Origin of the sequence: Indolivaga macrotermitis (assembly GCF_900128985.1) — a bacterium.
GTDB classification, from domain to species: Bacteria; Bacteroidota; Bacteroidia; order Bacteroidales; family Dysgonomonadaceae; genus Dysgonomonas_A; species Dysgonomonas_A macrotermitis.
Genome location: NZ_FQUC01000009.1, coordinates 1 through 57,671 on the forward strand (window position 1 = coordinate 1; position 57,671 = coordinate 57,671).

Here is a 57,671-nt window from a genome sequence, read left to right on the forward strand (position 1 = left end):
ATGGTACTGCAGTTTTGTGGGAGAGTAGGTAACCGCCATCTTTTTTATAACAAAGTCCCGTAAGTATAATAACTTACGGGACTTTATTGTTTATACATCCCCCCCCAAAAATATATCCTCACGTTGGATACGATAATAGAGATTATTAAAACAATTGATATTTGTTGGAGATATCTAAGAAAATTATTGACCATTTATAATTTATAACTTACATTTATCCGATGAAAGTTTTAAAATATAATAAAACGTATAAAGATCAGGTCTTAGAATTGTTGAATCTCAATACCCCTGAGTATTTTGCTCCTGAAGAAAGAGACGATCTGATTTACTACTTAAATAATTTTACAGATAATTATTTTGTAATTGAAGACGAAGAGAATACTATTTTATTAGGTTGTGGAGGTTATAATATTACAGATGATCTCAGAACAGCCCGTATATCCTGGGATATTATCCATCCGGTGGCTCAACGAAAGGGAGTTGGCAGCCTGTTAACTAATTATAGACTAAACGAAATAATAAAAATCTCTACAGTCGAAATCGTTTCTGTAAGAACTTCACAGTTAGTTTATCCTTTTTACGAAAGGTTTGGCTTAGAATTAAGAGAAGTAGTTCCTGACTTTTGGGCTAAAGGGTTTGATATGTACCGTTTAGACTGTAAAGTTACAGACCTTAGGATTAAAATAAAATAAGCTTATTTACATTTAAGTAGATACTCTTTTATTAATGTAGCATCGGCTCCAAGTTCCTGCGCTTTCTGAAAATCTTGTTTTGCGCTTAATTTGTCAAATTGCTGTAAGTAAAGCTGACCTCTTAATATATATAATAAAGGATCGTCATAACCAAGTTCTTTAGCCTTGTTCAGGTCATCTTTGGCTCTTGATAATTTTTTCAGTTGAATATAACATTCTGCTCTATTAATATAGAAAACGGGTTGACTTTTATATTTATAAATAAGGTCAGTGTATTTTTCTTCTGCACCGCTCCAGTCTCCTTTTGTTTTTAAAAGGAAGGCAAGGCTACTTTGTGCCTGTATATTGTTAGGTGCTACTTTTAAGACATGCTCGAAATCATCTTCAGCTGCAAGCCAGTTCTTTTCTGTCATATGAATAAGCCCTCTGCTATAAAGTGCATCAATATTGTCTTCGTCAATAGCAAGAATCAGAGTATAATCGCGTTTAGCAGCTTGTAAGCTATCTATTTCACAAAATAATGCAGCTCTATTTTGCAAGGCAAATACAGCTTTTGGGTATTTGGATAGGGCAGAATTGTAAGAAATCAGAGCTTCTTGTACTTTACCCTGCTTTCGTTGTATAGTGCCTAGATTAGATAGAAGAAGGATATTTCCTTGATTGGCAGGTTCTTTTCGCAGGGCTTCTTTCAATGTAGCTTCAGCCGCAGCATATTCGTTTGCTTCGATATAATCTAATGATTTCGATACAAGTTCTTCATATGTCTGAGAGAAGGAAGAAAAAGAAATAAAAAGCGCTATAACAAAGAGAAAATATCTATTCATTCTAAATTTTATTTGTAAATTTACTACAATATCCTGCAAATGTATGCTATTATAGGCATAACTGTTTATTGCAGTTGATATAAAGAATCAAAAATAGTGTTTAGAGATGTTATGCATATCTCTGACTAGATGTAATATGAAGTTAAGGTGATCTGATTTGTGTTATAGAACATCTTTTTTTTTGATGTACCGACCAATAGTCATTGTTATTTTTACATACAGAAATATATCATTGATTCGAAAAAACTTTAAAGTAAAAGATATGAATATGTACCCTGAAAAAACAAAATCTGGTTTAATTGTATCCGAATTTGAGAAAGTGATAGATGGTAAACATACATCTCTTTATATTCTCCAGAATAAGAATGGAGCGGAGTTATTAATCTCTAATTATGGAGCAAGGATAGTTTCCCTGATAGTGCCGGATAAAGGAGGGAATTGGATAGATGTTGTAACAGGGCATAATAATATAGAAGAGTATCTGAAATCAGAAGAACCATACTTCGGTGCGGTATGTGGACGTACAGCCAATCGTATAGCAAAAGGCAAATTTACGTTGGATGGCAAAGAATATACTTTAGCTATAAATAATGGGCCAAACAGCTTGCATGGTGGGCTAAAGGGGTTCAATTCGGTTGTTTGGGGAGCAACTCAAACCGATCAGAAAACATTGGTACTTCATTATTTGTCGAAAGATGGCGAGGAAGGTTTTCCCGGTAACTTACACGTAACGGTTACTTATACGCTGACAGATAATAATGAAGTAGTTATTAAATACGAAGCAAAAACAGACAAAACTACTATTCTGAATTTAACTAATCATGCATATTTTAATCTGTCCGGAGCTGGAGACCCTTCTGTTGCAGATCATTTATTGACTATTCATGCAGAAGAATATCTCCCTACAGATGAAACAGCAATACCATATGGTAAAGCTGAAAAAGTAAAAGGTACTCCAATGGACTTTACGAAAAATCAGAGTATCGGTTCGCGAATATCTGAAGACTTCCAACAATTGATTTGGGCAAGAGGATACGATCATACTTATATCCTGGATAAAAAAGAAGGGCAGAATGCTTTGGCTGTTAAATGTTATTCTCCTAAGACGGGGATTGAGATGGATATTTATACAGATCAACCCGGAGTTCAGTTATACACAGGAAACTGGATGACAGGTAATTTTGTAGGTAAAAACGGACGAAAATACCCATCGCAAAGTGCAGTTTGTTTTGAAACACAACATTTTCCAGATAGTATCCACAACTCCGATTATCCTTCAATAATTTTGAAACCTGAGGACAAATTCGAAAGTATTACTACATTTGCATTTTCAGTAAAGAAGTAAAGATTAAATATTTTAATAATAAAAACTGATTTTATGACTACTAATGAACCCCAAAAGCAAAAGGGAAATCTCATTGCTATTATTACGATGATTTTTCTTTTTGCGATGATCTCGTTTGTGACCAATCTTGCGGCTCCTATCGGAGTTATTTGGAAAAATCAACCAGCCTTTGCCGGATCTAACTTCTTAGGAATGTTAGGTAACCTGATGAACTTTGCGGCATATCTCTTTATGGGGATACCGGCAGGTAAATTATTGACCAAAATTGGTTATAAAAAAACCGCCCTTATTGCTATCGCAGTAGGTCTTTTAGGTGTATTCACTCAATATTTATCAGGAGTTGTTGGTGTTGGAGCCGAACTATTCGGGCTTCCAGCTAATTTCTTTGTGTATCTGCTAGGTGCTTTCATTGCCGGATTCTCTGTTTGTATGTTGAATACAGTAGTAAATCCTATGCTTAACCTGTTAGGTGGCGGAGGTAATAAAGGTAACCAATTGATGCAGCTAGGTGGAACCTTTAATTCATTGGCAGGAACAGTTACTCCAATGTTTGTAGGTGCACTTATCGGACAAATTACAGTTAATACAGCTATTACTGACGTAAATCCGGTATTGTTTATGGCAATGGCAGTATTTGCAGCTGCTTTTGTTATATTATCTTTCATTCCGATTAAAGATCCGCATGAAAAGAAACATACCGAAACTCAGGTAGCAGATAAATACAGCCCGTGGAATTTCCGCCATTTTGTATTTGGTGTAATCGGTATATTTATTTATGTCGGTGTTGAGATCGGTATTCCGGGAACATTAAACTTCTATTTATCAGATATTACAGACAAAGGCGCAGGACTTGATCCCGCTAGTGCAGCAAGTATCGGAGGTTTCGTTGCCGGAACATATTGGTTCCTAATGCTTGTTGGCCGTTTCTTGGGTAGCTTGATCGGTGGTAAAGTATCGAGTAAAATGATGTTGACAAGCGTTTCTGCGGTAGGTATTATATTAGTGCTTTTAGCTATGTTCCTTCCTAAAGAAGTAACATCTTCTATGCCAGTATTTACAGGTTCATCATTTGCGATGACACAAGTTCCGTTAAGTGCTTTGCTACTTGTTCTATGTGGACTATGCACATCTATTATGTGGGGTGGTATTTTCAACCTTGCAGTAGAAGGCTTAGGGAAATATGTTGCAGCTGCATCAGGTATATTTATGATGATGGTTGTCGGTGGAGGAATCCTTCCGCTGTTCCAAAACTTTGTTGCTGATAAAGTAGGATATATGGGTAGCTATTGGGTAATATTTGCCGGATTAGCATATCTATTGTTTTATGCTCTTATCGGTTCTAAGAATGTAAATAAAGATATTCCTGTAGAATAATTCAGAATATCTTAATATATAATAAACAGCTGCACAAAATACCATGTGTAGCTGTTTTTACATATATATAAAATTTATATGAATTAATGTAGAAAAAATAATTACATAAAGATGTATATTAGTACTTTGACTGATAGTGTCTTATTAATGAAGATAATATATAAGTAAAATACAGGAACTTACATATTGATTATTTTATACTTCAATTTTACTTGCTTTATATTCCATATTTTCTTTATTTTTGTAATAAGGGTATTAATGTTATCTGTACACTTATTTTTTTCTGTTAAATTTACAAACTAAAAAGAAATTTAAATATTAGATATACTTATCTTATTAATCATGAATGACATAAAAGTACTAAACAAGGCGGCGGATAATATACGTATTCTTGCTGCGTCGATGGTAGAGAAAGCGAAATCGGGACATCCCGGCGGTGCGATGGGTGGGGCAGACTTTATAAATGTCTTGTTCTCCGAATATCTGGTTTATGATCCTGAGAACCCTCGTTGGGAGGGTCGTGACCGTTTCTTTCTAGATCCGGGTCATATGTCACCAATGTTATACTCTACATTGGCTCTGACTGGAAAGTATTCTATGGACGATTTACAGCAGTTTCGCCAATGGGGAAGTATTACACCCGGTCATCCTGAATTGGACCTGAATCATGGAGTGGAAAATACTTCCGGGCCATTAGGACAAGGTCATACTTTTGCTGTAGGTGCTGCTATTGCTGCAAAATTTTTGAAAGCCCGTTTAGGAAATGTGATGGACCATACAATATATGCTTTTATTTCGGATGGAGGTATACAAGAGGAGATTTCACAAGGTGCAGGACGTATTGCAGGTCATTTAGGCTTGGATAATCTGATCATGTTCTATGATTCGAACGGAATACAGCTATCTACTAAAACAAAAGAGGTAACAGACGAAGATGTAGCTGCTAAATATAAAGCTTGGGGATGGCATGTTATTTCAATAAAGGGAAATGATGCAGCCGAAATACGAAAAGCATTAAATGAAGCTAAAGCCGAAAATAGCCGTCCTACTCTAATTATAGGACATACTATAATGGGTAAAGGTGCAGTAAAAGACGATGGTACAAGCTTCGAAGACCAAACGGCTACTCACGGTATGCCATTGAGTGAAGCTGGAGCCAGTTATGATAAAACAATAGCTAACTTGAATGGCGATCCTAAAAATCCATTCGTTATTTTCCCCGAAGCAAAAGAACTTTATGCTAACAGAGCAAAAGAACTGAAAAGCATTGTTGCTAAAAAACTGGAGGAAAAAGAAAAATGGGCGAAAGAAAATCCTCAACTGGCAGATAAACTGAAACGTTGGTTTGCCGGAGAAGTTCCTCATATCGACTGGGCAGGAATACAGCAAAAGAATGATATTGCTTCACGTGCAGCTTCAGCGGCTGTATTAGGTGTTTTAGCTCAGAATGTAGAGAATATGATCGTTGCATCGGCTGACTTATCTAATTCTGATAAAACAGACGGTTTTCTTAAATATACGCATAGTCTACAGAAGAAGGATTTCTCAGGCGCATTCCTGCAAGTAGGAGTTTGCGAATTAACCATGGCTTGTCTATCAATAGGTATAAGTTTGCATGGTGGCGTTATTCCTGCCTGTGCTACATTCTTTGTATTCTCTGACTATATGAAGCCTGCAATCCGTATGGCAGCCATAATGCAGCAACCTGTGAAATTTATCTGGACACATGATGCTTTCCGTGTGGGAGAAGATGGTCCTACGCATGAGCCTGTTGAACAGGAAGCACAGTTGCGTCTGATGGAAAAACTTAAAAACCATCATAACCAGAATTCGATGCTTGTTTTACGTCCGGGAGACGCCGTAGAAACAACCGTATCATGGAAACTGGCTATGGAAAATACATCTACGCCTACGGGCTTGATCCTTTCCCGTCAGAATATAAAAGACCTTCCTGCTAAAGGTGCTCGTTACGAAGAAGCTTTGCAGACAGCTAAGGGTGCTTATATAGTACATGATACTCCTAATTATGATGTTATATTATTGGCATCCGGGTCGGAAGTTGCTACCTTGGTAGATGGGGCAAAACAGCTGGAAGCAGAAGGAATTAAAACTCGTATTGTTTCGGTTCCGTCCGAAGGGTTATTCCGTAATCAATCTAAAGACTATCAGGATTCTATTCTTCCTGCGGATAAAAAGAAATTTGGATTGACTGCAGGTTTACCCGTTAACCTTTTAGGTTTAGTCGGCGATAGTGGTAAAGTTTGGGGACTTGAAACATTCGGATTCTCGGCACCCTATAAAGTTTTAGATGAAAAACTAGGCTTTACAGGTGATAATGTGTACAAACAAGTAAAAGACTTTTTGAAAAAGTAAAAAGCCTTGGTTATTTAAAATAAACGACAATGACAGGTATCTCTTCATTATTTTCGCAATCCGAAAAGCCTATCGGGATCTGTAGTGATCATGCAGGCTTTGAGATGAAATCATACTTAATCTCTTTATTCGAAGAGAAGGGTATCGTATATAAAGATTTTGGTGCATACTCTGGCGAGAGTTCCGATTATGCAGACTTTGCCCATCCATTAGCTATAGCTGTGGAGAACGGAGAATGTTATCCCGGTATAGGTCTGTGTGGTAGCGGAAATGGTATCAACATTACTCTGAATAAACATCAGGGCGTCAGGGCAGCTCTTTGCTGGACTGAGGAAATTGCCCGTTTAGCCAGAGCGCATAACAATGCAAATGTTTTGGTACTGCCGGCGCGTTTTATATCGCAAGAAGAAGCTTACACTATTTTAGTGCGGTTTCTGAATACTCCATTTGAAGGAGGAAGGCATGAAAGGCGGATAGAAAAGATACCAGTTAAGTAAATACTAAAAAAAGAGCGGCTCAGATAAATAACTGAGCCGCTCTTTTTTGTTATGACATATATATGTAGATGAGAACCTGTACAACTATATTTACAGGATATAGCCAGTATATCCATTTCATAGATTCGCTTCCTAAAATATTACCGGTGATATATTTATCAAGATGATTATATAAAATCTGGCTTAAAGAATTATTGTCATTATTTTGTGCCAAATCATTTTGCATTGCTATAAGGAAATCGCCGAACGGTATTTTTCTGAGAACAAAAATCAAAGCTTTCTGAAAATATTTAGGCAACTTTTTACCATATACTTCAAGCATTATTCCTCCCACATTCAAAGTCTTGTGCAAATCTTTTCCTGTAACTTTATTACTTTTAGAGACAACTATATCGATAATCTTAATGCATACTTTTTGAAAAAAAGGTCGTAAATATTTATAGGCAATATCAATAGTGTTTATAATAAGGTATTTGTACGTAAATAATAGTCCAATAGCCGTAAAAATAATACCAACCAAAACAGCCAGAAATAACCACAAACTACTTAACTCAACTATACTATTATAGTATTTGTAAATATCAATGATAAATAATACAAGGTTGGAAAAGCCGAATAAAAGTAAAACGAGCGAGAATAACCTAATGGCCTTCAAACTTTGTTTAGCTCCGTCTTTCAACAAATCTGATATGGAGATAGATGAATTGTTATCTGTTTTGTTTTCAGAAGTATCTGTGAATGATGTATGATCTTTTTCTATATCCGGAGCTGGTTTGGCATTGTTCATAATATATTCAAGGTTAAAGATTATTAATAAGTCAAATATAGGCAATCATTTTAAAAGTTAAGAAAAAGAATATTGATTTTGAAACTAATATTTTACTATCTCACTGAATATATTAACTTTGTCTTAATATTAAAAACTCAACATGAAAGGAATAATTCTAGCAGGAGGAAGTGCGACACGGCTTTATCCATTATCGAAAGCCATATCAAAACAAATAATGCCTGTCTATGACAAACCGATGATTTATTATCCGTTGTCCACATTAATGCTTGCAGGTATCAGAGAGGTATTGATTATTTCAACACCCCGGGATTTACCGATGTTTAAAGAATTATTAGGATCGGGCGAAGAACTGGGGATGAGATTTGAGTATATAATTCAAGAAAAACCTGATGGTTTGGCACAAGCTTTTGTTTTAGGTGCCCAGTTCCTGAACGGTGAAGCCGGATGTCTGATTCTGGGAGATAATATGTTTTATGGCCAAGGCTTTTCTAAAATGCTCAAGCGGGCAGCTTCAATAGAGAAAGGAGCTTGTATATTTGGCTATTATGTAAAAGATCCGCGTGCATACGGAGTTGTAGAATTCGATAATACAGGAAAGGTTATCTCTTTAGAGGAAAAGCCTGAAAAACCAAAATCGAATTATGCTGTTCCCGGACTCTATTTCTATGATAAGACTGTAACAGAGAAAGCTAAAAATCTGAAACCTTCTCTCCGTGGAGAATATGAAATTACAGACTTGAATAAAGTTTATTTAGGAGAAGGTACATTGCAGGTTGAAATATTCGGACGTGGATTTGCATGGCTCGATACGGGGAATTGTGACAGCTTACTTGAAGCAGGAAATTTTGTTGAAACAATTCAGAACAGACAGGGTTTTTATGTGTCTTGTATCGAAGAAATAGCATGGAGAAATGGCTGGATCGACGATAACCAGTTGACAGTCTTAGGACAAAAGCTGGATAAAACTTCGTACGGAAAATATATTTTAAGTTTATTGTCATAAGTGCAGTAAAGAGAAAATAGAATATTTTGTTATCGGAAATTATATTTTTCCAGTAAATGAGAAAGAAAAAATCAAAACAACAATTAAAGTCGGTTATATGTATTACGACTTTGATTGTTGTTTTTTTATCTTTGGGATATTATTTTTATAAGAAGAACTCGATAGCTAATACCTTCGATAAGAATACAAAGTATTCGGTCAGAGGAATAGATATTTCCCATCATAATCCGATACTGAACTGGATAGAAGTGAAAAATGAAGGTGTTAGTTTTGCTTATATAAAAGCTACGGAGGGGATTACGCATGACGACCGGAATTACCCATATAATTATAAGTTGGCGAAAGAGAATGGAGTGCGAATAGGGTCATACCATTTCTATAACTTCGGAGTATCAGGACGGGAACAGGCAAAGCATTTTATAAAAGTTGCGACATGCGAACCCGGAGATTTATTACCGGCTATAGATGTAGAGCATTCGCCTGCCAATCCGTATAGTAAAGATACATTGTTTGTAAGAAGTGTAATAAAGGAATTAAAGATACTGGAAAACGAATTATATGAATATTATGGACATCATCCGATAATATACACCAATCTGGACTGTTACAAATTATATATAAATAAACAGTTTCCGGATAACCCGATATGGATTAGTTCTTTGAATAAAGAGCCGGGCGATGATATTGAAAACTGGGTGATCTGGCAGTTTTCGCATAAGGGTGAACTAACCAGCCTCGATGGAGACGTAGACCTGAATTATTTCAGGTATACTATCGATAGGATAAGCGAGATATGTTTGCCCTGAAAATAGAATAAGATGAAGAAATATATATATTACCTGTGTTTATTCCCGGTCTTATTTTTCGCATCATGTTTTCATGAAGAAGAATATGATAATACGAAGAGAGATAATTTCGAGCTCCTTTGGAAAACCATGGATGAGAAATATTGCTTTTTCGATTATAAAAATATCGATTGGGACGAAGTGTATACCCGTTATTCAAACAGGATTAGTGAAGATATGTCTCAGGAAGCTTTTTTTGATGTATTAGGTGAAATGTTAGCCGAATTGAAGGATGGGCATGTAAACCTTATTGCCAATCATAATATTTCGCGTTACTGGAAATGGTTTGAAGACTATCCTGATAATTTTGATGAAAAGATACAGAAGAATTATATCGGTACCGATTATTTAATAGCAGGCGGTATGAAATATAAAATACTGGAAGATAATATCGGCTATATCTATTACGAAAGTTTCTCAAGTGGAGTAGGTGAGGCAAACTTAGACCAGATATTAAGCCGGATGTCTATTTGTAATGGTATAATTATCGATATAAGGAATAATGGCGGAGGCTTACTTACCAATGTAGAGAAGATAGCCGGACGTTTCTTCGAAGAAAAGACATTGGTAGGATATATTATGTATAAGACAGGAAAAGGACATAATAGTTTTTCCGAGCCGTATCCCCGGTATATCAGTCCCTCCAGCAGAGTAAGATATCAAAAGAATGTGGTGGTGCTGACAAACAGGAGTTGTTACAGTGCCGCAAACGATTTTGTGAATGCCATGACATATGCACCTAATGTCACAATTATAGGAGATAAGACAGGAGGGGGAAGCGGTTTGCCTTTTTCATCGGAATTGATGAACGGATGGTCTGTGAGATTCTCTTCGTCTCCGATGTTGAATGCTTCGAAAGAACAAATCGAATTCGGGATCGATCCAGATATAAAGGTAGATATGGCAAGTGAAGATATACTTCTGGGGATAGATACGATTTTGGAGACAGCTCGAATTTTTTTGAATAAGAACAATTATATAAATTAAATTAGTTATGGGATTTGGATTAATAGCAACACTTGGCGCGATTGTACTGATCGTAATAATAATTATCAGTATACGCAATAGCCTAATCGGGAAGAAAAATAAGGTCGAGTATGCAAATGGTGCAGTTGATGCCATGTTTAAACAACGTTACGACCTGATACCTAACCTTGTGGCTTCGGTTAAGCAGTATATGCAACATGAGAGCGGTCTTTTGGAACGTTTAGTGCAATTACGTTCGCAGGCGCAGCAACCGAACCTGAGCGAACAGCAACGCAACAACCTCAATAATGAATTGGATCATGCTCTTAAAACATTTAATATTTCGGTAGAGAACTATCCGAACCTGAAAGCCAGTGAGCAATTTAGTAGATTACAGGCATCTTTGAACGAATGTGAGGGACAATTAGCTGCAGCGCGCCGGACTTATAATGCTGCAGTAATGGAATATAATAACGCTATAGAGATGTTCCCTTCCAGTATATTTGCCTCGCAGATGGGATATGTGAGAAAAGAAATGATCACAGCCAGCGAACAGGAGCAGGTTAACCCGAATGTAGGAAATCTGTTTCAATAAGTTTGAATGAATAATGATTCATAAATATTTATGCCAATTATTAGATATTCTGGATCTTGAAGAAATCCTTTAGACAAGGTAAAACAACAACACTTATACCCACTATGGCAACTAATTCTTTATTGACAAACCTGTCTCAAAGGGTTGATGATCTGAACTTCAGGTTGAAATATATATTACAACCACTGGAAGAGTCGCGTCTGAAAATCAAAAAGCGAAGACAAATACTTTGGATGACTTTTTGGGGTGTATTTCTTATTGTAGCACTATTAACCATACTTTTATTACCCCTCAATATGGGAGTATCTCTTCCCGTTCCTGTCATATATATTATAGCCATTATACTTTTTACAATTCCGGTTGGTATAATATATTTTATAATATTCGCTTTTTGGATTTTTCCGAAAGACAGAGAATTACAGGGATTATTTCATTCGCAAGTTATTCCACATATCCTTTCGGAGTTTTTATCGGATGCCCGTTTTATCCACGAGGGGTGTGTTTCGGAAAGTGAATATGTACATTCTGATATTTTTAGAAAAAGAATTGATAGGTATTCCGGAGATAATCAGACTAGCGGTTTATTAGGAGAAACGAAAGTGAAGTTTTCGCGTCTGCATACCGAATATAAAACCGAAAGCAGGGGTAAGAACGGACAAAAGCAGACCCACTGGCATACAATCTTCGAAGGTGTTCTGCTGATCGCTGATTTTAATAAGAATACGCAAGGACGTACCTTTATCCTGAAAGATTCAGCCGAAAAAATGTTTGGCGGAATCGGACGCTGGATGCAGGATAAATTCGGGTCGTCGGGTCGTGGCGAAATGGTGTATCTGGAAGATGTTGGTTTCGAAAAAGAATATGTTGTATATTCCGATGATGCTGTTGAAGCCCGTTATTTATTGACTCCATCTATGCAGGAATGTTTTGTCGATTTGTCGAAATACTTCGGTTCGGGAAATGTATCTGCATCCATAATCAACGGAAAGTTGTATCTGGCATTGAGCGGAAAATTTGAACTGTTCTCATTTAAGCGAAAGAAATCATTAATGGAATCCGATACAATTAAATATTATGCCGAAAATCTGTTCAGGGTTCTTAAAGTGGTAGAAATATTAGACCTCAATACCCGTATATGGGGAAGGTAAATAAAAAATATTCGAAAGAAAGGGTTTATTGCTCATAATCGGAAAGTTATTTGTATCTTAGCACCCGCTAATAAATAATTATGCATTAATTAAAAATTAACAAAAACAGAAGAAATGGCTACAAAGATCCGTTTACAAAGAAGAGGACGTAAAGATTATCCTTTCTATCAAATCATTATTGCAGATAGCAGAGCTCCACGTGATGGTAAGTTTATTGAGAAGGTTGGTTCATACAACCCAAACACTAATCCTGCTACAATTACGTTAGACTTCGACAGAGCTTTGTATTGGTTACAAGTTGGTGCTCAACCTACCGACACTGTACGTAACATTCTTTCAGACGAAGGTGTTCTTATGAAGAAACACTTACTGGGTGGGGTTACTAAAGGTGCATTTACTGAGGCTGACGCTGAAACTAAGTTCCAGGCATGGAAAGATTCTAAAGATAAATCTGTAGAATCTGCAAAGAACAAAAATGCAGAATCTGCTGCAAGCAAAGCGAAAGCCCGCCACGAAGCAGAAATTGCTGCTAATAAAGCGAAAGCTGATGCTGTAGCTCAGAAGAAAGCAGAAGCCGCTGCTGCTCAGGCAGAAGCTGTTGTTGCTGACGAAGCTGCCGCTGAACCAGCTGCAGAAGCAGAAACAACTCCGGAAGCTTAATTCTGCACCGGGAACAAAAGAGAATATATAGTTACAGAATTGATTATATATTGCACAAAAGAGACTCTATAATTATTGAGTCTCTTTTGTTGTTTTGTTGTCGTTTATTTACTACTATATTTATTTACCGTCTTCGGTTTCTTTATACCATTTATAAAGTTTGTTGTTTTCGAATTCGAATATCCAGTGGAATTTATACATATCCTTGTACTCGATCACTTCATATTCATTGTTATTTTCGTATGTCTTACCACTAGTCTGGTAATCTTGTCCCATCAAAGAAACAACTTGTTCTTTAGTCATTCCCAACTCAATTTGTTTAAGGGCATTATTGTATGTTTTCAACCCTCCACATGCGGTCAGAATAGTTGTGACCAATAGTGCAAATAATACTTTTTTCATAATGGATTATTTTAGTTTTATATTTCTTGATATTTAAAACAAAATAGAAAAACAATAGTTCATACCCACAGCCTGACCTAATCATAGAAATCCTGTAGCTGAATGCGGTATGCCGAGAATATTTTCGATTTGGACAGAAAGCCCACATACTTACCTTTATTAACAACCGGAAGATTCCATGAATTGGTCTTTTCAAATACTTCCATTACTTTTTCCATGCGTGTGCCTAATTCTATACAGGTCGATACCGGAGACATCAAATCAGAAGCCGACACGGAATCATATAATTCCGATTGAAATAATTTAGGACGGATATTGTCAATATAAATAATCCCCACTAATTCGGATGATTTGTTTATAACAGGGAAGATATTTCTTTTAGATTCCGAGAAACAGTGTGTCAGCTCACGCAATGTTTGATCGGAATGTATCGGAGTAAAATCCGTTTCGATCAGATCATTTGTTTGCAATAAAGTCAATACAGCTTTGTCCTTGTTATGGGTGATAAGTTCACCCCGCTTGGCAAGACGGTCGGTATAGATCGAATTTGGTTCGACAAGTTTAGATACAACGAAAGAGAATGCAGCGGTAAGTGTAATAGGTAAAAAGATGCCGTGTCCACTGGTTGTTTCTGTAATCAGAAAGATAGCAGTCAGGGGAGCGTGCATAACTCCGGCTAATACTCCTGCCATGCCTGCTACAACAAAATTCTTACTACTCACCGAAAAGAAAGGTACCATATTGAAGATGGTAGCTACAATATATCCCGATACGCCGCCCATAAACAGAGAAGGTGCAAATATACCGCCAACACCGCCACTGCCTGTGGTAATTGCCATGGCTATCACTTTAAAGATCATAACCAGAAAAAGGAAAGTGATAAGCAGGTAGATATTATCCTGAGTGCCATAAAAGAAACTGCCATTCACTAATTCGTGCGAATGTCCTGTAAGAATCATATTCAAAGCCTCATATCCTTCGCCATACAGGGGAGGGAGAAGAAATATGATAATGCCCAAGATACTGCCACCGACAATCAATTGGCGGACTATTCCGGTATATTTACCTGAGATATGCTTTTTTACAAAGCGTTTTCTTCTTCTATCGTAGCTTATATCTATTTTGCCGAGCATATCCATCCAGTTTTCGATCTTCTTAGTACCCTTAACAAAATATATGGATACAATGCCTGTAATAAGCCCCAACAGAACATAAAAAGGGAGGTTATGTATTACTAGAGGATCCATAACAGTAAAAGAAAAGGCTGCACCATCTCTCAATAAAAGCCACGATACCGCCGTACCAGATACGGCTGCGATAAGAAGGGGGATGATAGACCATGTGGTAAGATCGATCATAAGTATTTCCAAGGCAAAAACAACCGCCGCAACGGGTGCCGAGAATATACCAGCTGTAGCACCGGCAGCCCCACATCCAAGGAGTAGAGTTGTCGTTTTATAATTTAACCTGAAAAAACGCCCGATATTCGAACCTATAGCAGATCCGCTTAAAACTATCGGAGATTCGAGTCCGACTGACCCTCCTGCACCAACAGTAAGAGTAGAAGCTATGAGAGAAGAATAGGTGTCTTGTATTTTTAATTTGCTGCCTTTTTTCGAAATAGCATATAGTATACGGGTAATACCTTGCAGTTTCTTCTCCTTGAGTACGAGCCTGACAAACAAAACAGTCAGAACCAATCCAAAGAACGGGAAAGCAAAGTATACAATGTTCACCGAATGTATATCAAGGCTCTTGACCAGTAGGCGCGTCATCGCAAAGACCATATTCTTAAGCAATACAGCTGCTAAGCCCGATAAGGTACCGACAACAAGGCTCAACAGTATTATTAGCCTCTGTTTGGGTATTTTCGTAGAAATGTTCCGGAGAAACTCGATGTATTTCCGGAATTTGGATACAATCATATTTTGTTTGTTGTTCAACTGTTGTATACAAATATATAAGTTTTTACAACAAACGGAATATTTACCGGATTTATTCTACGCCCGCTATTTTTTTAAGAAACGGTATAACCAAAGATTGTGAAGGTAGGTTGTATCTGGCAGCATCGGATATCCGCCCTACTTTTATTGTTATACTATCAGGCGGAAGTACGGCAAACATATCTTCGTCGGTAGTATCGTCTCCCATAGCTATAACAAAGTCGTAAGAGTCCCGTTTCAGAAGGCGAAGAGCTTCTATTCCTTTATTATAGTCGGATGATTTGACTTCTATGACTTTATTCCCCCGCATTATCTGGAGGTTGAGACGTGAACACGGATTGATCAGTTCTTTGATCAGTTGATTAACACGCAGTTCGGCTAACCATGTATCTACAGCCCGATAATGCCATACAAGTGCTGTATTCTTGACCTCGATTTTCGAATTAGGAGTCTTTTTTGTTGTATGTTTAAGTATATTTACGATTTCTTCATCCCAGTTAATTTCCTGTAGATTACTGTGCCATATTCCTTCTTCCTTGTAATACACACCATGTTCGGCTGCTAAACCTATATTCAGATGGCCAAACCATTCGTCGAGGGTAGCACTATTACGTCCGCTGTTGATAACAAGATGATTTTTACTATCACTCGCTATTTGGGAAAGTAGTTGCAATAATGGTTCACGCGGATAAGCGTTTGCCGGATCTTTATAGAATGGAGATAGTGTACCATCGTAATCGAGCATGATTAAGCGTTTAGATGCAGTATCATATTGTTGCTTAACTTCGTCTAAACTACCTTCGCAGATTACTTTTGCGAATCGCTGGTTATTAAGTTCCTTTATTGATTTTAACTCAGTGATGAAATCGGTAGCCCATTGTTTTACAGTTTGTGTAGAGACTATTTCCTGAAGTTTCTTTAAGTTCTCCAATTGCTCCTTCTCGGGCATCTCCAAAGCTTTAACTATAGCATCTTCTATCTCTTTACTATTGTTGGGATTGACAACGATGGAGTCCGACAATTCGATAACAGCTCCTGCCATTTCACTTAGGATTAATACTCCGGGTTTATCTCTTTTGGCAGCTATGTATTCTTTTGCTACGAGGTTCATTCCGTCTCTGAGGGGTGTAACCAAAGCAATATCGGCCAAATAATACATCGCAGTAAGTTCCTCGAAAGAGAAAGCTCTGTAGAAATAATAAACAGGAGTCCAGCTAAGAGTTGAATATTTTCCGTTTATTCCTCCTATAAATTCGTTAATACGTGTTCTGAGTTTAGCGTAAGTACCTACTGTGTCGCGTGACGGGACAACAATCATGACCAATGAAACTTTACCGTGATATTCAGGATTATGTTTAAGGAATTTAATAAATCCTTTGAGCCTCATCAATATTCCTTTGCTATAATCGAGCCTGTCTACGGAAAGTATGATTTTGTTATCTCCAAATCCTTCTTTTAACTCCATGGCTTTTTCCTGTACTTCGGGGCGGAGTATAGCATCATGAAACAAATCGTAATTGATTCCCATAGGGAATGCATCTACTTCGACGATCCTGTCCTCCAATTGAACTTCATCCAGAATACATTCATATCCTAACACCCTGTATACGGTACTGATAAAATGGCGCATATAGTCATAAGTATGAAATGCAACCAGATCTGCACCCAGAAGCCCCCTCAATATCTCGGCTCTCTCAGGCAGTACCCTGAACATCTCGTAAGACGGGAATGGTATATGATGGAAATAACCGATACTGACATCCTTTACCTTCTCGCGGATCATAGCAGGCAATAGCATCAGCTGATAATCCTGCACCCAGACAATATCTCCGGGTTCGATTATTTTCAGAGCCGCTTCGCAGAATAGGGCGTTTACTTCTTTGTACGATTCCCAATAGTTATTATTAGAGCCTATATAGGAGTAGAAATAATGGCACAATGGCCAAATAGTACTATTGCTATATCCTTCGTAATAGTTTTTTATTTGATTGGGAGTCAGGTACACCGGATGAAATTTCAGTTCTTCCATCTGTTTGTTAATATCGGCTTTTTGCCCTTCGTCAGTAATATGCATTCCCGACCAGCCCAGCCAATGTTTTTCGCGCTTGGTTTCGAGCGAACCTAGTCCGGTTGCTAATCCGCCTTCGCTTTTGATGAGTTTTAATTCGTTATTTTCCTCAACAATTTTAACAGGTAATCTGTTAGATATAATAATAATTTTCATAATTCGCTTGATACTGATCTTTTCTATGCGTAAGGTATAAACAGTATTGTTGGTGAAGTGTAGTAAAGACTTCGTGCTACTTCTTTATTATGAGTTTGTGTGATTAGCCAAGGCTAGATCTTACGGCATAAAAACGATGATTGTTACTTAATAAACGTGAAAATGGCATGAAGTGTTCACCACTATTGCTTTTAACTACTTCTGGATGTTAATCACCGGAGTAAAAATAATTTGATATGAAAGACTTAAACTATGGTGTAATAGGTAATTGTCGATCAGCGGCTCTAGTTTCGAAATATGGAAGTATAGACTGGCTTTGCCTGCCGGACTTTGACTCTCCTTCTATTTTTGCAAAGCTATTGGATGAGAAAAAAGGAGGCTCTTTCAGTATAGAAGTTTCCGATTCTTATACAATTGTTCAGGAATATAAACCCGGAACGAATATTCTGAAAACAACATTTGCATCGCCCGAAGGTGTATTTGATCTGCTCGATTTTATGCCCCGTTACCGGACTTCGGACACTACATACTATACATCGCCCGAGTTATACCGCTTTATAAAATATGTGAGCGGTAAACCCCGATTTAAAGTGATTTATGATCCCGTACTGAACTATGCCCAAGAAGAGGCGGTCTTGGTAAAAAGGAATAACTATATAAGAACTTCGTCGAAGGTGAATGACAAGGATAATATATACTTGTATTCGAGCCTCGATTTTGATGCCATACTCAATCAGGAGGAAATTGAATTAAAGAAAGACGAATTCTTATTCCTTTCATATAACCAAAAATTGGTTACAGTAGATATAAACCGGGTACGTTTGGAATATCAAAGGACAAAGGTTTATTGGCTTAACTGGAGTTACAGGTCGAAGCGTTTTGAAACATACGGTGAAGAAATAGGACGGAGCTTGCTTGTTCTTAAGTTAATGTCTTTCCAGTCGTCGGGTGCAGTCTTAGCGGCGCTCACAACCAGTGTTCCCGAAACCCTCGGCGAAGTACGCAACTGGGATTATCGTTTCTGTTGGATCAGGGATGCCTCGATGTCTATCGAAACATTATTGAAAATGGGGCATCCGAATGCAGCCGGGCGTTTTCTGGGATTTATCAAGAGCATACTGAAAGTCAAATATGACCAGTTTCAGATAATGTATGGAATAAGGGGAGAACGTACCCTTACGGAGGAAGTCCTTACGCATTTGGACGGATATGGTAACTCACGTCCGGTACGTGTCGGAAATGCAGCATTCAGCCAGAAACAAAACGATTCGTTAGGTTATCTGATGGATGTTATTTACAGTTATTACCAGTATTTTCCGGGTAATCTGGACGAAGTAGAAGAGATGTGGGAGATAGTGCGTAACATAGTAAAAACAGTTTTTGCCGAATGGAGGAATAAAGACCAGAGTATATGGGAATTCCGGAATATAGAAGGGCATTTTGTATTTTCTAAGGTAATGTGCTGGGTTGCGTTAGACAGGGCGATAAAGATTGCAAGGTTGTTGAATAAAGAAGATTATGCAATCTTATTGGAAGAAGAAGCCAATACCATTTATGAAGATGTATGTACTAACGGATGGGACGAAGAACTACAGAGCTTTACCCAATCGTATGACAATAAGGATATGGATGCTTCGCTGCTCCTTATGGAACAGTACGGATTTATTTCGGCTAATGACGAGCGTTATATCAGCACCGTGAAGCGTATACAAAAAGAATTGTCACATAACGGATTGATGTACAGATATAAAAATCACGACGATTTCGGGCAACCGTCTTCTTCATTTACCATTTGTACCTTCTGGATGGTCAGGGCTTTGTATGTTATTGGCGAACAGGAAGAAGCTTTACACCTCTTCAATCAGCTATTGACTTATTCGAATCACCTTGGTCTGTTTAGCGAAGACCTGGATTTCGAATCCAAGCGTCAGCTGGGCAACTTTCCGCAGGCATATTCACATCTGGCATTGATAAATACGGCAGCTTTATTCTCGTGGGAAAAAACTAATTCGAAATTTATCAGGCCTTGAAATTAAGCTTTATACCTCTATATTGAAGACATATTTTACTATCAATCCGATGATAAAGCTGATAAATGCTACGCCTAAGCTGATAGATAACATTTCGAGAAAACGTTTTCGGAATGAGTATCCCTTCGCTATGGCAGTATAGTAATTGAAAGCAGCAATAATGAGTATAGCTATACCGATAGTAATTGCAAGAGCTATGTATACATTGCTGACAAGAAGGTAGGGTAGAATCAGTGCAATAACTGTAAGTATATAGGCAATACCTGTGTAAATAGATGCTGTGATGGGCTTAACATCTCCTGTACCGTCTGTTTTGGTAGACAGGTATTCCGAACCTGCCATCGAAAAAGCTGCAGCTATACCTGTAATAATTCCTACAGAAGCTATCATTTTAGAGTTTTGGAGACCGAAGGTAAGCCCGGCCAATACACCTGTCAGTTCTACAAGAGCATCATTCAGCCCAAGAACAACCGAACCCAGATAATCGAGAGGTTTGTCTTTGATCATCTCTATCAGTTTGGCTTCATGTTCATTTTCTTCATGCTGGATTATTTTAGCTTCGGGTATAATATGCGATAACTTCTCGTAGTCTATAGCAGCTTGCCGTTCGCCCTGCTCCATTAGCTTGATCCCGAAGGTCAACCCAAGGAAGCGAACCAGATTAGTATATAGCCAAACTTTGAATTTATATGGTTTGACTTGCTGACCGGTATACGATTGCCATATTTGCGCATGTTTTTCTTCTTGTGAGATTATTTCGTTAATAACGCTTTTGTTATGCTCGTCTGTTATAAAACGGGAAATATTTTTGTAAACAAGAATTTCGGTTACTTCATTGCGTTGTTCTATAAGAAGCCTTTTCTTTAACTCGGGTGTAATGTTGTTTATCATAACTGTAATCTTATTAAGGTTTCATCAGGGAAATCTATAAAAGAAAACAAGTTTCCGGAGAATAGGTTCGGAACATTATATAATTAAAATCAGAAGTATGAAAAAAATATTGAACATTGTATTACCTGTATTAGCCTGTTTTATTGTAGGTTTTACAGCAAGTAACTTTCAGACAGAGGCCATTGCAAACTGGTATCCGGCATTGAATAAATCGCCGCTGACTCCTCCCAATATCGCCTTCCCGATAGCTTGGAGTATCCTTTATCTTTTGATGGGAATCTCTATCGGTTTGGTATTAAATTCTAGAAATTGGAGAAAGCGATCCCTGATTACTCTTTTCATTATTCAGTTAGTATTTAATTTTACATGGAGCATATCCTTTTTCTATTTTCAAAATCCGCTTTTGGGGCTAATCAATATTCTTCTGTTGGATGTTCTGGTATTGTATTACATCATCCGGGCATATAAATTGGTTAAGGCAAGCGCATGGCTATTCATACCTTATCTTATTTGGATATTGTTTGCAACTTATTTAAATGGTTATATCTTTATTAATAATTAAAACGGGAACAAATAGCGGGTTAAAGGCGTTTTAGGTCAGTATAAATTATTTGAAAGGTAAATGATATGTTTAAAAGAATAAATGAACAGGTTGCGAAAGAAAAGCTTAATAATCCACAATCTGTATTGTTAGATATGCGGGACTCAGAAAGTTATTCTGAAGGGCATCTGGATGGGGCGATTCATCTCACACAGGAAAGTATTGTTGAGGTAATGACAAATACAGCGAAAGATGCACCAGTTTTGGTTATGTGCTATCATGGAAACGGTAGCCAGAACGTGGCTGCTTATCTGGCTCAGCAAGGATTTACGGATGTTTACAGTATCGATGGCGGATACGAAGGCTGGAGTGATAAATAATATCAATTATAGATAGCTACGATTTTTTAAGGATTATTTATCCTTAGTAATAAAATTATATGAAAAAATATTGGTTGAACATTCAACCAATATTTTTTTTATGTAATTTTGCAGCCGAAAAAATAGGATATTGAACAATGCAAGAATTTGTATACGCTATATTGATGGTGCAGGCTACATACAGGCAGGCAATATATAAAGAGTTGAGAGCGTTGGGGATAGACCTTTCCTTCGAGATGCTCCATATAATCAGACGTTTGTATAATCAGGATCGGATAAAACAGCAGGAGCTGGCTGCACTTACATATAAAGACAAATCGAGCCTTTCATATTTACTCAACAATATGGAGAAAAAGAATCTGATAAAACGGATCGAAGATAAGAACGATAAACGCAATAAACTTGTTATTCTAACAGAAGAGGGGAGAGCACGGCACGAACAGATACAGTCGATAGTAGGGGCTGTATATCATAAAGTAGAAACGAATGTGGATATGGACAGGTTGAAGCGTTGTACGGCTTATTTAAAAGAACTTAACGAGATTATAAGTAATGACTAAAAAGGTATTTATCCTTATAGTGCCGGTCATATGGCTGACTGTCATAAGTTCAGTGAAAGCGCAGGCGACTTACAAACTGACAGTTCCGGAACTTTTCGAAAAAGGGCTTGAATATAGCTTGTCGATCAAATCTTCCGAATTGAAGGTTCAGATAAGCGGAGACCGTTTGGCTTTGGCTAAGAATAAATTACTGCCTGATATTCAGGTTGTAGGACAATTCGGGTATGTTGGTACTTCTACAATATTAGATCGCGACCTGTCGTTTATGAAGCATCCCGAGGCTCCCGACTGGAGGCAAAACTATCAGGTTGTAGCAACACAGCCTTTGTATCAGGGTGGCCGCATAAAGGGTAATATAGAGAAATCGGAACTGGATGAAGAGGTGGCACGACTGAGTCTCGAAAAAGATAAATCGGGTCTGAAACTCTGGTTAGTAGGTAAATATCTCGACCTGTATGACCTGTATAGGCAACAGGATGTTTACCAACATAATATAAAAGAAGCCGGTAAACGATTACAGGATATACGTAAGATGCGTGAAGAAGGAATGATAACTACAAATGATGTTCTCCGTTCCGAAATACAACTATCGAATTACGAATTGTTATTGAAAGAAAGCCGGAACAATATAATCCTTGTATCGCAGCAATTGGCTATTGTAATGGCGATGGACGAAGATTTGCTTTTTGAACCGGACTCGACTTTCCTGCAAGAAAAGGAAGATATGACTGTAACTCTCGAAGAATATATACAATCGGCCTATGAGAACTATCCTGATATAAAGATCAGCAGAACAAATATTGATCTGGCGCGGAATAATATGAAGCTGACAAAAGCAGACCTGCTTCCGGCTTTGTCTTTGCAATTCGGAAATACTTTCCAGCGACCTATTCCGAATACTTCTCCTGTACAGGATTATTATCTGAATTCGTGGGGGCTGACTCTGAACCTGTCGTACCGTATCTCATCACTGTTCGACCGGAAACATTCTCTGTCGTCGGCAAAAACGCAGATCAATTTGCAGGAATTAGCCGAAGATCAACAAAAGCAAAATATACGTACAAGTGTAAAAGCTGCCTATTTGAAGCATCAGGAAGCACTGGATAAGGTCAAGGTTTTGGAACATTCTTTAAAGCAGGCGGACGAAAATTACCGCATTGTTCATAAGAAGTATTTCAATCAGCTATCAATCCTTACCGATCTGCTCGATGCGAACACTGTACAATTGAATGCAGAACTTCAATTGACGGCTGCACGCACCAATGTTATATACACATATTATCAATTACTCGAAATCAGTGGTAAATTATAAGCCTCTTTTATATGGATGTAGAAAAAGACGAAATAGACAGAAAACTCGAACAGCAACGCATTTACAAGAAATTGCAAAACAAGAAGCGTCGCAATGTTTTTCTCAATATACTTACCATAGTACTGGCTTTGGCAGGTTTGGTATGGGCTTCCAGTATATTCCTACGCTATTATGAGTACGAAATAACTAACGATGCTACTATCGAGCAATATGTGTCGCCCATCAATAGCCGGGTAGCCGGGTATATTAGTAAAATAAATTTTACCGATCATCAGTATGTAAACAAAGGGGATACGTTACTTGTAATAGATGATCGTGAGTTCCAGATAAAATTGCTGGATGCCGAAGCTGCTTTGAAGGATGCCGAAGCATCATCCGCAATATTAAGTTCTACAATTAATACAACATCGGTTAATGTTGCCGTTTCGCAAGCTAATATCGAGGAGGCAAAAGCCCGTTTATGGAAATCGGAACAGGATTATAACCGGTATAAGAACCTGTTGGAAGCGGATGCCGTATCTCATCAACAATTCGACCAGATGAAGACCGAGTATGATGCGATGAAAGCTCATTACAATGCATTGATCAGGCAACAAGAATCGGTGAAATCTGTATCGTCCGAAACCCAGAAAAAGCGAAGTAGCGTTGAGGCTGCTATTGCCCGTCGTGAGGCTGATCTGGCCATGTCGAAACTAAACCTTTCATATACCGTAATTACGGCTCCTTATTCGGGCTACGTAGGTCGGCGTACCCTCGAAGAAGGACAACTTATACAGGCCGGACAAACGATAACCAATCTGGTGAGGGGTAACGACAAATGGGTGATAGCCAATTATCGAGAAAAACAAATCGAGAATATTTATATAGGGCAGCTTGTTAATATACGTGTAGATGCAATAAAGGATAAAGTCTTTAAAGGTAAAGTAACAGCTATATCGGAAGCAACCGGATCTAAATACTCTTTGTTACCGACAGATAATTCGGCAGGAAACTTTGTAAAGATACAACAGCGTATTCCTGTGCGAATCGATTTTATAGAAATATCAGATGAGGATATGGCTAAATTCCGTGCAGGAATGATGGTCGAAACAGAAGCAATCTTGAGATAATGGCACAATCGGCGGCAACACCTCAGCATTTCAGAGAATGGGTTCCTACATGGCTTAAAGCTGTGGTGGCACTCTTTGTGTTGTTTCCTGTCATGCTTATCAACGGGGCATATACAGGGAGTAGTGTCGATATTTCGGGATTTCTCGGTGTCTGGTCGGAGGATATAAATATGGCGTATTTTGCGGCTTCGGCAGGTATGGCTATGGCATATCCCGTGATACCTATTGTGAAGCCGGTTGCCACAACCAAAACCATTATTCTTACAGTACTCTTCGCCCAGCTGATACTGAGTCTGGTATGTGCTACGACTTCTTATGTCGAGATTATTATTGTAGCCAGTTTTTTTATCGGGTATTTCAAGGCGTTTTCGCTGATGGAGATCATATTGATTATAACCCCGATTGTAGCTCCCAGTGGTACTCGTAATGAGTTTTATTCGAAATTTTATCCGATAACATTAACTATAGGGCAACTTTCGTTGGTTCTGACAGCCGAATTTGCTTATAGCTATCAATGGCAGTATATGTATTATTTTATGATAGTATTGCTGCTTATCGCCATGCTTTTGGTTGTGATATTTATGGCTTTCGGGCGAAAACTGATTCGCCTTCCGTATAAAGAAGTCGATTGGTATAGCTTTTTTCAGGCATCGTGCGTAATGATGGCTATTATTTATGTTTGTACATACGGTAAGACTAACGATTGGTTTGCTTCAAAAAATATACTTTATGCGTCGATAAGTATTCCTATTCTGGGGTGGATGTTTATCCGCAGACAATTGATGACAGACAAACGTCCTTTTGTGGATATGTCTGTACTAAAGAACCGTAACTCGGTGGTCGTATTCCTCTTTTCCTTTCTGATGATGTTTATGGCATCATTTACCACACTGTCGTCTGCTTATGTAACTTCAGTGCTGAGGTTGGATGCCACAAAGTCTAACGAATTGTTTTTGTATATGATTCCGGGTATTATACTGGGAGGTTTTATTTGCTACTATCTCTATCGGTGGGCAATACGTATGGCGTGGCTTATGTTTATAGGCTTTGCCTGCTTTTCGCTGGCTATAGGGCTGTTATACTTCAATGTACAGCCTACCGGAATGTATGAGGACTTGTATTTGCCGATGTTCCTGAAAGGGTTAGGAATGCTTGTGCTGTTTGTGGCTATGGGGGTATACTCAATACAGGGACTGGAGCCGCAACAGCTGATATACAATGCCTTTTTCCTTATCTGTGCCAGGTCAGCATTAGCTCCGGCTGTAGCATCGGGTGTTATGGCTAACTGGTTATACCGTGCACAACAAAAGAATATAATGGTCTTGTCAGAAAGCGTTGACTCGTTGAATCCCGCCGCAACCAGTTTGTATAATCAAACGTATACAAGTTCCCTTGCTCAGGGGTTGAGTATCGAGGATGCTAAAATGATGGCGGCGAATGCTATTTATAGTAAGGTTCAGATACAGGCTGTAACTGTAAGTATAAAAGAGATTCTGGGGTATATGCTTATTGCAGGGATAATTATATTGGTAGTCATACTGTTGTACTTCTTCAAATACAGGGCTGTAAGGTTAGTGAAAGTAGGACAAGATTTAACGTGAACTTTTTTTGATAATTTTTGTTTAAATTAACTATAGTGGGATTAACCCCTGCACTTTAGTTTTGAATAAAAATAAGGAACACTATTTTCAGCAGATATATGTGTCATAAATAAAACATTAAATATTCTAGCTATTTACTTAATATGAAAAAACTATTACTTTCAACACTTTTGATAGTGTTTTCGTGTGTACTGGTAGCACAAACAGAACCAGCTTATAAGAAAGGTAAATTCTTTGCTTTTTGGGGATGGAACAGGGCTCATTATACAAACTCGACTATCAATTTCAAAGGAGATGATTATGATTTTAAACTGTACCGTACGGTTGCACATGATAAACTGTCGTCGGTGAGCTATCATAACTATTTGCAATTAAACCGTATAACTATTCCCCAAACTAACTTCAGAATAGGTTATTTCTTTAAGGATAATATGGCCATCAGTATCGGTGTGGATCATATGAAATATGTAATGGATCAAAATCAAACGGTTAAAATTTCGGGAAAAGTTCCAAGTCAGTTCGAAGATCGCATTCAAGATGGACAGATTAAACTGACCGAAGATTTCTTGACGTTCGAACATACCGATGGTCTGAATTACATTAATGCCGAATTCGAATACTATCACAACTTCTATAAGAACGGGATTCTTAAAATAAACGGATTAGTTGGTGGTGGTGCAGGGTTCTTATTGCCTAAGACTAATGCGACGTTGTTTGATCAGGAGCGTCACGATGATTTTCATTTAGCCGGGTATGGATTGAATGCAAAAGTAGGCGCCGATGTTTTGCTATGGGATTTGTTTTTTCTTCGTTGCGAGGGAAAAGAAGGTTATATAAATATGCCTAGTATCCGTACCACAGGTAGCAGCAGGGATAAAGCATCTCAACATTTCTGGTTTGCAGAGATAGACTTTCTGTTTGGTTTTGCATGGCATTTCTGATAAAGAATACTTAAATAAAAAAGAAAACCAGTCTCAATTGCTGAGGCTGGTTTTTTTCATACTACAAAGTTTCATTTTCTAAAATTTCATTCAATCTTGCTGGTGTTAGATTCATTGCAATGATGACTCCATTTTCGTCGATCAGATAATTTTTGAATCCTTTACCTAGCTGGTACTTTTGGTAAATTTCTGAATCGTTACCATTCATATCTAAAAACTGATATGCCTTGTCGATTCCATCCATACTCAATGTCTTTTCGAAAACTGCTTTGTTCCGGTCGAAGGCTACTGATACCATTACTAACGGATTTTTCTCTTTTTTCAAAGCGTTCCAAAGAAGAACATTCTTCATGTGCGAGTCGGCATCGTATGCCGCCCAAAAGTTTACCAACACTTTAACTCCCCTTAAATACTTAAGATCAAGTTTACTGCCTTCTTCATTTTCTAATTTTAAATCAGGCATAAGGTTTCCCGGATAAATTCCTTCCGAAACCTTCGAAGTTCCTGTTGTATAGGATGATGATGTTATTAATACTATCCCAGCCAACAAAAAGTACTTCAAATACTTCATAAAATATTGTTTAGGTTACTACTAAAGCCCTTGCCCTTAGAATCACTCTACAGACAAAAGCCCTTCCGATTCTCGGAAAGCACGGTTCTTCGCTAAGATCCGAAATGCTTTTATTATTAAAGCGGCGCAAATATACGGTTAATTTCTGTAATCACCAACTGTTAATTATTTTGCCGAGTATGGAATAAGAACAAAATACCTGAGTAAAAGGTTTTTTAATTGCTAATAGATTTTTTCTTTCAAAATCGCATTTTAATAATAAATGAATGTTTAACAGCTTCTATTCTGTGATTAAATGCTACTTTTATCTATAAGAAAAGGCATATGTTTATAAGGAAGAAAATTAAAAACAACAACTTTCGGGATATGAGGTTTCAAGGATTAACTTATGCTGATATTTTTACTGCGTATTCAAGAAACAATAACATTGATCCGTAGAACAAAAATAAATTTTTTGAAAAAACGTGTCACTTTTGTCACCTTTGTCACCCTTTTGAGAGTTAAGCTGTTGATTTTTAGATGTAAATAAAAGTGACAAAGTAAGCAAAAGGGTGACACTGATTATACTCATATTGTACACCTTTATAACTTACGATAAGCTCAATTAATATATGAAAGCCGTTTTGTAGGAACATTAATATGAAAGCAAGCTTTCGTAACGTTAATAAATTTTGTAATTTTGGCATAGTAAAACCGAAAAGAGAAAAATATAAATATAAACAGCTGTTTATAAGCAGTTAAGAAAGATTTTGGAATATGAATATTTCATACAATTGGTTAAAAGATTTTGTTGATTTCGATTTGACACCCGAAGAGGTTTCAAATGCGCTGACATCTATCGGGTTGGAAACCGGAGGGGTCGAGGAAATAGAGACTGTAAAAGGTGGACTCGAAGGCCTTGTAATAGGTGAGGTGCTTACATGTGTGGACCATCCCAATTCAGATCACTTGCATGTTACAACTGTAAATGTCGGGGGGGAGCAACCTTTACAGATTGTCTGTGGTGCGCCTAATGTTGCTGCCGGACAGAAGGTTGTAGTTGCCTTGGTTGGAACTAAGTTATATTCGGGAGAAGAATCTTTTACCATCAAAAAATCCAAAATCAGAGGCGAAGAATCATTCGGTATGATTTGCGCAGAAGATGAAATTGGTATCGGAACCAGCCACGATGGAATTATCGTGCTTCCGGCCGATGCTTCTGTTGGTACTTTAGCCAAAGATTATTATAATATCAAGAGCGATTATATACTGGAAGTAGATATTACACCAAACAGGGTAGATGCAGCTTCACATTTTGGTGTAGCCCGCGATTTTGCAGCTTATCTGAAACAGAACGGAAATCCTTCGGAGTTGAGGCGTCCATCAGTGGATGATTTCAAAACAGACTCTGCAACTAAAGGAGTTGAGGTGAAGGTTGAAAACACAGAAGCTTGTCCCCGTTATACAGGAGTAACTATTGCGGGTGTTACAGTTAAAGAAAGTCCCGATTGGTTGAAAGACCGTATATCTCTTATAGGGCTTCGTCCGATAAACAATGTGGTAGACATTACTAACTATGTGTTGCATGAATTGGGGCATCCATTACATGCTTTTGATAAAAAATATATCAGTGGAGGTACTGTATATGTGAAAACTTTACCCGAAGGTACTAAGTTTACAACTTTGGACGAAGTAGAACATGCTCTAAGCGAAAGAGACCTGATGATATGTAACGATAAGGAAGGAATGTGTATCGGTGGTGTATTCGGAGGTCTGAAATCAGGTGTAACCGAGACTACTACAGACGTATTTCTCGAATGTGCTTATTTCGATCCTACATGGGTGCGTAAGACAGCACGCCGTCACGGATTGAATACAGATTCGTCGTTCCGTTTCGAACGTGGTGCAGATCCTAACGATACTTTGTATGTATTGAAACGTGCAGCTTTACTTATTCAGGAAGTTGCCGGAGGTACTATTGTCGGAGATATTCAGGACGTTTATCCTCAAAAGATAGAGAATAAAACAGTCGAACTATCTTTCAGTAAGGTGAATACTCTTATTGGAAAAGAAATACCGAAAGAGACAGTTAAATCTATATTATCTAGTCTGGAAGTTGAGGTCAAAGGTGAATCGACAGACAGTCTGATCCTGAGCATTCCTACATACCGTGTAGATGTGACCCGCAATGTCGATGTTATTGAAGATATACTCCGTGTATATGGATATAACAATGTCGAGATAGGTGATTCTTTAAAATCAAATCTTTCATATCAGACTCCGACCGACCGTAGTTACGATTTACAAAATCTGATATCCGAACAATTGACCGGAGCCGGTTTTATGGAGATAATGAATAACTCTTTGACAAAAGAGGCTTACTATTCTGATTCGACCACTTATCCCGACTCAGCTTGTGTGCGTTTACTTAATCCGCTAAGTACCGATCTGAATGTAATGCGCCAGACATTGCTTTTCGGCGGATTGGAAAGTATAGCTTATAACCGCAATCGAAAAAGCAACAACCTGAGAATGTACGAACTCGGAAATTGTTACTACTTTGATGGGAATAAGAAAGATGCTGAAAAGCCATTGAATGAATATTCGGAAGAGTTTCATTTAGGTCTCTGGTTGTGTGGTGATACTATTAACAATAGTTGGGCAGCTCAAGAGGAGAAAGCATCTGTATATCATCTGAAAGGGTATGTCGAGAACGTATTATTACGTTTGGGTATATCTCAGGAAGCTTACGAATACGAGCAGTTTTCAAACGACATATATAGTGCAGCATTGACCATCAAAACCCATAAGAGGGTGCTAGGTACTCTCGGGGTAGTTGCCAAGAAATTGCTGAAACAAACTGATGTGAATACCGAAGTTTATTTTGCCGAACTGAATTGGGATGCTTTGATGAAAGAGATTAAGAAACATAAAGTTACTTTCTCGGAGATCTCCAAATATCCTTCGGTAAAACGCGATTTGGCTTTACTGCTTGATAAGAATGTATTATTCGAACAAATCGAGAAGATAGCTTATAAGTCTGAAAGGAAACTATTAAAAGATGTCAGCTTATTTGACGTTTATGAAGGAAAGAACTTACCTGATGGGAAGAAGTCATATGCGGTCAACTTTGTAATACAGGATGACGAAAAGACTTTGACCGATAAGCAGATCGATACTATTATGCAGAAGATACAGAAATCATTAGAACAAGAGCTGGGAGCTCAACTAAGATAAAGAGATGAGAATAGGCTATCCAAACCAGATAGCCTATTCTCTGTTTTTTATCATATCATCGGATTGTAAACCGAAGATTGGAGGAACGTTAGTTATAGCCCGTCTAGTTCGCTCTTTCTTTCCTCATTCCTTATTTTATCCTTTTCTTTCCATTTTATCTCCAATTCTTTCCTATATTCCCAGATTCTGTTAGCAATATGTTGGTTGATTAATTCAAAATCACCGGAAGGAATACGGTATTCAGAACTACCTTTAGACTCTAATGTACATTTTATATCCGGAGATCCTGTATTCCATGTATATACAGTCCAATATCCGCCACTATTAATAACAACTCCATACTGATTTCTATATGAGCTGTCATAGGATTTTACCTCTTTCCGAGGTTCTCCATATTTTATAGTAAGAGCGTCTCCGATGTTTGTTTGTCCATCCATGAAGCCCGAAGAATTAGACATTCTATAAAGAGAGTCTCTGAAAAATGTCAGTTTTAATGATTTTATATAGTACCCTTTAACCGGAACATAATTAGATATCTCATATGTTGGGGTTAATTCATATTTATATTTATCCTTGAATTTCAAGGTTTTCTTTCCCAAAACTTTAGCCACTTCTGTAGTGGTCATTCCCAATCGAATCCCTCCTATACCATCAATTATCTGACAATAGGAAAATATACTTTGAAGTATTAATATAGCAGTAAAAATTATTTTTTTCATATTATAGAGTTATAGCACAAAAATAAAAGCTTAATATCAGACTTTATTCAAATAAACAAATTAAGTTATACCCGATCCGGTTATATCATAAAATGCAACCTGTTTTGCAGATTCACTTCTGCAATACCTCCGTCAATATCCAGATACAGAATATTCATATCAGGATACAGGGTTTTCATTCGTTTCTCAACACCTTTAGCTACAATGTGATTAGCGATACATCCGAATGGTTGTATACAAACCACTTTATTTACCCCTTTCCGGGCATAGTGCGCTACTTCTCCGGCGATGAGCCAGCCTTCACCAAATTGGTTTGAGAGACTAAGTACTTCTGATGCTGCCTCGGCTTTAGCAAAGATGGATTCCGACGTTTCGTAGAAACGGAAACCTTTCATGATCTTCTCATATTTTTTGATCTTCATGTTGATAAGTTGCCAGATAACAGGTTTCATCGCCTTTTCGAAGATGGTTTCTTCTCGTAATCCATTCTTTACATCCTCTTTGCTGTTTACAAAAAACTGTAGTAGGAAATCAAGTAGAGGAGGACAGGACACTTCTACTTCCTTCGATCTGAGCCATTCGGTAATATTGGCCTGAGCATAGTTATTGTATTTGAGGAATATCTCACCAATAAGCCCAACCTTTGTATATTGCTTATTATGTATCGGGATATTGTTAAAGTCGGCTACAGCTTCTTTTAGTAGGCGTCTCAGTATTTTAGGCGAGTTCGCCCTGACTGCATCTATCCCTCTTTCGATATAGAAATCAAATGCAGACAGAGAATCACCCTTCTTCTTTTCTCTGACAGAGATCGAACTATGCATCTGCTGTAAAGTATCTGAGTATAAGACCAGATCGACTGCTATTTTAGCCAGCTTTTTCCAGTCTATACTGAATTCACTCTCCTCATTCTGATAAGAATCTCCGGATGAAAGGGCAATTACCGGAATATCTCTGAATCCTGCATTTTGTAATCCACTCTTTATTTGAGCCAGATAGTTTGTAGCACGGCATTGACCTCCTGTTTGGGTTATTGCCAATACTATATCCTGAACATCATAATTCCCCGATTGCAGGGCATTTATAATATCTCCCAGTATTAATGTCGAAGGATAACATACTTCATTGTTACCATACATTAAACCTAAATCTGCAGATATTTTGTTTGATTTAGGCAGGTTTTCAATCTTATAACCAACCAGTTCACCTAATGCAGGAGCGAAGGGCGATAAGAAGTCGGTAAACCAAGGAATAAGGATAGTTTTCTTCCGGTCTTCCTTGGTATAAGGCGTGCGGTATCCTTTATAGTCATCCGTATTTATCTTATGTTCTACAGTATTAATTGTCTTAAGGGACTCAACCAAAGACCGTAGTCTCAAGCGGATTGAACCCGGACTTGCAATCTCATCGATACGCAATACGGTGAGGTTCTTGCCGGCTTGTTTCAATATATCCTGTACTTCGTCCATAATGAACGAGTCGGGGCCGCAGCCGAACGAGTTTAATTGTATCAATTGTATATTCTGAGGTAGCTTAGCTACTTCCATAGCTGCTTGAACCACACGGTTCGGATACGACCATTGTGATACAATATTGAGTTTGCCAAAGCCTCTACTTTCTTCTTTGCGGAATACATCATCCGTAAAAACCAGTACACCCAGATCAGACAGTATTTGTCCGACTTTCTGGTGGATAAGTGGGTCAGCATGGTATGGACGACCTGCTACAACAAAAGCTGTCTGATTATTTTTGATAGCATCTTCCAGTAGTACCTTTTGATTTTCTCTTAATAGTATCTTGGTTTCGTTCTTTATTTTCATAGCCTTATCAAAAGCCTTTTCGAATATGGCTTTTGATACTCCTAATGACGAAAGATACTCATAACAACCTTTCTCTAAGGCTTTATCATTACTGAATGTAATGACTGGTTTGTCAAGAGGTATGCCATATTTTTCTTCCGGTTCAACAGAGCTTCGGATAACTTCCGGGTAACCGCTTACCACCGGGCAATTGAACGAGTTGGACGAGCTACCGAACTCTTTCTCTTCCTTAGGAATGATAGGGTAGAATATTCTATCGACCTTTTGTTCTATCAAAGCAAGTATATGCCCGTGAACTAACTTGGCAGGAAAGCATATATTATCGGACATGACACCACCTACACCTTTTTGATAGAGAGGGAATGTCGACTCCGGAGATAGTCTTACATTGAACCCGGATTCTGATAATAATACATGCCAAAAAGGATAGTTGTCAAACATGTTCAGCACCCGTGGAATACCAATGGTTTTTCCGAGTAATATATTATCGGGATTTACCTTTTGGTTGAAAAGTATTTCATTCTTTTCGTCGAAACCGTTGAATCCTCCTTTTTGAGTGGAGTTTTTGTTATAGAATATTTTTTCACACTTATTACCAGCATAACAGAGGTTTCCGTTTTCGAATTTGAAGCGAAGTACCGAACAGCTATTAGTACATCCTTTACATTGCAATTCTTTGGTATTGATCGCTTCCGGGTCAGGTAAAGAGAACATTGAAACATGTGCTGTTTCGGCTTTTTTATCGGAAAGCCTCTGGGCATATAATGCGGCACCCAATGCACCCATCAATTCAGGATAATCTGTTGAACTTACCGATTTACCGGAGAGTAATTCCAATGCACGGTATACAGCATCATTCCGGAATGTTCCTCCCTGTACTACTATATTGTCCCCTAATTGTTTAAGATTAGAGATTTTAAGAACTTTGTACAAACAATTCTTTACAACCGAATAGGCTAATCCGGCAGCGATATCATCCATACCTGCATTTTCCCGCAAAGATTGTTTCACTTTGGAGTTCATAAACACAGTACAACGCGAACCTAAATCCGATGGATATTGTGCGATACAGGCAGCCTTTGAGAATTCACCCAAAGACATGTCCATCGTAGAAGCAAAGTTTTGTAAGAAAGAACCGCACCCGGCAGAACAGGCTTCATTTAACTCTATATTAGAGATCACCCCGTTGTTCGTAAATATAGATTTAATGTCTTGTCCTCCAATATCTAATATAAATGATACCTTTGGGTCTACATATTGAGCACCCGAAAGGTGAGCCATCGTTTCCACGATACCATAGTCGAGTCCTAAAGCCGACTTGATCAGGTCTTCACCGTATCCTGTAGCTGCTGATGATATGATTTTATAGTTAACCCCTTTTTCTGCGGCTTTTTGTTGGAACTGTTCCATCCCTTCGACCACTTTCTTGAGAGGGTTACCTTCATTGCTACCATAAAAAGTGTACAGAATATTGGTATCAGCATCCATAATCACAATTTTAGTCGTGGTAGACCCCGAATCTATACCCAAATAGCATTCTATATTTTTGTCTGTACCTAGTTCTTTGAACTTTAGAGGTTTTATTTTTCGGCTTTTATTCCAAAGCTTATATTCAGTATCATCGTTGAATAAAGCTGGTAAATATTCTTTTTGTAAGCCTGTTTTTGTTTCTGACCTTGTTATCAGTTCATTTAAGTTGTGATAAACGGCTTCTTTTTCGTTATATAACGCAGCACCCCATGCTGGAAAGTATTCTCCATTTTCAGGAACAATCAGATCTGCATCAGATACCTTGAGCACATTACGGAAAGCATTACGCAATGCCGGTAAAAATGTCAAAGGACCTCCGATACAGAGTATCTTAGGTTGAATATTACAACCTCTGGCTAAGGTTGTAACACTTTGTAAAGCAACAGCATGTAAGATTGAACCCGAAATATCCGCTACAGGAATATTACGGCTGATCAGATTTTGAACATCTGTTTTAGCAAATACACCACACCGGGAAGCGATAGGATAGATCCTTTCACATTTAAGAGCCTGTATTCCTAATTCATCGGTCGATATATTCATTAAGTTGGCCATCTGATCGATAAAGGCTCCCGTCCCTCCGGCACAACTCCCGTTCATTCGTATGTCAGGGTGTTTTCCTTTCTTGAAAAATACCATTTTGGCGTCTTCGCCACCTAGGTCTATTAATGTATGAGTTTCGGCATACACATTATTTACAACTTCTACAGCTGCTACAACTTCTTGTACAAAGCTAATACCTATGCGTTCGCCTATCCCCATTCCGGCGGATCCTGTAATGTTAATACAAAATTCAGTATCCGGATATTCAGTGATAACCTTTTGAAGTTCTTCAATAAAAGACTGTTGTATATTAGCCTGATGTCTACGATAGGCCTTATAGATAATTTGCGATTGCGAGTCTATTATCACAATCTTAATAGTAGTTGACCCTACGTCAACACCCATTTTATATTGTTGTTTCATATCCTCTTGTATTTTATTGGGCGTTCTCTGTGTTGTTTATATTGGGTTTAAGTGCATTGGTCACAAATTGTATGACATATTTTTCGTGACTGGCTATCAGGGAATCATATGTATTACGAGGGATTTCAAGCAATGTCATAGCCATATTGCCAAATAAAAAAGGGAACATGCATAAAGAGAGTATATTCAGCAGGAAATCTGCGGCCGGTGTTTCTTTTATTACCCCTTTCTTTACTTCTTCATGGATACGGGCTTCGATTTTACTGAATGAACTGAATGGATTTTTATTCTTTATCCTTTGAGTCAGAGCTTCAGGATTAAGGCTTACTTCATTTAATATGAAGGCAGCTATCTGTGGATATTCAAATAATATCTCATAGTAAGTATGAATCCATGTTTCGATCAATTCGAAGAAAGGTAGGTCGGAATTGATAGTTTCGAGGATTCTGGAGGTAAGCACATCCATTGCCTCTTCGAATATAATTTCGAATAAATTATACTTCGACCGGAAATAGTAGTTAACCATTGCTACATTCGTTCCCGATGCTTTTGCTATATCCCTGACACTTGTGCCCCTATATCCATTCCGGATGAATAAATCCTGAGCTTCTTTTAGGATTTTTTCTTTTACAATATGTGAATCTTCTGTGTTAAACATCTGTTCTAAACGGTTGTTTAGTGCAAATATAACTCAGATAATCAAGTTAAACAAGTGTTTAGTTGTGAAAGTTAAAAAAAACAACAGGTAATTTTTATAAATTAACTGCTGTCGAATAATTCTTATGTTGATATAGAATTGTCAGATATTTAACATTTTCAGAGCTTTTTCCATGTCTTCAGGTGTATCTATACCTATTGTTTCAAGATCAGTATATCCGACTTTGATCTTATATCCGTTTTCGATCCACCGAAGCTGTTCCAACGATTCTGCTAATTCTAGAGATGACTGTGGTAACAAGGTTATTTCTTTCAGAATATCTACACGATAAGCATACATTCCGATGTGTTTATAAAAAGTGTGCTTATCAAGCCATTCGGTATGTTTTGCATCTCTTATATAAGGAATGATAGAACGGCTGAAATAAATAGCTTCATCTTTTTTATTAATAACAACTTTAGGCGAGTTGTTATTAAATAATACATCAAAACCGTCTTTCTTTCTGAAGGGTTTTACTAATGTGGCTAGTTCTACATCCTTACTATTAAAACAGGACTTTAGCTCTTCAATCTGACGGGGCTGTATGAAAGGCTCGTCTCCTTGTACATTTATTACAACATCAAATGTCTTTTCTATTTTTTCATAAGCTTCCTTACATCTGTCAGTTCCACTTCTATGATCAGCAGATGTCATAACAGCCTTTCCTCCAAATGCTTCGACAGCATCTAATATTCGAACGTCGTCAGTTGCTACCCATACGTCATCAAGAACAAGTTTAACCTGTTCGTATACACGTTGTATCATAGTTTTCCCCGCCATGTCGGCTAGAGGTTTTCCCGGAAAGCGGCTCGAGCTATATCTGGCCGGAATGATTCCTACAAATTTCATGAAATTTCTATTTTAACTTTTAGAATTGCTCTGTTCAGGCATCGGTACGTTCTTTTATTTCGATTACATACAGTTGAGAATTCTCGTATTTGACTACTTTAACAGGTTTGTTTTGTTCAATAAACCCGCGATTGGCAACAGCATCATAGTAATTGTCGTCAATAACTATTTTTCCGGAAGGGCGAAGTACAGTTGCGGCATATCCGGTCTTACCAATAAAATGCTTTTGCTCTTCGGGCACCGAAATAAATCCTTCCTGGTCACTGGTTAAAGCAATATTTCTAAATACGCTTCCTTCCTTACCAACTCTGCTTATAAGAAAAATAATAAGAATGAAAGACATAAATATACCAACAACTACAGTTATCAGCGACTTTAGAGCTTCATCATTAGACACTCCTTCGAAACTGAAATCGACATTTCCTACAAGGCTGAGAAATAGACCGGTAGCAGCCAATATTATACCGCTGATACCTGCCACACCAAATCCCGGGATGACAAATATCTCAAAGGCGATGAGTATTAATCCAAGTACAAATATTACAATTTCCCAATTCTGGGCGTATCCGTCCATATATAACGGAGTGAAATAGAGTAGGGCAGCAGTAATTGCTACAGCAATAGGTAATCCAACTCCCGGAGTCTTCATTTCTATATAGATTCCCCCGACAATAATCATGATTAGCAAACTTTGTACTATTCCGTTTGTCAGGAAATCTTTGATATAATCAAACGCAGTAGGATTATATGATTTTAAATCGTATTTCTGCAACCCTATATATTTGACGGCTATTTCAGAAATATTTTCAGCGATGCCATCACAATAACCGACCGAAATGGCTTCGGTTGCTGTCATAGTCAATACTTTTGTAGTGTCGGGCAGAATAGCGACTTTTACCCTTTCATCTACCATAGCTTCGGCAATAGCCGGATCACGTTTCCATTTGATAACTGTTGCTCCGTTTTCTATGATAGTATCTTTACCGTGACTCTCGGCCGTAGAACGTATCAAAGCCCTCATATAAGACTGGTATTTATCCGGAGCTCTTTCTCCCATTCCGTCTACAACGGTTGCTGCTCCTATATTAGCACTGTTTCGCATGAATATTTTATCGCAGGCAATAGATATCAAAGCACCGGCTGAAGCTGCATTATTATTAATAAATACATATACCGGAATTTTACAATTTAAGATGGCTGTACGCATCGAGTCAGCTTCCATAACATATCCACCATATGTATTCATATCCAGAATAATATAGTCAGCACCTTCCTTTTCAGCAAAATGCAATCCGTTTTGAAGATGGTGCCATGTTGTAGTACCTATCTCTTGTTTAATGTTTATCTTATATATAAGAGGAGTTTTCTCTCCTGCTGATAGACGGGTAAATCCAAGCAGGAATAAGCAGAATAGAAAAAGTATTTTTTTCATAATTTGGATCAAGTATATTAACCGAGACATCAAATATACTTCAAATAATTCAATCGTTTGTTTTTTAATGAAAAATGAATGTATAAATGTATATTTGTATCCGATTATGAAAACATATCTGGTTAGTTTAGGTTCGAATGTAGATCGAGAAGAGAATATGTCCCGGTGCAGGTTGCTTTTGGGGGGATATTTTTCTGATATTACATATTCACAGATGCTTGAAACCGAGCCTTTCGGCGACGATTTTACCACCATGTTTTATAATCAGCTAGCTATTATTAATTCGGATTTTGATTATGAGTTTGTTAAGCAGAAATTAAAATCGATAGAAGCAGAACTTGGCCGGAAGTCAACAGATAAATCGCAAGGAGTTGTTAAAATGGATCTGGATGTTCTTGCTATTGATCATCAGATTATAAAACGACACGATTTTGAACGTCCTTACTTAAATGTATTATTACATTCTTTCCGGGAATTGAGACCCTCCGTTTTTTATTCCGAATATCTGAAAGCTTGCATATAAAAAACAACAAAAGGAAGAATAATTGATTAATTTCTTCCTTTCAATGGTTTAATATTTTCGATCTTGTGTGAAGCCAGGGGAGAATATAGAAATCTCAGCGAGTTTAAATCTCACCCTTTTCTTTCATCTTTTTGTATTCTTCCACAGCAATACATAATTCGTTATACCATGCTTCGCCGAATTTCCGGATCAAAGGAGTCTTCAAAAACTGGTATATTTTTAACCCTTCTTTATTACCTAAAAGTACAGCGGCCTTACATACTCTCCATCTATGATAATTTACAGCAGTAAAGGTTTTATATTTTTCTAACCGGATAGGATATAAGTGACACGAAATTGGTTTATAAAAATCAGTTTTACCCTCTCTGTGGGCTTTTTCTATAGCACATTTGCAGATTCCTTTGTCATCGTAATATGTAAATACACAATCTTTGCCATTAACTATCGAGGTTACCATTTCCCCATCAGTATCTTTGTAGGCAACACCTTGTTTTTCTATCACTTCCTGCGCAGCAGGCGATAAATCATCCCATACCAGTGGTAATACTTTTTCAAGTAGCTCTACTTCTTCTCTTTCGAGAGGGGCACCCGATTCTCCTTCTACACAACATTCGCCCAAGCAGGCCGAAAGGTCACAAATAAAGTTTTCTTCTATAATGTCTAACGCTACTATGGCGTCATCAATCTGTATCATTTCTATATTGTAAGTTGATATTCTGTTGCAAAGATAATCAATTGTTACTTTAGAATATGTTTGATCAAAAATAGAAGTTTAATTTATTAATTTTGTGATTCATTCATAACTAAGAAAATATGAAGATAGATGTGTGTTTTTCTCCTGCATTATATCCTTATTATAAGGAAGATGGAGAGACAATAGTGGTAGTAGTAGACATTTTCAGAGCAACAACCAGCATGTGCATGGCTCTTAATAATGGAGCTGCAAGTATTATTCCTGTAGCTACAGTAGAAGAAGCAAAAGCCTATAAAGATAAAGGATATCTGGTTGGTGGTGAGCGTAATGTGGTAAAGTTCGAATTTGGAGATTTCGGAAATACTCCGTCTGAATATACTCGCGAAAAGGTAGAGGGAAAGGATGTTGTAATATCTACAACCAATGGTACCCATGCCATTGATATGGCTGAAGATTGCTCTTGCCTGATAATAGGTTCTTTCTCTAATATTTCGGCTGTAGCCGATTTTTGTATTTCGCAGCAGAAAAATGTATTGGTATTGTGTGCCGGATGGAAAGATAAGTTCAATCTGGAAGATACGTTATTTGGAGGTGCATTAACTGAAATATTGGTACAAAAAGGCGGATATAATGCCCATTTTGATGCTGCCGGAGTAGCTCTGTCTATGTGGAAAGATGCTAAATCTGATATAATGAAATATATAGCGAATGGAGAACATATGAAAAGACTAGAAGCTCATAATCTGATAGATGTAGCCGATTTTTGTGTTACTTCCGATACAGTAAAAGTATTGCCTGTGTACGATAAAAAAACTAAAAAGATAACAGTGTTATAATAACATCCCTAAAATCCATTATTAGTAATAGAATGATTGATTACTTTTTTATACCTTTGGGAGCATATATAAGATATGTAATAAAATAATATAAAGATATGGTATTCAGGTTTTTATTGTTGTCAGATGAAGTCGAAGATTTCAGAAGAGAAATCCAAATTGATGCTGATGCAACATTTTTCGACTTACATAAGGTGATTTTAGCCTCTACAGGTTTTAAAGATGGAGAAATGTCATCTTTCTTCCTCTGTGGAGATGATTGGGAAAAAGAAACAGAAATTACTTTGACCGAGATGGATACAAGCTCGGAAGAAGATGCATATATAATGCAAGACTCCGTGTTAAACGATTTTCTTGAAGATGAGAAACAACGCCTCATGTATGTATTTGACTATATGACAGAACGCGCATTTTTTATAGAGCTTCGGGAAATAATTACAGGAAAAGACTTGGATGAAGGCATTTGTACAAAATCTCAGGGAGATCCTCCCGCTCAATTCATCGATTTTAACGATTTTGAACTGAAAACTACAGGACTTGATACCGGTGAAAATTTCTATGGTGACGAAAGTTATGACCTGGATGAGCTTGATGCAGAAGGTTTTGATGGTCTAGAAGATACACTCCCATTGCCTGACGATGATAAGTTTTAATGGATAAACTCTTAGTATTATTAGGTCCAACAGGAGTTGGCAAAACAGAATTAAGCGTGAGTCTGGCTGAATATTGGGGATGCCCTATAATTTCAGCAGACTCACGTCAGTTATATAAGGGGCTTACTATAGGTACGGCGGCTCCTACGTCGGCTTTATTAGAAAGGGTACCACATTATATGGTTGGGACTCTGGGTATAGGAGATTACTATAGTGCCAGTGAATTCGAAACAGATGCTCTTCGCCTTATAACAAAACTACATGAGGATCATAAAGTGTTGATAGTCACAGGCGGTTCTATGATGTACATCGATGCTTTGTGCAAAGGTATAGATGAAGTTCCGACAATTGATGAAACCCTTCGTAAAGAAATATATGAACGTTTCGAAAAAGAAGGGTTAGAGCCAATAAAAGCGCAGCTAAAGCTCTTGGATCCTGTCTTTTATAATCAGGTCGACTTGAAAAATCATAAAAGAGTAATCCACGCTTTAGAAGTATGTCTTATGTCAGGTAAGCCTTACTCTTCATTTAGGACCAACACTGCCAAGCAACGCCCTTTTGAGATCGTGAAAGTGGGATTAATGCGTGATCGTGAAGAACTTTACAACCGGATTAATATGCGTGTAGACCAAATGATTGAAGATGGACTTATCGAAGAAGCGAAAACATATTATCCTTATCGAAATTTAAATTCATTAAACACTGTCGGGTATAAAGAACTTTTCAAATATTTTGATGGCGAATGGACTTTAGAATTCGCTGTAGAAAAAATTAAACAAAACTCTCGTATTTATTCTCGAAAACAAATGACATGGTTTAAGCGGGATAAAGATATTTTCTGGATAAACTTATCGGAAGAAAATTCCACTTCAGTTTTCAATAAAATTATTTCTCTGTTCTGACTTATTCTATATAGTCAGATTTAATTATTCTTGGTTTATATATATCTGGTTATTTTATTTTATTGATTATATGCTGTTTATTGTTGTTTTATGATCTTAAAAGCAGGATGTGTATTGTTAAATAATGTTTACTATTAATTGGTAGAATAACTGTTGATCCATATAATAAACATTTTTCCTTTTCTAAAAGAGAAATTATTCAAAATATACCTCTTGTAAAAAGAATAAGTTTGGATTAAAATTTCTTTTATTATAAACCCAAAATGTTTTTCTTCATAATGAATTAACTATCCAAAATTTTTCTTAAATACATAACATTGATTTAATTCTTTGTCTTTAATTATTCTATAAATTTTTTATATAGACGATCCGGTTTATTTATTGGATTTTTATCGAGTATTTCAATTTTACAAATGCTTCATCTCGGAAAGTGTAAAATAATTGGCTTCTGAGTTAAATAGAATCTTAAGTAAATCGCTAAAGATTTATTTCTTGCTAATAGCTAATTTATTATATCTACTTGTATTCTTATTCTAAAACTGATTTTTAAAATTTTATTTAAGGATAAATTGGATAGGTTTAGAGTAGTTTTTTATTGAATAAAGAAATTTATTTTGATTATGTAAATTGTAAAAATTGGATAATTCGATTAATGAAATACTAATTCTGATTTTCTGAAAAATAAACAGAACTATTTACTTAATCCTAGGAGAATGTAGTTCTGTATCCTTGCGTTATATATTTCTATTGATTTTATATCGTTTGTTATAAGGTTGTTATTGTTTCATTTTTAATTGAAAAACTACTCTTGAATTGTTGAATAATACTTATTATTGATAGATAGAATAATTCAAAATCAGATAAAAACTATTTTATCAGTATTTTTTATGAAAAACTTGAAAAGAATATACTTCTATAAAAAGGAAAATCACAGAATAAGTTTTTACCATTTTAAATCTGAAAAAAGTTTTTTTCTTTTCAAATAGAAGTCGGCTAAAATACTTTGTGGGTAAATAGATTTTATATTTGTAGTTGTTGAAAGAAGAAGGTTTTTATCTCTAATTTGAATGTATTCGTTTCTTATCGATTTAAAATCTTTGTGTGCATCAAGAACAGCTTTGGCATTCTTTTTCTTACCGGATATCAACATCTGTAGAGCCGCTATATAATCCAGAATTTTTCGATACCTGAATATTCTATTAAAATGACCATCGGAAGTGTTTTTATATAGCATCAATAAATTGTTCCTAAAGTTTAGAAACGTTTTCCTGGGACTTTCTTCTTGTAAAGTTGCTCCTCCAACATGATATACAATTGAATGTGGCAGACAAACTATTTTTTTTCCTCTTGCATTCAGTCTCCAGCAGAGGTCTATTTCTTCCATATGTGCAAAAAAAGTAGCGTCTAATCCACCTGCATTCCAATAATCTTTAGCACGGATTACGAGGCACGCTCCACTTGCCCAAAATATATCAATCGGTTTATTGTATTGATTGTGATCTTGTTCTACATTGTTAAAAATGCGTCCTCTGCAAAATGGATATCCCAGCCTATCAATAAAGCCACCGCAAGCTCCGGCATATTCAAATAGAGTTTTATTTTTTTGTGAAAGTATTTTAGGTTGCGCCGCAGCAATGTCTTTATTTTTGTCCAGATGGTCGATGATTGGATCTAGCCAATTCTCAGAGACTTCTACATCCGAATTTAGTAGGACATAATACTCTGATTCTATTTGTTGTAGAGCTTTGTTATATCCTTCTGCATATCCGTAATTGTCTGGTAATTTGATGATTGATAGGGAAGGGTATTGTTGTTTTACAAATAAGACTGACTGATCGGTTGAGTTGTTGTCAGCAATAACTATATCTGCTGTGTTACTATTAGTAAATTTCACAACAGAAGGGAGGAATTCTTCGAGTAAATCTCTACCGTTCCAATTAAGTATGACTACCGATATTTTTTTCATGAATGATGAGCCCCGTCTCTTTTATGTTTCCACCGTTTATGAGACCAAAGCCAATAGGCCGGTTGACGCAAGATTGTTTTTTCCATCTCACGTATATATTTTTCTGTAATCGCAAATTCTGGTTCTTTATCCGGTTCTGCCGTAATTAGTTTTACCTCACAGTTATATTTACCTCTGCCTGTTTTGGTGATATCCAGATAAGTAACTGAAAACCCCGTCTTTTTAGCAATACGCTCTACTCCAGTATAGACAGGAGTATCCTGATTCAGAAATTCAGTCCAATAATGAATGTTGGAATAGGAAGGAGTTTGATCAGACATAAAGCCGATCAAGATCTTTCGATTCTCCTTTTTATATTCAAGAATAGCTCTTAATGTATTGTTTTTAGCTATACTAACGCTTCCGAACCGGCTTCTTATCTTTAGAAAAAGATCATCGAAAGCCTTGTTTTTGAGAGGACGGTATATTTGACCGAGAAGTGTATCTTCTGCAAATAACAAGTTGATAGATGGAACCCATTCCCAGTTGCCATAATGCCCGAGAAACATAATAGATGACCGGCCATTTTCCATCAGTTTTTCGACCAGATCGATATTATTAAATGTGATTCTACTCTGAATCTCGTCATTTGTGACATGGAGCAGTTTAATAGTTTCAACAAAATAATCACACAGATGATGGTAGAAGTCTTGTTCTATTTTCTTTAGTTCTTTGTCATTTTTTTCAGGAAAAGAAGCTTTCAGGTTACGCCTTACAACTTTCAATCTGTAGCGTATTATATAATATACGGGAACATACAATATATCGGACAGGATATATAATATTCTGAAAGGTAGTAACGCATGAATATATAATATTGCGTAGACTATGTAGTATACAACTTGAGTCATTCCCTGTATTATTGTAATATAAGAGCGGTACCTTCTAAATTCATTCTGCCGAGTTTTACATCACGGACTATATTTACAAGGTTTTCATCATATTCGCGTTCTACTTTGACGTAATTCTCCGTGAATCCATACATTTTATTATCATGTACAGTATGTTCAAATAAAGCTTTACGTAATAGCCCTTGCTGAGAAAGGTAAAAATCTCTCAGTTTTCTGTCAGAAATATCTAAAAGAACTTTGCTTCTTGCATGTTTTGTTCTGGGATCAACAGCAAAGTCGATTTTTAATGCTTGCGTATTAGGCCTTTCTGAATAGGTGAAAACATGTAATTGCGATATATCGAGGCTTTCGATAAAGCGACGCCCTTCTTCAAAATACTCATCTGTTTCACCACGTGTCCCAACAATTACATCAACGCCGATAAATGCATGTGGAAGTTTTTGTTTGATTATTTCAACCTTATGACGGAATAGTGCAGTGTCGTACTTACGGCGCATTAGCTTAAGTACTGCATCAGAGCCCGATTGTAAAGGAATATGGAAGTGAGGAGCAAATCGCTTAGAATGAGCTACGAAATCAATAATCTCATCGGTCAGAAGATTAGGTTCGATAGAAGAGATACGATAACGGGCAATACCTTCTACATTATCAAGAGCCTTTACCAAATCAAAGAAGGTTTCGCCTGTTGTTTTTCCAAAATCACCTATATTAACCCCTGTCAATACAATTTCCTTACCTCCATTAGCGGCAACTTCTTCAGCTTGTTTAACCAGACTTTCAACTGTGCCGTTCCTGCTGCGTCCTCTGGCAAAAGGAATAGTACAGAACGAACAAAAATAGTCACACCCGTCCTGAACTTTCAGGAAATAACGGGTTCTGTCGTCTTTTGAGCACGACGGAACAAAGGTCCTGATATTGTTGGTTTTAGAAGTGTGTACCGCTCCTTTATCCTTTTTCTTTAATTCGTCTAGATAGGCAACAACATCCAGTTTCTGTTCTGCACCTAATACAATGTCTACACCTTCGATACCTGCAATATCTTCGGGTTTCAGTTGAGCGTAACATCCGGTGACAATAACATATGCTCCTGGGTTATCCTTGATCATTTTTCGAACAGCTTGCCGACATTTTTTATCAGCAAACTCTGTTACTGAACAGGTATTGATTACACATATATGGGCAATTTCTCCGGCTCTCGCTTTGCGAACTCCTACTTGAGATAATTGTTTCCCGATAGCAGATGTTTCCGCAAAATTTAATTTACAGCCGAGAGTCAAATAAGCCGCAAGCTTATTTTCGAATATAGTATTATCTGTCATTATTACTTATTACTAAAACTTTTTACTGTTACTGATTATCAGTAGTGTATATATATTATTATATACAAAAGCCTACAAAAATACATAAAAAGCGTCAACTTTGGAGTTAAAATAATTTGCAAATAACATACTTGTGTCTATTTTTGCACAAAAGATTAATGTTTGAGCAATTTCTATGATAAAAGAGAATTTTATTAAACTGTACGAAAACAGTTTTAAGTACAATTGGGATTTACCGGCTTTAACTGATTATGGAACAGACCGTACATTGTTCTATAAAGATTTAGCTAGCGAAATTGCTCGTATGCATGTCTTGTTCGAAAAATTAGGGGTAGATAAGGGTACTAAAATATCTTTAGTAGGCAAAAATACAACGAATTGGTGTATCGCATATATGGCGGTGATTACATACGGAGGAGTAATTGTGCCTATACTACAGGATTTTCATGCAGATAATATTCAACATATCATAAATCATTCGGAGTCGGAGTTTCTTTTTGTTGGAGACTCTAATTTTCAAGCTTTAGATGAAGATACGATGCCGGGGTTGAAGGCCATCTTTTCGTTGACTGATTTTTCGTGTATACACGAAAAGCAACAAGAATCAGTAAAAAAGATATCAGGAAATCTGGAGGCATCAGTGACGTTGAAATATCCCGATGGATTTCAGGCATCGGATATTGAGTATGCCGATGTTGATAACTCTGAAGTTGTATTAATCAATTATACATCAGGTACTACGGGTTTCAGTAAAGGTGTTATGCTGATGGCGAATAATCTTGCTGGAAATGTGGTATATGCTAAAAAACTAGACTTATTGTTCAGAAAGCAGCGGGTGGTTTCTTTTTTACCTTTGGCCCATGCTTATGGCTGTGCATTCGATTTTTTGTATGCTCTTTCGGAAGGAGTACATACTACTTTACTGGGAAAGACCCCTTCTCCTAAGATTTTGTCTGCAGCTTTTGCCGAAATTAGACCTAATCTGATTGTTTCGGTCCCTCTGGTGATTGAAAAGATTTATAAAAAAGCATTAGTTCCTAAGTTAGAGAAACCTGCTGTGAAATTTGCTTTGAAAGTACCTCTTTTGAGAAAAAGGGTTTATGCTAAAATTCGGAAAGGCTTGATTGATGCTTTAGGTGGACAATTTCATGAAGTTATAATAGGCGGTGCTGCACTAAATAAGGAAGTGGAAAGCTTTCTGCATAAAATAAAATTTCCGTTCACTGTCGGTTATGGTATGACCGAGTGCGGACCTCTGATATCTTATGACCATCATTATGATTTTATCCCGACTTCCTGTGGTAAGATATTGTCTATAATGGAGGTGAGAGTTGACTCTACTGATCCGTATAATCAGCTGGGTGAAATTCAAGTACGTGGCGAGAATGTAATGAAAGGTTATTATAAAAATCCGGAAGCTACGCAGCACGCATTTACTGAAGATGGATGGCTTAGAACAGGCGATCTAGGAACAATAGACAAGGATAACCGTATTTATTTACGGGGGCGTAGTAAATCTATGATTTTAGGACCTAGTGGGCAGAATATATTTCCGGAAGAAATTGAAGCTAAGCTAAATAACTTACCATATATTATGGAGTCGGTAGTTGTAAGTCGCGACAATAAACTTGTGGCATTAATATATCCTGACTACGAAGCTATAGATGCTGGTAATGTTTCAACCAAAGATTTGGAGCTGATCATGGCTGAAAATAAAAAGCTATTAAATAACTCATTAGCTTCATTCGAGAGTATCTCGGCTATTCATATATATCCGACAGAATTTGAGAAAACACCCAAGAAAAGTATAAAGCGTTATTTGTATGAGAAATAGAGTGTTTATATTATTCTAAAAAAAACATAAAAAACAGTAAAAAAAACAATGTGTTTTAAAACATTATTCAGAAATTCTTCTATATATTTGCAGCGTATTTAGTAATTAAATACATAACATTTATTACTGTTAAAATTGAATAAGACAATGAAAAAATTATTTTTATTTGCTGTTGCTGCTGTAGCTATTTCTTTTGCTTCATGTTCAAATAAAGGAACCTCTGAAACTGCACCTGATGCTGATACTGTATCTACTGTAATCGAAGAAGTTCAAGAAGTTATTCCTACTGATACTGTGGCTGATTCTTCGGCTGTAGTTGATGAAGTAGCGACACCACAAGCTCCTGCAAATTAAAATAGCATACAACAAGAAAATAAAACGCCCGCGTCTTTACGCAGGCGTTTTTGTTTTTACTGACTTGTTTATTTAAAAAGTATTATCTTTGTCAATTGTAAAAGAATTTAAGAACAGTATATGGATATGACTCAAGACGATCATTGGGATATCGTCATTAAACCCAAGGAAAAAGGATTACATCTTAATTTAAAAGAAGTTTGGCGTTATCGAGACCTACTTTACTTATTTGTACATAGGGATTTTGCTGCAACTTACAAGCAGACTATATTAGGTCCGCTATGGTTTTTTATTCAACCAATATTTACAACGATAATTTTTACAGTTGTGTTTGGTGGTATTGCAGGTATACCGACAGATGGTTTGCCACAGCCTTTGTTCTATATGGCAGGTATATTATGTTGGAATTTTTATAGTGATTGTCTAAACCGTAGTACAGGAACCTTTTTTGCAAATGCAGGTGTTTTCAGCAAGGTGTATTTTCCTCGTCTAGTGGCTCCAATTGCCGGTATTGCAACATCCATTATTAAGATGTTGATACAGTTGTTATTATTTTTTGCATTTTATGCATATTATATATACGATGGCTCTTCAATTGGGATAAATTTATATGCTCTTTTATTTCCGGTATTGGTTATTATGTTGGCAGGACTTGGATTTGGTGTCGGAATCCTTATTTCGTCAGTAACAATTAAGTATCGAGACTTGTCCATATTATTCTCGTTTGTAGTAGGACTGCTTATGTACATAACGCCTGTTATATATCCTTTGTCTGCCATTCCCGAAAAATACATGCAATATAAATGGTTAATTCAGTTGAATCCTCTGTCTTCAGTAGTTGAGACGTTTAGATATGGTTTCTTGGGAACAGGTGAATTTTCATGGCTTTCATTAGGGTACAGTATGATATTTACTATTATAATAGTTCTATTGGGAATTATTACATTTAATAAAGTAGAACGTCGTTTTGTCGATATCGTTTAATAATAACAGAATAAAGGTAAAAGATACATGTCTAATATAGCTATAGAATTCGAAAATATATCCAAGCAATATCGTTTGGGAACAATTGGAACAGGTACAATCTCTCATGACTTGAATCGGTGGTGGCATCTGGTGCGCGGAAAAGAAGATCCATATTTGAAGATAGGTGAGGTTAATGATAGAAGTTCAAAAGCCACAAGTGACTATGTCTGGGCATTAAAAGATATTTCGTTCAAGGTAGAGCAAGGCGATGTCTTGGGTATTATAGGTAAAAATGGAGCCGGTAAATCTACATTATTAAAAATATTATCCCGAGTTACTACTCCTTCAACAGGAGTTATTCGGGCAAAAGGACGTATTGCTTCTCTTCTGGAGGTCGGAACAGGGTTTCATGGAGAGCTTACCGGACGCGAAAATATCTATATGAATGGAGCGATACTAGGTATGACTAAGAATGAAATAACCCGAAAACTGGATGAAATTGTAGCATTTTCTGGTATCGAAAAATATATTGACACACCTGTAAAAAGATATTCTTCGGGTATGACTGTACGCCTGGGGTTTGCCATTGCAGCTCACCTCGAACCAGAGATACTGGTTGTGGACGAGGTTCTTGCTGTAGGTGATGCCGAGTTTCAGAAAAAGGCTATAGGTAAGATGAAAGATGTGTCACAGTCTGGAGGACGTACTGTATTATTCGTAAGCCATAATATGTCGGCCATTCAAAGTTTAACCTCGAAATGCGTATTCTTAAAAGATGGTATGGTTAACAGAATAGGACCAACAGAAAAGATCATAAAACTATATTTTGAAGATAACTTTTCGGACTCACTGGAAAATAAATTGTCCTTTATAAAGGAAGATTTAGATGAAAATAAACCTATAGAATTACTTACAGCAAAGATAATCCAGTCGGCTCATAGTATAGAGGTTATGATTGAATATGTTGTAAGAGAGGTAGTTGGTAGTGTTGTTGCTATTAAAATAATTAATACAGAAGAAGTTTCTATTTTGACAATTATTGATACCGATAATGAAAATATTCCTTTTCGGAAAGAAGTAGGACGGCATTCCGTTAGATTTCAAATCCCACAGGATATATTGACCCCTAATACATTCTTTATGACGGTCTCTTTTTCTGACATGAAATCAGAACGTTTTGACTTTTATGAAAAGCTATTGTCATTTTCCATTACTGAATACAATGATATTCTTGATTCTGAAAAAAGAGGTGGAATCATCAGGCCTTCAGAACAGTATGTTATAACTCCTTGAAGTAAAGAATAGGGATTTAGATTACAGATAATGAAACAAGTAGTAAAAAATATAATATTGCCTTTTTTTCAGAATACCTCTATTTATAAAAGATGGAGGGAACATCAGGATAAACAATGGCAGATTACGATTCTTAATGAACTAAAAAAGCGAGAAAATGAGAAATCTAAAATTTCTCACAAAATTGAGGTTGTTAATCTTAATGCCGATGATGTTTGTAATTCCAGATGTGTTATGTGTAATATCTGGAAGCAAAAAAAGCAATATGAAGTTTCTCCGGATGATTTGGTAAAGATACTAAACGATCCTTTGTATAAGGATGTTAAGCACATTGGAGTTACTGGTGGTGAACCGACTTTGAGAGAAGATTTATCACTCTTATACGAGTCTTTATTTAAAGCCCTTCCGGAAATGGAAGGCGCAAGTATTATCACGAACTGTATTAAATCGGATGTTGTAATCAAGAGGATAGAAGAAGTCATAGATATGTGTGAAAGATATAATAAATCTTTCTCGATGATGGTATCTCTTGATGGCTACGGAGAAGTACATGATAAAGTCAGAAGAATAAAAGGTAATTTCGAGAGTGCAATCAAGGTTTTAAACCACTTTAGAAATAAAGGAATAGGGGTTGTTACAGGTACAACTATCAGCAAAGTAAATGTGTGGGATGTAGACGAGTTGTTAGATTATTTGAAGGAAAATAATATATCGGGTCGTTTTCGTATCGCAGAATTTATAAAAAGACTGTATAATGACGAAAATGAAGATATTATACGGAATTTTGACGAAGATGAAAAATACCATTTGATATTGTTTTTCTATAAGTTAATTATGACTTATGAGAAAAATGGTACATATCAACGAACATATAGGAGTATAATCAATATTCTTTCTGGAGGTAGCCGTTTGATAGGCTGTCCATACCATTCGGAAGGAGTTGTATTGAACTCACGAGGAGAGGTCTCGTATTGCGCTCCGAAATCAAAAATAATAGGAAATGCTTTGGAGGATAGTTCCTTAAAGCTATATGAGTCTAACTTAGATGAAAGAAGTAGAATTCGTAGAGAAAACTGCGATGATTGTATACATGACTATCATGCACCGGTTACTTATAAAGAAAAGGCTGCTGAATTTGAAGAAGTAAACTGGCGGCTTGCTATCCAGTTAGATGCCAAATATAAATCTTCGGTCTTCAATAAAGTAGATGCTGCGAAAGTTAACAATTCTAATCCGCAGTTTTTTATAACAGGTTGGTATGGTACCGAAACTGTTGGGGATAAAGCTATTCTAGGACAGGTGATAATTGATTTGTACCAGCAATATGGAAAAGATATTGATATTGTTGTATCAAGTATTTATCCTCTGATAACCAAAAGAACAATGTCCGAACTAGGTTTCGACCATGTTAAAGTTGTATTCGTTTACTCGAAGGACTTTGTTAGCTATATTAAAGGCTCTGAGTCAGTCATTATTGGCGGAGGTCCTTTAATGGATCTGGAAGATCTGGCAATACCTTTGTATGCATTCAGAATTGCGAAGTCTCATAATTTAAAAACAGTCATTGCCGGATGCGGATTAGGTCCGCTTATGTTTGTGAAGTATCAGGATGCTGTAAAAGAAATTCTTAACTTGGCTGATATTATTCAGTTGAGAGATTGGAAAAGTGTAGAATTAGCAAACGATTGGACTGGAGGAGGAAAAAATATTGAAATGGTTGGAGATCCCGCTAAACGATATTTATCCCGATATAAAAACAAGGCCTTTGAACCGAAGGATAAAAAGGTGTTGAGTTGTTTTCTCCGTGAGTTAACTACTGAATATGCTATAGAGTCTTTAGAAGAATTTGAGTCTGTCAGAAATAAGTTTGAGTCAGCTTTAGCAACATATATAAAACAAAAAGCAATTGAAATTGGAGCTGATGAGATATATCTGGATCATATGCATAATTTTCAGGTAGGAAATGATGATAGAGATTTTTCCAGAAGATTTATCAGAACATATTTTAGTGATTTTCAGATTCCAATCTCTTATAACAAAAAGTTGTCGACGGTTGATTCTATAGTTGAGACAATGAAGACTTCAACAGTGAATATTTGTATGCGTTTCCATTCTGTTGTATTCGCTCATACTCTGGAGACAAACTTTTTAGCAGTAGATTATACCAGAGGAGGTAAAATTCAGAACTATCTGACAGACAACTCTTGTTTAGATAGGTTGATTTCAGTTGATGATATCATAAAACATGGGAATTAAGGTTGCTCAAATATCGGTTGCTACAACTGGAGGAGCAGGTGCTGCTGCTTACAGGCTGCATACGGCTCTAAACGGGAATACGGCTATTGATTCTTATTTTGTACGACAGTTGCCAAATCCCGAATATGCATTTGACAAACAAGTCTATACTGTCGATAAGAAGAAATATTCATATACAGACAGGCTTAAAGCAAAGTTGAAGATTGATATTGACACAAAAAATAACCAGAGGGCCGGAATTATAAATCTATGTAATTGCGAAATCGCAAGTTTTCCGGATACTAATTTCTTAATAGAAGATTATCCTATAGTTAAAGAGGCGGATATTATTAACTTACATTGGGTTGCAGGTTTTCTCAATTATCCGACTTTTTTTAAAAAGATAAATAAACCTGTTGTATGGACAATTCATGATATGAATCCCTTCAGTGGTGTTTTTCATTATGAAGGAGATGAGTTTATTAACCATGATATAGCAGGACGTTTAAATCAGGAGGCATTAGCCGAGAAATTACATTCTATTCATAAGAGCAAAAAGGTATATGTTGTATCTCCGTCTGAATGGTTGAAGAAAAAATCGGAGGAAAGCAAAATACTTGGTATCTATCCTCATTTTTTGATACCTAATAGTTTGGATTTTGAACAGTATCCAATCATGGATAGGTTACATGCAAAACAGACGCATAATGTAGATAATGGTCATAAGACATTACTATTTATTGCGCATGATATACAAATTCACCGAAAAGGATTTGATTTGCTTATTGAAGCCCTGAAAAATATAAACTCCAATAACTACAATTTAATATCTGTTGGCGGACAGAAGGTGGTAGTTAATGACTCTATCAATCATATACATTACGAGAGAATACATGATGTCAGAGAGCTCAATAGTATTTATTCGGCAGCTGATATTACGATTTTACCTTCTCGGGAGGATAATTTACCAAATGTAATGTTAGAATCTTTTGCCAATGGAACACCTGTATTAAGTTTCAGAGTTGGAGGGATGGTTGAGCATGTTATTCCGGGTAAAACAGGATTATTAATGCCAGAAATAAATTCCGGGGAATTAACCCATTATATTCAGGAGTTTATTGCAAATAAATTTACGTTCGAATCTTCAGATATAAGAGAATACGCTTTGCAGCATTTTAAAGGTGATAGACAGGCTGAAGCTTATTCAAAACTATATAATGATATTTTAAATCAATGAAACTCTCGATAATAACCATTAATTATAATAATTCGGAAGGTCTTGAGAAAACGATTCAGAGCATTGTTAATCAAGATTTTTTTGATTACGAATATATCGTGATTGATGGAGGGTCTACAGATGGTAGTGTTGATGTAATTAAAAAATATTCAAGAATAGATTATTGGCTTAGTGAGCCCGATTCCGGCGTTTATAATGCAATGAATAAAGGGATTAAAAAGGCACAGGGAGAATATCTGCTATTTATTAATAGTGGAGATATGCTATATAATAATCAGGTTCTTTCTAATGTATTCGCTAAGAATATAGATAATGACTTACTATACGGAGACTTACACAGAATATTTCCTGACGGACATTCGGATATTGTTCAAATGCCGGACTTTGTAGGGTGTGACCAGATGATGGAAAGCACATTGACTCATCCTACAACGTTTATTAAGCGTAGTCTATTTGATAAATATGGACTGTACAGGGAAGACTTGAAGATCGTGTCGGATTGGGCTTTCTTCTTTAAAATTATTGTTTTCTCTAATGTCTCTCGCTCTCATTTGCCCATAACTATTGCGACATTCGATATGGAGGGTATGAGTACCACAAATACGAATTTGGTACAAGCTGAGAGACAGAAAGTAATAGGGGAGTCTTTTTCCTACGAATTGTATAATATATATTATACACATGGTGCTTATAAACAATTTTATAACCATAAAATATTTAGAATAGCCAGATCTATAAAACATTCACTAAAAAATGCTTTATCAAAGAAATACTGGTTCGATTTGATTCACAAAAAACGTTTTCATTTCGCAATTACTCGTATAAATAAGACAGTAAGAAATCAGAAAAAAAATCCATTATCTATACCTGTCATTATAATTAATTACAATAGACTTAGAGATTTAAAAGAGCTCGTTACTTTTTTGCTTGAGCGCAAGCACCAAAATATTGTTATTGTTGATAATAAGTCTACATATCCACCTTTATTAGAATATTACAAAGAAATAGAAGGCAAGGTGAATGTTGAGTTTATGGATCAGAATTACGGGCATCTTGTGTTTTGGAAGAATAAGTCTCTGTATAACAAATACGGATCAGGGTATTATATAATAACCGATTCAGATGTAATTCCGAATAAAGACTTACCGGAAGATTACATAACATATTTGATTAAGATATTGGATAAGTACCCTCAAGTCTCAAAAGTTGGTTTCGCTCTGGATGTAGACGATATCCCCGAACATTATCAATTAAAAGAACAGGTTCTAAATTGGGAATCTCCGCATTGGGAAGGTAATATCGGAAAGAATTTGTATTTGAATGAATTGGATACAACATTCGCTATCTATCCTCCATATTATAATTATTCTACATTGGCTGAATTTTATCCTGCAATAAGAATTTCGGGTAATTTTACGGCAAAACATATGGGATGGTATATTGATAATAATAATCTGGATGCAGAAGATCTTTATTATTATAATCATGCGAATAGTTCCAGTTCATGGAAACTCAATGAAAAAGGCGAATTTGTAGGGAATCAAATTTATAATAAAGAGTGAATATGGTTTCTGTTATTATACCTAATTATAATCATGCTCCTTATTTAAAGTTAAGGATTGATTCTGTACTGAATCAAACTTATCAGGATTTTGAGGTTATATTATTAGATGATAAGTCGACAGATAACAGTAGAGAAATAATAAAAGAGTATACCGGTCATCCCAAAGTTTCTCATATTATCTTTAATGAAACGAACAGTGGCACTACATTTAAGCAGTGGCAAAAAGGGCTGGAACTTTCAAAAGGTGAATATGTTTGGATAGCCGAAAGTGATGATCATGCAGATGAGACTTTTCTTGAAAAAGTGATGGCTTCTATTGGGAAATACCAATCTGTACTTGGTTGTGCTTTATCGCAAATTATTAATGAAAACGGTCATATCAAACGTTCTCGGGCAGCAATAATGGATGAAGAATATTGTAAAAAAGAAGAGTTTCTGTCGAAGCATCTACTTTTGGGCAATGTTATTTATAATGCAAGTACGGTTGTGTTTCGGAAGGATGCAATACAAGCGTCTATTTGGGATGAAATTACTAAACTGAAATATTGTGGCGACTGGCTTTTTTGGGCAAGGCTTATAATGACAGGCAGTGGAGGTGTTACCGAAGTAAAGGAATATCTTAACTATTTCAGAACACATAGTGGAAATGTTTCTAATAAATCGGAAACAAATGGCTTAACATTTTTGGAGGGTTTCCCTATCTCGAAAATGATAGCAAAGGAGCAAAATATAAAATGTGACAAGCAATTCCGCCAAAAATGGTTCTTCGAATGGCAACATTACCGAGCATTTTACCATTTTTCAAAGAAAACAAGTTTGAAAGTATTTTTGTTATTTTTAAAAAGGGAGCCTCTTATTGCTCTATATGAATTAGAACGATTAGTAACCCGATTCTTTAAAAGATAATAGTGGCCGATTTACAATATTTACATATGGTATCAGTGTTAATGCCGGTATATAATGCGGCAAAATATATTCGGGAGGCTATTGATAGCATTTTGAATCAGACATTTACTGATTTCGAATTCCTGATTATAAATGATGGTTCTACAGATAACACAGCCGATATTGTAAATGAGTATAAAGATCCACGTATCAAGCTTGTATCAAATGATTCTAATTGCGGTCTTATCTATACTTTAAATAAGGGAATAGATTTAGCCCAAGGCAAATATATTGCACGTATGGATGCCGATGATATATGTGCCCCTCAAAGATTAGAGATGCAGGTGGGATATCTGGAAAAAAATCCGGATATTGATATATTGGGAACAGCATTTAATTTTATAGGTACTCCTTACGAGATACATCATCCTGTATATCAAGCTGAAATTCGAATAAAACTTTTAGATGATAATGCTTTTTCTCATCCTTCGGTCATGATGCGTACTGAAGCTTTGAGGAGAGTAGGTTTACATTACAATAGCGACTATAAACATGTTGAGGATTATCAATTTTGGACACAAGCCGAAATGACAGGTTTGGGATTGGCCAACTTAGATGATGTGTTACTGTTTTATCGTCAGCATGCAGATCAGATATCGAGCCAAAAATATGAT

Annotated in this window: 49 protein-coding genes (1 of these 49 running past the window's edge); 33 read left to right on the forward strand and 16 right to left on the reverse strand. The window is 36.7% G+C overall.

What is annotated here, in order from left to right; genetic code table 11:
* Nucleotides 1-221: 221 nt before the first annotated feature.
* Nucleotides 222-692, forward strand: coding sequence for a GNAT family N-acetyltransferase (locus BUC12_RS12185; protein WP_062179650.1), 471 nt, complete (start codon nucleotides 222-224; stop codon nucleotides 690-692).
* Nucleotides 693-694: 2 nt separating this feature from the next.
* On the opposite strand, the gene BUC12_RS12190 is transcribed toward BUC12_RS12185, so the two are convergent.
* On the reverse strand, nucleotides 695-1,516 hold the full coding sequence (locus tag BUC12_RS12190; RefSeq protein ID WP_062179653.1) for a tetratricopeptide repeat protein: 822 nt from the start codon (nucleotides 1,514-1,516) through the stop codon (nucleotides 695-697).
* A gap of 268 nt (nucleotides 1,517-1,784) precedes the next feature.
* On the opposite strand from BUC12_RS12190, the gene BUC12_RS12195 reads away from it, so the two are divergent.
* The 4 genes from BUC12_RS12195 to BUC12_RS12210 all read left to right on the forward strand — a co-directional run bounded on the left by BUC12_RS12195 (nucleotide 1,785) and on the right by BUC12_RS12210 (nucleotide 7,105).
* Nucleotides 1,785-2,861 carry an aldose epimerase family protein gene (locus tag BUC12_RS12195; protein WP_062180003.1) on the forward strand — a complete coding sequence of 359 codons (1,077 nt, stop codon included), beginning with the start codon at nucleotides 1,785-1,787 and terminating at the stop codon, nucleotides 2,859-2,861.
* 33 nt (nucleotides 2,862-2,894) lie between these two features.
* The gene (locus BUC12_RS12200; RefSeq protein WP_062179656.1) at nucleotides 2,895-4,235 is read left to right on the forward strand and encodes an MFS transporter; all 1,341 of its coding nucleotides are present in this window, start codon (nucleotides 2,895-2,897) and stop codon (nucleotides 4,233-4,235) included.
* 342 nt (nucleotides 4,236-4,577) lie between these two features.
* Nucleotides 4,578-6,608: a transketolase family protein gene (locus BUC12_RS12205; protein WP_062179659.1), complete on the forward strand. Its 2,031-nt coding sequence runs from the start codon at nucleotides 4,578-4,580 to the stop codon at nucleotides 6,606-6,608.
* Between the two features lie 29 nt (nucleotides 6,609-6,637).
* A complete protein-coding gene (locus tag BUC12_RS12210) occupies nucleotides 6,638-7,105 on the forward strand; it encodes an RpiB/LacA/LacB family sugar-phosphate isomerase (RefSeq protein ID WP_062179662.1) in 468 nt (155 codons plus the stop codon).
* 49 nt (nucleotides 7,106-7,154) lie between these two features.
* On the opposite strand, the gene BUC12_RS12215 is transcribed toward BUC12_RS12210, so the two are convergent.
* On the reverse strand, nucleotides 7,155-7,892 hold the full coding sequence (locus BUC12_RS12215; RefSeq protein ID WP_062179665.1) for a hypothetical protein: 738 nt from the start codon (nucleotides 7,890-7,892) through the stop codon (nucleotides 7,155-7,157).
* 142 nt (nucleotides 7,893-8,034) lie between these two features.
* Between BUC12_RS12215 and rfbA the strand changes: the two genes are divergently transcribed.
* From rfbA to BUC12_RS12245, 6 genes are all read left to right on the forward strand, one after another.
* Nucleotides 8,035-8,898, forward strand: a complete 864-nt coding sequence (rfbA, locus tag BUC12_RS12220) for a glucose-1-phosphate thymidylyltransferase RfbA (protein WP_062179667.1) — start codon at nucleotides 8,035-8,037, stop codon at nucleotides 8,896-8,898.
* A gap of 56 nt (nucleotides 8,899-8,954) precedes the next feature.
* A complete protein-coding gene (locus tag BUC12_RS12225; RefSeq protein ID WP_062179670.1) occupies nucleotides 8,955-9,704 on the forward strand; it encodes a glycoside hydrolase family 25 protein in 750 nt (249 codons plus the stop codon).
* 12 nt (nucleotides 9,705-9,716) lie between these two features.
* The gene (locus tag BUC12_RS12230) at nucleotides 9,717-10,730 is read left to right on the forward strand and encodes a S41 family peptidase (protein WP_062179674.1); all 1,014 of its coding nucleotides are present in this window, start codon (nucleotides 9,717-9,719) and stop codon (nucleotides 10,728-10,730) included.
* A 7-nt stretch (nucleotides 10,731-10,737) separates the two neighbouring features.
* Nucleotides 10,738-11,304 carry a LemA family protein gene (locus BUC12_RS12235; protein WP_062179677.1) on the forward strand — a complete coding sequence of 189 codons (567 nt, stop codon included), beginning with the start codon at nucleotides 10,738-10,740 and terminating at the stop codon, nucleotides 11,302-11,304.
* Nucleotides 11,305-11,408: 104 nt separating this feature from the next.
* On the forward strand, nucleotides 11,409-12,452 hold the full coding sequence (locus BUC12_RS12240; protein ID WP_062179680.1) for a DUF3137 domain-containing protein: 1,044 nt from the start codon (nucleotides 11,409-11,411) through the stop codon (nucleotides 12,450-12,452).
* A gap of 114 nt (nucleotides 12,453-12,566) precedes the next feature.
* Nucleotides 12,567-13,112, forward strand: coding sequence for a 30S ribosomal protein S16 (locus BUC12_RS12245; RefSeq protein ID WP_062179683.1), 546 nt, complete (start codon nucleotides 12,567-12,569; stop codon nucleotides 13,110-13,112).
* A gap of 120 nt (nucleotides 13,113-13,232) precedes the next feature.
* On the opposite strand, the gene BUC12_RS12250 is transcribed toward BUC12_RS12245, so the two are convergent.
* From BUC12_RS12250 to BUC12_RS12260, 3 genes are all read right to left on the reverse strand, one after another.
* Nucleotides 13,233-13,514 carry a hypothetical protein gene (locus BUC12_RS12250; protein ID WP_062179686.1) on the reverse strand — a complete coding sequence of 94 codons (282 nt, stop codon included), beginning with the start codon at nucleotides 13,512-13,514 and terminating at the stop codon, nucleotides 13,233-13,235.
* Between the two features lie 77 nt (nucleotides 13,515-13,591).
* Entirely contained in the window at nucleotides 13,592-15,439 is a 1,848-nt protein-coding gene (locus tag BUC12_RS12255) for a chloride channel protein (protein ID WP_062179688.1), read from the reverse strand.
* Nucleotides 15,440-15,509: 70 nt separating this feature from the next.
* Nucleotides 15,510-17,681, reverse strand: a complete 2,172-nt coding sequence (locus BUC12_RS12260; RefSeq protein ID WP_062179690.1) for a bifunctional alpha,alpha-trehalose-phosphate synthase (UDP-forming)/trehalose-phosphatase — start codon at nucleotides 17,679-17,681, stop codon at nucleotides 15,510-15,512.
* Nucleotides 17,682-17,917: 236 nt separating this feature from the next.
* Here BUC12_RS12260 and BUC12_RS12265 point away from each other — a divergent pair, with 236 nt between their 5' ends.
* Nucleotides 17,918-19,711, forward strand: coding sequence for a glycoside hydrolase family 15 protein (locus BUC12_RS12265; protein WP_062179692.1), 1,794 nt, complete (start codon nucleotides 17,918-17,920; stop codon nucleotides 19,709-19,711).
* 9 nt (nucleotides 19,712-19,720) lie between these two features.
* Here the strand turns inward: BUC12_RS12265 and BUC12_RS12270 are convergent, their stop codons facing one another.
* Nucleotides 19,721-20,602, reverse strand: a complete 882-nt coding sequence (locus BUC12_RS12270) for a VIT1/CCC1 transporter family protein (protein WP_062179694.1) — start codon at nucleotides 20,600-20,602, stop codon at nucleotides 19,721-19,723.
* 97 nt (nucleotides 20,603-20,699) lie between these two features.
* Between BUC12_RS12270 and BUC12_RS12275 the strand changes: the two genes are divergently transcribed.
* The 7 genes from BUC12_RS12275 (at nucleotide 20,700) to BUC12_RS12305 (ending at nucleotide 27,046) form a co-directional block, all read left to right on the forward strand.
* The gene (locus BUC12_RS12275; protein WP_062179696.1) at nucleotides 20,700-21,164 is read left to right on the forward strand and encodes a TspO/MBR family protein; all 465 of its coding nucleotides are present in this window, start codon (nucleotides 20,700-20,702) and stop codon (nucleotides 21,162-21,164) included.
* A 65-nt stretch (nucleotides 21,165-21,229) separates the two neighbouring features.
* Nucleotides 21,230-21,523 carry a thiosulfate sulfurtransferase GlpE gene (gene glpE, locus BUC12_RS12280; RefSeq protein WP_062179699.1) on the forward strand — a complete coding sequence of 98 codons (294 nt, stop codon included), beginning with the start codon at nucleotides 21,230-21,232 and terminating at the stop codon, nucleotides 21,521-21,523.
* 137 nt (nucleotides 21,524-21,660) lie between these two features.
* Nucleotides 21,661-22,083: a MarR family winged helix-turn-helix transcriptional regulator gene (locus BUC12_RS12285; protein ID WP_062179702.1), complete on the forward strand. Its 423-nt coding sequence runs from the start codon at nucleotides 21,661-21,663 to the stop codon at nucleotides 22,081-22,083.
* Nucleotides 22,076-23,395, forward strand: a complete 1,320-nt coding sequence (locus tag BUC12_RS12290; RefSeq protein ID WP_062179704.1) for a TolC family protein — start codon at nucleotides 22,076-22,078, stop codon at nucleotides 23,393-23,395. The genes BUC12_RS12285 and BUC12_RS12290 overlap by 8 nt, the downstream gene beginning before the upstream one ends.
* 11 nt (nucleotides 23,396-23,406) lie before the next feature.
* Nucleotides 23,407-24,504 carry an HlyD family secretion protein gene (locus tag BUC12_RS12295; protein ID WP_062179707.1) on the forward strand — a complete coding sequence of 366 codons (1,098 nt, stop codon included), beginning with the start codon at nucleotides 23,407-23,409 and terminating at the stop codon, nucleotides 24,502-24,504.
* Nucleotides 24,504-26,105, forward strand: coding sequence for an MFS transporter (locus BUC12_RS12300; RefSeq protein ID WP_062179710.1), 1,602 nt, complete (start codon nucleotides 24,504-24,506; stop codon nucleotides 26,103-26,105). The genes BUC12_RS12295 and BUC12_RS12300 overlap by 1 nt, the downstream gene beginning before the upstream one ends.
* A 143-nt stretch (nucleotides 26,106-26,248) precedes the next feature.
* A complete protein-coding gene (locus BUC12_RS12305; protein WP_062179712.1) occupies nucleotides 26,249-27,046 on the forward strand; it encodes a hypothetical protein in 798 nt (265 codons plus the stop codon).
* Between the two features lie 61 nt (nucleotides 27,047-27,107).
* Here the strand turns inward: BUC12_RS12305 and BUC12_RS12310 are convergent, their stop codons facing one another.
* Nucleotides 27,108-27,617: a TlpA family protein disulfide reductase gene (locus BUC12_RS12310; protein ID WP_062179717.1), complete on the reverse strand. Its 510-nt coding sequence runs from the start codon at nucleotides 27,615-27,617 to the stop codon at nucleotides 27,108-27,110.
* Between the two features lie 756 nt (nucleotides 27,618-28,373).
* On the opposite strand from BUC12_RS12310, the gene pheT reads away from it, so the two are divergent.
* On the forward strand, nucleotides 28,374-30,833 hold the full coding sequence (pheT, locus tag BUC12_RS12315; protein ID WP_062179720.1) for a phenylalanine--tRNA ligase subunit beta: 2,460 nt from the start codon (nucleotides 28,374-28,376) through the stop codon (nucleotides 30,831-30,833).
* Between the two features lie 92 nt (nucleotides 30,834-30,925).
* On the opposite strand, the gene BUC12_RS12320 is transcribed toward pheT, so the two are convergent.
* The 5 genes from BUC12_RS12320 to BUC12_RS12340 all read right to left on the reverse strand — a co-directional run bounded on the left by BUC12_RS12320 (nucleotide 30,926) and on the right by BUC12_RS12340 (nucleotide 38,846).
* Entirely contained in the window at nucleotides 30,926-31,552 is a 627-nt protein-coding gene (locus BUC12_RS12320) for a hypothetical protein (protein WP_062179722.1), read from the reverse strand.
* 80 nt (nucleotides 31,553-31,632) lie between these two features.
* A complete protein-coding gene (locus BUC12_RS12325; RefSeq protein WP_062179725.1) occupies nucleotides 31,633-35,868 on the reverse strand; it encodes an acyl-CoA dehydratase activase in 4,236 nt (1,411 codons plus the stop codon).
* A gap of 13 nt (nucleotides 35,869-35,881) precedes the next feature.
* Nucleotides 35,882-36,526 (reverse strand): TetR/AcrR family transcriptional regulator, encoded by a 645-nt coding sequence (locus tag BUC12_RS12330; protein ID WP_062179728.1) that lies wholly within the window; start codon nucleotides 36,524-36,526, stop codon nucleotides 35,882-35,884.
* 141 nt (nucleotides 36,527-36,667) lie between these two features.
* Complete coding sequence (gene kdsB, locus BUC12_RS12335) at nucleotides 36,668-37,414, reverse strand: 3-deoxy-manno-octulosonate cytidylyltransferase (protein ID WP_062179731.1); 747 nt, start codon at nucleotides 37,412-37,414, stop codon at nucleotides 36,668-36,670.
* 34 nt (nucleotides 37,415-37,448) lie between these two features.
* Complete coding sequence (locus BUC12_RS12340) at nucleotides 37,449-38,846, reverse strand: NfeD family protein (RefSeq protein WP_062180006.1); 1,398 nt, start codon at nucleotides 38,844-38,846, stop codon at nucleotides 37,449-37,451.
* 106 nt (nucleotides 38,847-38,952) lie between these two features.
* Here BUC12_RS12340 and BUC12_RS12345 point away from each other — a divergent pair, with 106 nt between their 5' ends.
* Nucleotides 38,953-39,369 carry a 2-amino-4-hydroxy-6-hydroxymethyldihydropteridine diphosphokinase gene (locus BUC12_RS12345; RefSeq protein WP_157257523.1) on the forward strand — a complete coding sequence of 139 codons (417 nt, stop codon included), beginning with the start codon at nucleotides 38,953-38,955 and terminating at the stop codon, nucleotides 39,367-39,369.
* A gap of 103 nt (nucleotides 39,370-39,472) precedes the next feature.
* On the opposite strand, the gene BUC12_RS12350 is transcribed toward BUC12_RS12345, so the two are convergent.
* On the reverse strand, nucleotides 39,473-40,063 hold the full coding sequence (locus BUC12_RS12350; RefSeq protein ID WP_062179737.1) for a DUF3109 family protein: 591 nt from the start codon (nucleotides 40,061-40,063) through the stop codon (nucleotides 39,473-39,475).
* Between the two features lie 119 nt (nucleotides 40,064-40,182).
* Between BUC12_RS12350 and BUC12_RS12355 the strand changes: the two genes are divergently transcribed.
* From BUC12_RS12355 to miaA, 3 genes are all read left to right on the forward strand, one after another.
* Nucleotides 40,183-40,899 (forward strand): 2-phosphosulfolactate phosphatase, encoded by a 717-nt coding sequence (locus tag BUC12_RS12355; protein WP_062179740.1) that lies wholly within the window; start codon nucleotides 40,183-40,185, stop codon nucleotides 40,897-40,899.
* A 98-nt stretch (nucleotides 40,900-40,997) separates the two neighbouring features.
* Complete coding sequence (locus BUC12_RS12360; protein WP_062179742.1) at nucleotides 40,998-41,552, forward strand: IS1096 element passenger TnpR family protein; 555 nt, start codon at nucleotides 40,998-41,000, stop codon at nucleotides 41,550-41,552.
* Nucleotides 41,552-42,454 carry a tRNA (adenosine(37)-N6)-dimethylallyltransferase MiaA gene (gene miaA / locus BUC12_RS12365; RefSeq protein WP_062179745.1) on the forward strand — a complete coding sequence of 301 codons (903 nt, stop codon included), beginning with the start codon at nucleotides 41,552-41,554 and terminating at the stop codon, nucleotides 42,452-42,454. The genes BUC12_RS12360 and miaA overlap by 1 nt, the downstream gene beginning before the upstream one ends.
* A 943-nt stretch (nucleotides 42,455-43,397) precedes the next feature.
* Here the strand turns inward: miaA and BUC12_RS12370 are convergent.
* From BUC12_RS12370 to mtaB, 3 genes are read right to left on the reverse strand one after another with little or no spacing between them, the layout of a single operon-like run.
* Nucleotides 43,398-44,420, reverse strand: a complete 1,023-nt coding sequence (locus BUC12_RS12370; RefSeq protein WP_062179748.1) for a glycosyltransferase family 2 protein — start codon at nucleotides 44,418-44,420, stop codon at nucleotides 43,398-43,400.
* The gene (locus BUC12_RS12375) at nucleotides 44,417-45,310 is read right to left on the reverse strand and encodes a lysophospholipid acyltransferase family protein (protein WP_062179751.1); all 894 of its coding nucleotides are present in this window, start codon (nucleotides 45,308-45,310) and stop codon (nucleotides 44,417-44,419) included. Before BUC12_RS12375 ends, BUC12_RS12370 begins: the two co-directional genes overlap by 4 nt.
* An 8-nt stretch (nucleotides 45,311-45,318) precedes the next feature.
* Nucleotides 45,319-46,629 (reverse strand): tRNA (N(6)-L-threonylcarbamoyladenosine(37)-C(2))-methylthiotransferase MtaB, encoded by a 1,311-nt coding sequence (gene mtaB, locus BUC12_RS12380; protein WP_062179754.1) that lies wholly within the window; start codon nucleotides 46,627-46,629, stop codon nucleotides 45,319-45,321.
* Between the two features lie 175 nt (nucleotides 46,630-46,804).
* On the opposite strand from mtaB, the gene BUC12_RS12385 reads away from it, so the two are divergent.
* From BUC12_RS12385 to BUC12_RS12425, 9 genes are all read left to right on the forward strand, one after another.
* Nucleotides 46,805-48,463 (forward strand): AMP-binding protein, encoded by a 1,659-nt coding sequence (locus tag BUC12_RS12385; RefSeq protein ID WP_062179757.1) that lies wholly within the window; start codon nucleotides 46,805-46,807, stop codon nucleotides 48,461-48,463.
* A gap of 147 nt (nucleotides 48,464-48,610) precedes the next feature.
* Nucleotides 48,611-48,817, forward strand: coding sequence for a PG1828 family lipoprotein (locus BUC12_RS12390; protein WP_062179760.1), 207 nt, complete (start codon nucleotides 48,611-48,613; stop codon nucleotides 48,815-48,817).
* Nucleotides 48,818-48,943: 126 nt separating this feature from the next.
* Nucleotides 48,944-49,801, forward strand: coding sequence for an ABC transporter permease (locus BUC12_RS12395; protein ID WP_175552630.1), 858 nt, complete (start codon nucleotides 48,944-48,946; stop codon nucleotides 49,799-49,801).
* A gap of 27 nt (nucleotides 49,802-49,828) precedes the next feature.
* On the forward strand, nucleotides 49,829-51,076 hold the full coding sequence (locus BUC12_RS12400; RefSeq protein WP_062179766.1) for an ABC transporter ATP-binding protein: 1,248 nt from the start codon (nucleotides 49,829-49,831) through the stop codon (nucleotides 51,074-51,076).
* 30 nt (nucleotides 51,077-51,106) lie between these two features.
* The gene (locus BUC12_RS12405; RefSeq protein ID WP_082141902.1) at nucleotides 51,107-53,332 is read left to right on the forward strand and encodes a polysaccharide pyruvyl transferase family protein; all 2,226 of its coding nucleotides are present in this window, start codon (nucleotides 51,107-51,109) and stop codon (nucleotides 53,330-53,332) included.
* Nucleotides 53,322-54,548 carry a glycosyltransferase gene (locus tag BUC12_RS12410; RefSeq protein WP_062179769.1) on the forward strand — a complete coding sequence of 409 codons (1,227 nt, stop codon included), beginning with the start codon at nucleotides 53,322-53,324 and terminating at the stop codon, nucleotides 54,546-54,548. Before BUC12_RS12405 ends, BUC12_RS12410 begins: the two co-directional genes overlap by 11 nt.
* Nucleotides 54,545-56,110 carry a glycosyltransferase gene (locus BUC12_RS12415; RefSeq protein WP_062179771.1) on the forward strand — a complete coding sequence of 522 codons (1,566 nt, stop codon included), beginning with the start codon at nucleotides 54,545-54,547 and terminating at the stop codon, nucleotides 56,108-56,110. The genes BUC12_RS12410 and BUC12_RS12415 overlap by 4 nt, the downstream gene beginning before the upstream one ends.
* Before the next feature lie 2 nt (nucleotides 56,111-56,112).
* The gene (locus tag BUC12_RS12420) at nucleotides 56,113-57,018 is read left to right on the forward strand and encodes a glycosyltransferase family 2 protein (RefSeq protein ID WP_062179774.1); all 906 of its coding nucleotides are present in this window, start codon (nucleotides 56,113-56,115) and stop codon (nucleotides 57,016-57,018) included.
* A gap of 26 nt (nucleotides 57,019-57,044) precedes the next feature.
* Nucleotides 57,045-57,671: the 5' portion of a glycosyltransferase family 2 protein gene (locus tag BUC12_RS12425; RefSeq protein ID WP_139262055.1), read on the forward strand. It continues 342 nt past the right edge of the window; only the first 627 of its 969 coding nucleotides appear in the window; it begins with the start codon at nucleotides 57,045-57,047; its stop codon lies off the right edge, out of view.

What these genes read in the sequence shown, in the direction of transcription:
- BUC12_RS12185 (WP_062179650.1), top strand. Translation starts at nt 222, where the DNA reads ATGAAAGTTTTAAAATATAATAAAACGTATAAAGATCAGGTCTTAGAA.
- BUC12_RS12190 (WP_062179653.1), bottom strand. Translation starts at nt 1,516, where the DNA reads ATGAATAGATATTTTCTCTTTGTTATAGCGCTTTTTATTTCTTTTTCT.
- BUC12_RS12195 (WP_062180003.1), top strand. Translation starts at nt 1,785, where the DNA reads ATGTACCCTGAAAAAACAAAATCTGGTTTAATTGTATCCGAATTTGAG.
- BUC12_RS12200 (WP_062179656.1), top strand. Translation starts at nt 2,895, where the DNA reads ATGACTACTAATGAACCCCAAAAGCAAAAGGGAAATCTCATTGCTATT.
- BUC12_RS12205 (WP_062179659.1), top strand. Translation starts at nt 4,578, where the DNA reads ATGAATGACATAAAAGTACTAAACAAGGCGGCGGATAATATACGTATT.
- BUC12_RS12210 (WP_062179662.1), top strand. Translation starts at nt 6,638, where the DNA reads ATGACAGGTATCTCTTCATTATTTTCGCAATCCGAAAAGCCTATCGGG.
- BUC12_RS12215 (WP_062179665.1), bottom strand. Translation starts at nt 7,892, where the DNA reads ATGAACAATGCCAAACCAGCTCCGGATATAGAAAAAGATCATACATCA.
- rfbA (WP_062179667.1), top strand. Translation starts at nt 8,035, where the DNA reads ATGAAAGGAATAATTCTAGCAGGAGGAAGTGCGACACGGCTTTATCCA.
- BUC12_RS12225 (WP_062179670.1), top strand. Translation starts at nt 8,955, where the DNA reads ATGAGAAAGAAAAAATCAAAACAACAATTAAAGTCGGTTATATGTATT.
- BUC12_RS12230 (WP_062179674.1), top strand. Translation starts at nt 9,717, where the DNA reads ATGAAGAAATATATATATTACCTGTGTTTATTCCCGGTCTTATTTTTC.
- BUC12_RS12235 (WP_062179677.1), top strand. Translation starts at nt 10,738, where the DNA reads ATGGGATTTGGATTAATAGCAACACTTGGCGCGATTGTACTGATCGTA.
- BUC12_RS12240 (WP_062179680.1), top strand. Translation starts at nt 11,409, where the DNA reads ATGGCAACTAATTCTTTATTGACAAACCTGTCTCAAAGGGTTGATGAT.
- BUC12_RS12245 (WP_062179683.1), top strand. Translation starts at nt 12,567, where the DNA reads ATGGCTACAAAGATCCGTTTACAAAGAAGAGGACGTAAAGATTATCCT.
- BUC12_RS12250 (WP_062179686.1), bottom strand. Translation starts at nt 13,514, where the DNA reads ATGAAAAAAGTATTATTTGCACTATTGGTCACAACTATTCTGACCGCA.
- BUC12_RS12255 (WP_062179688.1), bottom strand. Translation starts at nt 15,439, where the DNA reads ATGATTGTATCCAAATTCCGGAAATACATCGAGTTTCTCCGGAACATT.
- BUC12_RS12260 (WP_062179690.1), bottom strand. Translation starts at nt 17,681, where the DNA reads ATGAAAATTATTATTATATCTAACAGATTACCTGTTAAAATTGTTGAG.
- BUC12_RS12265 (WP_062179692.1), top strand. Translation starts at nt 17,918, where the DNA reads ATGAAAGACTTAAACTATGGTGTAATAGGTAATTGTCGATCAGCGGCT.
- BUC12_RS12270 (WP_062179694.1), bottom strand. Translation starts at nt 20,602, where the DNA reads ATGATAAACAACATTACACCCGAGTTAAAGAAAAGGCTTCTTATAGAA.
- BUC12_RS12275 (WP_062179696.1), top strand. Translation starts at nt 20,700, where the DNA reads ATGAAAAAAATATTGAACATTGTATTACCTGTATTAGCCTGTTTTATT.
- glpE (WP_062179699.1), top strand. Translation starts at nt 21,230, where the DNA reads ATGTTTAAAAGAATAAATGAACAGGTTGCGAAAGAAAAGCTTAATAAT.
- BUC12_RS12285 (WP_062179702.1), top strand. Translation starts at nt 21,661, where the DNA reads ATGCAAGAATTTGTATACGCTATATTGATGGTGCAGGCTACATACAGG.
- BUC12_RS12290 (WP_062179704.1), top strand. Translation starts at nt 22,076, where the DNA reads ATGACTAAAAAGGTATTTATCCTTATAGTGCCGGTCATATGGCTGACT.
- BUC12_RS12295 (WP_062179707.1), top strand. Translation starts at nt 23,407, where the DNA reads ATGGATGTAGAAAAAGACGAAATAGACAGAAAACTCGAACAGCAACGC.
- BUC12_RS12300 (WP_062179710.1), top strand. Translation starts at nt 24,504, where the DNA reads ATGGCACAATCGGCGGCAACACCTCAGCATTTCAGAGAATGGGTTCCT.
- BUC12_RS12305 (WP_062179712.1), top strand. Translation starts at nt 26,249, where the DNA reads ATGAAAAAACTATTACTTTCAACACTTTTGATAGTGTTTTCGTGTGTA.
- BUC12_RS12310 (WP_062179717.1), bottom strand. Translation starts at nt 27,617, where the DNA reads ATGAAGTATTTGAAGTACTTTTTGTTGGCTGGGATAGTATTAATAACA.
- pheT (WP_062179720.1), top strand. Translation starts at nt 28,374, where the DNA reads ATGAATATTTCATACAATTGGTTAAAAGATTTTGTTGATTTCGATTTG.
- BUC12_RS12320 (WP_062179722.1), bottom strand. Translation starts at nt 31,552, where the DNA reads ATGAAAAAAATAATTTTTACTGCTATATTAATACTTCAAAGTATATTT.
- BUC12_RS12325 (WP_062179725.1), bottom strand. Translation starts at nt 35,868, where the DNA reads ATGAAACAACAATATAAAATGGGTGTTGACGTAGGGTCAACTACTATT.
- BUC12_RS12330 (WP_062179728.1), bottom strand. Translation starts at nt 36,526, where the DNA reads ATGTTTAACACAGAAGATTCACATATTGTAAAAGAAAAAATCCTAAAA.
- kdsB (WP_062179731.1), bottom strand. Translation starts at nt 37,414, where the DNA reads ATGAAATTTGTAGGAATCATTCCGGCCAGATATAGCTCGAGCCGCTTT.
- BUC12_RS12340 (WP_062180006.1), bottom strand. Translation starts at nt 38,846, where the DNA reads ATGAAAAAAATACTTTTTCTATTCTGCTTATTCCTGCTTGGATTTACC.
- BUC12_RS12345 (WP_157257523.1), top strand. Translation starts at nt 38,953, where the DNA reads ATGAAAACATATCTGGTTAGTTTAGGTTCGAATGTAGATCGAGAAGAG.
- BUC12_RS12350 (WP_062179737.1), bottom strand. Translation starts at nt 40,063, where the DNA reads ATGATACAGATTGATGACGCCATAGTAGCGTTAGACATTATAGAAGAA.
- BUC12_RS12355 (WP_062179740.1), top strand. Translation starts at nt 40,183, where the DNA reads ATGAAGATAGATGTGTGTTTTTCTCCTGCATTATATCCTTATTATAAG.
- BUC12_RS12360 (WP_062179742.1), top strand. Translation starts at nt 40,998, where the DNA reads ATGGTATTCAGGTTTTTATTGTTGTCAGATGAAGTCGAAGATTTCAGA.
- miaA (WP_062179745.1), top strand. Translation starts at nt 41,552, where the DNA reads ATGGATAAACTCTTAGTATTATTAGGTCCAACAGGAGTTGGCAAAACA.
- BUC12_RS12370 (WP_062179748.1), bottom strand. Translation starts at nt 44,420, where the DNA reads ATGAAAAAAATATCGGTAGTCATACTTAATTGGAACGGTAGAGATTTA.
- BUC12_RS12375 (WP_062179751.1), bottom strand. Translation starts at nt 45,310, where the DNA reads ATGACTCAAGTTGTATACTACATAGTCTACGCAATATTATATATTCAT.
- mtaB (WP_062179754.1), bottom strand. Translation starts at nt 46,629, where the DNA reads ATGACAGATAATACTATATTCGAAAATAAGCTTGCGGCTTATTTGACT.
- BUC12_RS12385 (WP_062179757.1), top strand. Translation starts at nt 46,805, where the DNA reads ATGATAAAAGAGAATTTTATTAAACTGTACGAAAACAGTTTTAAGTAC.
- BUC12_RS12390 (WP_062179760.1), top strand. Translation starts at nt 48,611, where the DNA reads ATGAAAAAATTATTTTTATTTGCTGTTGCTGCTGTAGCTATTTCTTTT.
- BUC12_RS12395 (WP_175552630.1), top strand. Translation starts at nt 48,944, where the DNA reads ATGACTCAAGACGATCATTGGGATATCGTCATTAAACCCAAGGAAAAA.
- BUC12_RS12400 (WP_062179766.1), top strand. Translation starts at nt 49,829, where the DNA reads ATGTCTAATATAGCTATAGAATTCGAAAATATATCCAAGCAATATCGT.
- BUC12_RS12405 (WP_082141902.1), top strand. Translation starts at nt 51,107, where the DNA reads ATGAAACAAGTAGTAAAAAATATAATATTGCCTTTTTTTCAGAATACC.
- BUC12_RS12410 (WP_062179769.1), top strand. Translation starts at nt 53,322, where the DNA reads ATGGGAATTAAGGTTGCTCAAATATCGGTTGCTACAACTGGAGGAGCA.
- BUC12_RS12415 (WP_062179771.1), top strand. Translation starts at nt 54,545, where the DNA reads ATGAAACTCTCGATAATAACCATTAATTATAATAATTCGGAAGGTCTT.
- BUC12_RS12420 (WP_062179774.1), top strand. Translation starts at nt 56,113, where the DNA reads ATGGTTTCTGTTATTATACCTAATTATAATCATGCTCCTTATTTAAAG.